Genomic DNA, 55957 nt, shown 5'->3' with positions numbered 1-55957 from the left:
AAAACCGCCCTTCGGCCGGGTGACGCAGATCCCGCAGGGGAAAAACTCCCGCAGCCAGCAGGTATAGATCTCGATATTGCGCTGATAGATCTGCCGCATCCGCCGCACGTGGCGGTGATAATGGCCTTCGCGAATAAAGTTAAAGGCCGCCAGCTGTGTTGAAGGGACGTTAGTACCGCTGGCGGCGTACTTCATCTGTAGCAGCTTGTCGTAGTAGCGCCCGGGCGCTATCCAACCGATGCGCAGGCCGGGGGCGATGGTTTTGGTAAAGGAGCTGCAGAGCATCACCCGGCCGTCGATATCCCAGGAGTGAATCGTGCGCGGGCGCGGATATTCGGTAGCCAGCTCGCCGTAGATATCATCCTCGAAAATAACGATATCGTGGCGCTGGGCCAGGTTCAGCACCGCGCGCTTGCGGGCGTCCGGCATGATAAATCCCAGCGGGTTGTTGCAGTTCGGCACCAGGATCACCCCTTTGATCGGCCACTGATCCAGCGCCAACTCCAGGGCCTCGATGCTGATCCCGGTTTCCGGATCGGTGGGGATCTCAATCGTTTTTAATCCCAGTCCGCGCAGCATCTGCATGGTGCCGTAGTAGCAGGGGGATTCCACGGCGATGATGTCCCCTGGCTGGCACACCGACAGCAGGGCCAGCGACAGCGCGCTGTGGCAACCGCTGGTGAGCACCAGATCGTCGGCAGTCACCACCGATCCGCCGTCGAGCATCAGGCGGGCGATCTGCTCCCGCAGCTCGCGGCGCCCGGCCAGTTCGTCATAGTTCAACACCTCAGTGAGGTTGTGCTGGATCGCCCGGCTCAGTTCGCGCCAGATGGGCTTCAGGCTTGGCTGCGTCACGTCCGGCGAGCCGCCGCCGAAGGGGATGATCGTTTTATCGTAGCGGGCGTCGAGCATGGTCAGCACCTGATCCCACTGGGTGATCTCCACCGGACGCTGCACCGGACGCGACATCGGCGGCACCGGCGGCTGGGCCTTGCGGGGGGCGACGAAATAGCCCGATCGCGGCTGCGGCACAATCATCTGCTGCTGCTCAAGCAGCTGATAGGCCTGCTGGACGGTGCTGATGCTGACGCCGTGCTCCTGGCTCAGGCTGCGCACCGACGGCAGCTTTTCGCCGTGGCGATACAGGCCCTGTTCAATGCGTTCGGCCAGCAGCGTCGCAAGATGTTGATAGCGGGTCATGCTGTATCCTTAATTGTCGCCATACAGATGGAATAACCAGTACAGATGGCCGGAAAAATTGCGGTCTGCTGTACGTTTTAGCCAATCTGTATGTTAAAGAAAAGTGTTTTGTGAATCTGTATTCCTCCCCCCCAAATCCGTGAAGATAAAGTCTCTGGCAAGGTGAGGAGGTAGAGGATGGAATTTCATGAGAACAGGGCAAGACAGCCATTTATCGGTTTCGTATTGCTGGCACGGTTTGTCAAAAAATGGTGGCTTCAGGAGCAAACGCGCAGAGCTTTGCAGAAAATGAGCGACGAACAGCTGAAAGATATCGGCCTGCGTCGGGATCAGATCAATTAAAAAGTGCGGTTTTTTTCAGGCATCACTTCTTCTTTGCCCCGGTAAGCGCTGGCGACGCCGGGGAAACATTCACGAAATTTATCAATTGATGCGACGCGACCTTCCGTTTCTTGATACTTACCCTGATAAGTATTATTTTCTTCTCAACAATGAGAGGAAAAGCTGTGACTGAAGACGAACTGTTTGCCCGCCGCCCGCTGGGGATGCGGATGGCCATGGTGGTGCGCCAGTGGCGCGCGATTATTGACTCCGCTATCACCGATACGGGACTCACCCAGTCCAGCTGGACGGTGCTGATGCAGCTGCATCAGTTGGGGGACAACGTCTCGGTCAGCGAACTGGCGGAGGTGCAGGGGATTGAACTGCCGCCGCTGACGCGCACCCTCTCATTACTGGAAAAGCAGGGCTATCTGTTGCGTTCCACATCGCCATATGACAAACGCATTCGCCTGCTGACGCTGACCGCCGAGGGGCGGGCTATTCTGGAAAAACTGAGCCGCGTGATCGAGACCTATCAGGAGCGCGTAACCCAGACCATCCCGGAGGCCGACCTCGTCACCTTCAGCGCCACGTTAAATCAAATCGCCTGCCGTTTGCGGAATATCCGCGAAGAAGATAACAAGATCTAACACACTATGATGACGCCTGAACAAAAATTTGCCCGCTGGGTACGGGTGAGTATTGCCGCTTTTCTGGGAATATTCGCCTGGTTTATCGTTGCCGATATCTGGATCCCGCTGACGCCGGACTCCACCGTCATGCGCGTGGTGACCCCGGTTTCGTCGCGGGTCTCCGGCTATGTCTCGCACGTCTACGTGCATAACAATAGCCAGGTGAAAAAGGGCGACCTGCTGTATGAGCTCGACCCGACGCCATTCATTAATAAAGTTGAAGCGGCACAGATCGCCCTTGAACAGGCGAAGCTGAGCAACCAGCAGCTGGACGCGCAAATCGCCGCCGCCCGCGCCAACCTGCGCACCGCGCAGTACACCGCCCGTAACGATAAGGTCACGCTCGATCGCTATCAGCGCCTGAGCACCATGCAGAACGTCTCGCAGTCCGATCTCGACAAAGTGCGGACCACCTGGCAGACCAGCGAGCAGTCGGTCTCGGCGCTGAACGCGCAGATCCAGAACCTGCTGATCCAGCGCGGCGAGCGCGACGATAAGCGCAACGTCACCCTGCAGAAATACCGCAACGCGCTGGAGGAGGCGCAGCTGAACCTGGCCTGGACCAAAGTGCGTGCGGAAACTGACGGCATGGTCAGCAACCTGCAGCTTAACCCGGGGATCTACGCCACCGCGGCGACGGCCGTGCTGGCGCTGGTCAACAACAATACCGATATCGTCGCTGACTTCCGTGAGAAGAGCCTGCGCCACACCGCGGTAAACACCGATGCGGCGGTGGTTTTTGACGCCCTGCCGGGGGAAGTTTTCCCGGCGCACGTGACCAGCAGCGATGCCGGGATTCTGGCGGGGCAAGAGGCGGTTAACGGGCAGCTGTCGCAGCCGGAACAGTCCACCCGCTGGGTGCGTGATGCCCAGCGAATGCGCATTCACGTCGCGCTGGATCAGCCGCTGGCGAAACCGCTGCCGACCGGCGCCCGCGCCACGGTGCAGCTGTACAATAGCGAGGGACCTTTCGCCCGCACCTTCGCCGGCCTGCAGATCCATCTGGTGAGCTGGTTGCACTATGTCTATTAATACCCTGGCGCACGTCTTTACCCCGCACGGCAATATCGTCTACACGGCGAATGATTTTCGCCAGACGGTGCGTATCGCCGTGGCCGGGACCATTGCGCTCAGCATCTCCACCTTCTACGACGTGCAGTACGGCGTATTTTTTGTGGTGTATCCGCTGATGCTGATGTCGCTGGTGCCGGTGTTCAACCGCCACGTCGCCCGCCAGTTTGTGTTCAGCGCGGCGGTGAACTGCGTCGAAATGGTGCTGATTGTCGGTTATTTGTCGCAATGGCCGGTGATCATGACGCTGGTGGTGTTTGCCCTGTACGTGATGCGTTTTCGCTTTATGAGCCAGGGGCCGCTGTTTCTGCTGGGGTCGATGGGGGTGGTGTGTCAGAGCACGATGCTCAACTTTATGAGCTACCCGACCAGCAACTGGCACACCCTGATGTTCTCCAACATGGAAGCGTGCGTGCTGGCGGTGGCGCTGAGCGCGCTGCTGCATTACCTGATCCCGGACGTCGAACCGCGCAAGCCGCCGCCGCGCATTGAAAAAGACGCCGCCCGCATCCGCCACGAGTCGCTGCTCTCCGGCACGGTGGCGACGATCATCTTCGTGGTGTTTCAGATCTGCGATCTCAGCGACTCGCTGTCGGCGCTGATGGCCGGGATCCTGATCCTGTTCCCGATGCACTATCGCGGGGCGGTGATCAGCTCGATCTGGCGCGTGGCGGGGGTGGTGCTGGCCTGTCTCTATATTCTGGTGGTGCAGCTGATTATCTATGACTTCAGCAATCACATGATCCTGATGATGCCGCTGATTGGCCTCGGGCTGGCCTTTAGCGCCCGCCTGCACGTGATGGAGAAAGTGGGCGCCGGGGTGGGCTTCGCCAGCATTACCACCATCGGCATTATGTTTGGCCAGAACCTGCATCCCTATCAGGATCTGGTGTTCAGCGATCTGTACCGCATCACCTCGGTGACGGTCTCGCTGGTGGTCACGCTGACCCTGGTTTTTCTTATGCACCGTCTGCTGAACTGCTTTGCGGCGACGCGCTTTGTAGTAAGCGATTAACCTGCCGGTGGGAAGGTGGCGAGACAGCGCCACGCTTCCCCGTCCTGCTGATACAACGCCGCCGTCTGTTCCGGGACGATCCAGGCTCGCGCGTCGGCTTCCGTCCCCTCAAGCAGGATGCACAGCCCGCAGCCGCTGCGCAGCTGGCGGGGAATATCTTTGACCTCGAAGGTCATTCCCGCCGCCTGCAGGGCTTTGCGCGTTCGCACCACTCCCACCGTGGAATGAAATAAAAACAGAAACGTTGTCATCCGCGCCTCCGCTGGCGCTGGCCGATCAGCGCCGCGCCGATCGCCCCGGCGAACTGGGCGTCGGGATGGGTTGTCACCGCCATGCCGACATGGCTTTCCAGCATGCGGGCAAAGGCGGCGCAGTGGCTGACGCCGCCGGTAAACAGCAGCGGCCCCTGCGCTGATAAGCGGCCGATAAAGTTCGCGCTGCGCCGGGCCATGGCGTTAATCACCCCCGCCAGAATCGCCTCCGGCGCGACCCCCGCCGACCGCAGGCTGATGACTTCCGATTCGGCGAATACCGTACACATGCTGGTGATGGCGTGCGGTTCGACGCCGTCGGTAATGGCGTCCAGCTGTTCGACGCTGGCGCCGAGGGTGCGTGAAATGACCTCCAGAAAGCGGCCGGTGCCGGCGGCGCATTTGTCATTCATCAGAAAGTCGCTGAGGTTGCCCCCGGCATCCAGCTGGATAACCTTGCTGTCCTGGCCGCCGATATCAATCACCGTGCGGGTGTCCGGCGCCAGCAGGCGGGCGCCGAGACCATGACAGGAAATCTCCGTCACCTGTTTATTGGCGAAATCCACCAGCTGGCGGCCATAGCCGGTGAGGGTTAAAAAGGGCGTTTCCGCGAGGCCAGCGCGCAGCGTCTCCCAGGCCTCATGGATGGCGTCGGCGGGGCGAAAGGGGGTCGGGCAGAGGAAACGACGCGTAACCACCCCGTCCGCCAGCAGGATGCCTTTCGTGGCAGTGGAGCCGGAATCAATACCAACCGTGTAGATCACGCGTGCTCCTTACAGCATTTCGATAAAGGCGGCGACGCGGGTGCTGAGCTGGCCGAGGTCCGCTGTCGAATAGTCGGTTTCTATCGCCATATAAGGAAGGTCGTGCTGCTGGCGCAGATGGCGTTTGATGGCCAGCGATTCCACGGCATAGGTATGGCAGGCCTGCAGAATGACGTCGATCACCCCGTCGGCCTGGTACTCCTCCACCATCTGGCTCAGCAGCTGCAGGCGCTGATGGTTAGGGGAAATACAGGAGCAGCCGATGGCGAGATATTTGTCGGTTAAGGCGTCGTAGACGTCGCCCTCTTCCGCCACGCAGCGCTCGGTGGCCTTCGCGCCGGTGCAGTTTTCATAGCCTACCACCCAGCCGCCGTTTTCTTCGATGGCGCGAACCACTTTCTCCGCCGCGCCGCCGATCGGGCAGCCGGTGATCAGAATGCGCGGGCGGGATGCCAGTCGTTTACCCTGCCGCCACTCCTGACGGATGCGCTCCGCCATGGCGTTGAGCTCGTCAATCAGCGCGGTTTTGTCGAAGCGGAAGGTGGCGCCGTACACCACTTTCAGGATGTCGCCGCCGCTGAGCGCCGGCGGATTGAGCTGCCCGAGACGATAAAAGTGGGCCAGCGCCCGGCGTTCACGGTTTTTCAGCACGATGGCTTCACGCAGCGCCGCCTCGCTAATCGGCGCGCCAAACCGCGCCTCAATCACCTGCTGCAGGCGCAGGATCTCCGCTTTCCACAGCGCGCGGGAGGCCGCGTCGCTGGCGCTGTTCGGCAGCTGCATCACGTGGACCGCCTTGAACTCGGCCATATACTCGTACATTTTCTTTTTGCCGTCGCAGGTGGTTTCCCCGACCACCAGGTCAGAGAAATAGAAGTAGGGGCATTTATCGGTTTTGCCGAAGCCGTAGCTGCTTTTGATTAACGGACAGAGATTGCGCGGCAGATCTTTTTCCGCTTCCTCGATGGTTTCATCGGAGGTAGAGCACAGCGAGACCACCACGGCCCCCGCCGCCATAGCGATCTCCTGAGGCATAAAGGTGCAGTAGGTGCCCACCAGCGGCACGTTCTGCTCTTTAAGATCCATGACGGTGAGAAAGCCCTTCTGGCGAGCTTCCGAGAACTGGTCAAAAATGGCGGGTAGATCGGTGATAAGCGACATGGTTTTCCTTCCCCGTACACGGGAGATGCTGAAAGAGCCGCCATTATAACCCTGTTGTTTGTATGCTTTTATTGATCTCCTGCGTCTGCGCGCGGCGTTAATAGACCTTCTTTAAATCCATCTCTTCCTGGATCCGCTCGCTCCACGCCAGATGAGTGCGGATGGCCTCTTCGATACCGGCGTTGTAGAACAGCGGCCCCAGCTCCTGGGCGATAAAGTCGACAAAAAATTCAGCGTCAAACTGCTCCAGCTCGAGGTTAAACGTCTCTTCGCAGTACTTGCTGAGCCTGTCGCGCAGCAGGTCACGCTGCGCCGGGCTGAGTTCAATCTCACTCATGATGGGGCTTTCTCCGTAAAAGGGGTCACGACTGCCGGGCTTCAATGACCGCTTGCGCACACTGACGCTGGTGGCGTAAGAGTCCGGCGAGGCAGCAGGCGGCGATGAGCCCGGCGGCCACCGCCAACAGGTGGAAGGGCAGTCTCCCGCCATGGAACCACAGCCAGCGCGCGCCTTCAATCGATAAGGCGCTGACGCTGAGGATCACGATATTCAGCGAGGCGGAGACCGTGCCTTTCGGCAGGTCGTTAGAAAAGAGGGTAAAGCGGAACAGCGTCGGGAAAATTAGCCCGATGCCGAAGGCGTAGAAGCAGGTGCCGAGCACCGACCACAGCCAGACGTGCGGCCATACCAGATTCCCAACGATCAGGATGGCCAGGCCGAGCATCTGTACCGGCACCGCGCTGAGGATAAAGCGCGGGCGGGTGGGATCTTTTACCCAGCGCGCCACCGACAGGTTGGCGATGATGACGGCGCTGAAGACCGGCACCTGGCTCCAGGCGAACTCGCTGGTGGTCAGCCCGCCGGCGTCCATTAAAATCACCGGCGATACCGCCACCCAGCTCATCAGCGGAATATAGCTCAGCGACAGCGTGGCGGCGCCGAGCAAAAAGATGCGGTTGCGAAAGACGTTGCGAAAATCGCGCAGCACGCCCAGGGGGCTGAACGGCACATCGCCCCGGCGCACCGTCTCCGGCATGGTCAACAGCAGCCCCAGCCAGGCCACCAGCCCCATGGCGGCGATAATGCCGAACAGCGCTTTCCAGTGGATAAAATGCATCAGCGCCGCGCCGGAAAGCGGGCCGACGATCGGCGCCACCAGCACGACGGAGGTGATCACCGCCATCAGCCTGATCGACCTTTTTTCCTCAAAGGCTTCCTGCACGGTGACGTAGCCGACGGTGGCGATAAAGCAGATGCTGGTGCCCTGCACGAAGCGGGCAATCAGGAACTGGGTCATGGAGGTGGTGAACAGCGTCGCCAGGCAGGCGAGGGTGAAAATGAGCGCGCCGGTGAGCAGTACCGGACGCCGTCCGATTCGGTCAGAGAGCGGCCCCAGCAGCCACTGCAGCGCCATGCCGCCGGCCATATACAGGCTTACCGAGGCTGGGGCCAGCGCCACATCGGCGTTAAAATCCCGCACCACGTGGAGGATCCCCGGCTGGATCAGGTCGGTGGTGAGATAGGCGGAAAAATCATACAGAATGAGCGCCGCCGGGAAGAACAGCGCGGCGGCGTGCCGGGTTAGCCAGTGGGTCATCCGGTGCATTATCTCGCCCTCCCTGTGGAATATTTATCAGCGCTATTGTTCAGATAGTATCATTGCTAACCAATATGCAGATGCAGCAGCGAGGGGATCTGCGAGAGCAGCCACAACAACAGACCGATAGTTCCACCCACCAGGGTGCCGTTGATGCGGATGAACTGCAGATCTTTACCGATGTTGAGCTCGATCTGCCGCGACATATCGCGGGCGTCCCAGCTCTTCACCGTGTCGCTGATATGTCGAGTGAGGAAGGCGGCGAACTCCGGCGCCACCCGATGCGCCGCCTGCTCCAGGTGTTCGTTGAGCGATTCGCGCAGCGCGTCGTCGCGGAGTAAGGTTTCACCGAACCACTGGCCGGCCTCGGCGATGCGCTGCTTGATACGCGAGTCGTCGCTGCTGATATCGTTTTTTACCCAGCCGCGCAGGTCTCCCCACACTTCGCCAAGATAGCGGTTGAAGGTCTCATCATTTTTCAACCAGGCTTTGATGTTATCGGCCTTCTGCGCCAGTTCCGGGTCGGATTTCAGGTTATCGATTAGCTTTTGCGTCGCGCGGTCAAAGGTCTGGCGGATCTGGTGGGTGCGATCGTGGGTGACTTCGTCCAATAGGGTATTCACGGCGTCGGTGACCATCTCGGCGCTGTGCTCGCCGAGCCACTCGGTGGGTAACAGCCTGGCCTTCAGCGGATGTTCGGTCTCCAGCCAGTGTACGATGCCGCGGGCGATAAAAGCGCGGGAGCTGTCGCGCTGCAGCAGGGCGATCAGCTGATTTATCAGCGAATCCAGCAGCTTTTGATGGCGGTTGTCGCGGGTCAGCCCCTCCAGCATCATGGCGCTGGTCTGCGTCAGGTCGACCTTATCGATCGCCTTATGCACCGCGCGCCGCAGCAGGCGCTGAATGCGGGCGTCATCGGTCAGTTCGAGAAAACCGCTCATCACCTGCAGCAGGTGTTGGCCAACCCGCCGGGCGTTCTCAGGCTGGCTGAACCAGTTGCCGAGCATCAGCGCTGGTTGATAGCGGCGGATCAGCGCCACCAGCGACGGGGTATCGAGGAATTTCTCCTCAACGAAGCGGCCGAGGTTGTCGGCGATGCGATCTTTGTTGCGCGGGATAATCGCGGTATGGCGGGCGACAAAGGGCAGCGGAATACGGCGAAACAGGGCCACCACCGCAAACCAGTCGGCCAGCGCCCCGACCATCGCCGCTTCGGAAATGGCCTTCAGCGCGCTGACCCACGGCGTCGGCGGCAGCAGCAGGGTGGTAATAAATAGCGCGGCGGCGATCAGCAGCAGCGACAGCGCCAGCAGTTTGGCGCGTTTCAGTTCAGCGAGTTTTTCCATAAACTTAAGCATATAACCTGACGTCGAGGTCGTGCAAAAATCGCCAGATAATCCACAGACCGAACATCATCAGGATCGCCCCCGCCGCCCGCTCGACCCGCCAGACGATGGCGCTCAGGCGGCGCTGTACCTGCGGCAGCGCAATCGCGCTCACCAGCAGTAAATCCCAGAAGAACACCACGCTGACCATCCACAGCCCGCTCACCGTTTGCTGCAGCAGGGTGACCGCCGGCCCCAGCAGGGAGGTCATCAGCGCCAGATAAAACAGCGCATTCTTCGGGTTGAGCAGCGATGACCCCAGCCCCAGCAGTAGCTGCTTGCCGAACCCCGGACGCGATGCGCAAACGCTCTCTACCGCCATCGCCGCGGGACGGCTGCGAATCAGCAGGCTGCCAATCCACAGTAAGTAGCCCGCGCCCAACAGCTCGATGAGTAAAAACAGCAGCGGCGCCTGGCGCAGAAGTCCCCAGCCAACGATGGCCAGAACAATATACAGCGCATTGCCGGCGGCGATGCCGAGACACAGTCCGAGGCTGCCGCGGATCCGGTAGCGTACAGCGTAACCGACCAGCAGAAAAAAATCGGGGCCCGGGCTGAGCAGGGCGACAAAGTGGGACAGGGCTAACGCCGGGAAGGCGGCGGGGAAGAGAGTCGATAAGGTATGCATAGTGGCCTCGATAATGGTGCTGAGGCCACCCTACGCCAGATGGAAAATTACTTATTGTCGGAAATTGATCTGCTGTGCGCATACTGCCGCGGCGTGGCGGCGGTATAGCTGACGAAGGTTTTATGGAAATGGCTCTGATCGGCAAAGCCGGCCTGATAGCCGACGTCGGCGATAGGGTCCCCGGCGCGTAAGCGCGTTTTCGCATATTCGATGCGCGCCATATTGATCAAACTGGCGGGCGTCAGGCCGGTATCCTGTTTCACGGCGCGGATAACGGTCTCTTTACGTAGCGCGCTATCGTGGGCCAGCTTATCCAGCGATGGCGGCGCCGGCAGATCTGTCGCCAGGCGCTGAAACAGCAGGGCGCTGACGTGATGTGGCGCCTGCGGCGCGGCGGCGCACAGCGGCAGCGCGTGCAGGAGCTGCGCCACCCGGGCTGGCAGTCGCTCAATGCAGCCGCGGCTCATCAGGGCGACAATCTGCTGGAAGCAGGCAAAGAGAGGGCTGTCGCGTAGCAGCGGCTGCGGCGAAGCCATGCTGACGGTAGGGGGAATATCCGGACGCTGCGCATGGCACCATGCCGCCTCCAGGTACAGCATATGATAGCTGCGCGGCCGGTCACGCAGCGGATTACAGCTATGCGGCGCGTGAGGCGGGATCACGATCAGATCCCCGGGCTGCAGGAGATATTCCTGTCCATTGCACAGGCAGCGCGTTTCACCGTCGATAATCGCCCCCACCGAGAGCTGCGGGTGGCTGTGGCGCTTATAGGCCTGACGGCTGCGCCAGGTGCTGCGCAGCTCCAGCCACGGCAGGCGATCGTCTCGCCAGAAGGTTTGGGGAATATCTCGGGTATGGTTCACCGCATCGACCTTTGCTGAGGGGATAAATCGTTTATAGCATGCTGCGCCGAGGCTGTCGCCCGCCGGGATTTGCGTACCGCGTCGAAAAAGGATGTCGCGCTTGCAGTCCGGGGAAATATGTTTTCGTCGCGGAATGTAAAATCCCGGTTTCCGGGGTGCCAGAGACATTCATGGGAGGTAGAGTCCCTGCAGGATAAGCAGGCAGGGATGAGCCGATGGCAAAGGGCACCACCTCGACGCCGCATGATGCGGTGTTTAAACAGTTTCTCACTCAGGCCGACATCGCGCGTGATTTCCTGGCGATCCATCTACCGCCTGCGCTGTGTCAGCGCTGCGACCTCGATACCTTACAGCTGGAGTCGGCAAGCTTTATCGAGGAGAGCCTGCGGGCCTGGTACTCCGATGTGCTGTGGTCACTCAAAACCGCGTCTGGCGAGGGCTACATTTATGTGGTTATCGAACATCAGAGCTCGCCGGATGCGCAGATGGCCTTCCGCCTGATGCGCTACGCCATCGCCGCGATGCAGCGCCATCTGGATAGCGGTCATACCAGACTGCCGCTGGTGGTGCCGATGTTGTTCTATCACGGAGCGACCACGCCATACCCGTGGTCGCTCAACTGGCTGGACTGCTTTGCCGATCCACCGCTGGCGTGGGAGCTTTATGCCTCGCCCTTTCCGCTGGTGGATATCACGGTGATCCCCGACGATGAGATCGTTCGTCACCGGCGCGTGGCATTACTCGAGCTGATACAGAAGCATATTCGCCAGCGCGATTTAATGGGGATTGTTGAGCAACTGACGACGATTTTACTTAGCGGTGACGCTAATGACAGGCAGATAAAAACGCTGTTTAATTATCTGCTGCACACTGGCAACGCGCGCCGCTTTGGCCGGTTTATCCACAAAGTGGCACAACGGGTTCCTCAGCACAGGGAGAGATTGATGACCATCGCCGAACGAATACAGGAAGTGGGCCGCAGAAAAGGCAAACGGGAAGGCCGGCAGGAGGGACAGCATGCTGAAGCGCTGCGCATTGCCCAGAGGATGCTGGCCGACGGCATTGCCCGCGAGACGGTGGTGAAAATCACCGGCCTGACCGCCGATGAGGTCGCCGCGCTGGCGCATTGATAACGCCGGGGCGGCCTGACGGTCGCCCCGGTTAGCCATCGTTATGGAATATTCCGGATATACCTAACTTTACCCGCATCGCCAGCCATCTCGACTACCCTTAATATCCTTAACGGCATTTTTGACTGCCTTTATAGCGATAACAAGGAGACATGCGATATGGCCTATCAGACGGTGAATCCTGCGAACAATCAGCTTATTAAAACGTACCCGGCGCACAGCGATGCGGACGTGGAGGCGGCGCTGCGGCAGGCGGATGCGCTCTATCATTCGGCTTGGGCGAAAGGCGATATTGAACCGCGCCTGGCGGTGCTGCATAAGCTGGCGGATCTGATCGACAGCCGGGTGGAAGATCTGGCGAAAATCGCCAGCCAGGAGATGGGGAAACTCATTAAGCAGAGCCGCGGCGAAGTGAAACTGTGCGCGCAAATCGCCCGCTATTACGCCGATAACGCCAAATCGATGCTGGCGCCGGTGAAGTATCCCTCCGAACTGGGTGAAGCCTGGGTTGAGCACCACCCCATTGGCGTCTTACTGGCGGTGGAGCCGTGGAACTTCCCCTATTACCAGCTGATGCGCGTCCTGGCGCCAAACCTGGCGGCCGGGAACCCGGTTATCGCCAAACACGCCAGCATCGTGCCGCACTGCGCGGAGACCTTTGCCCATCTGGTGCGCGAGGCCGGCGCACCGGAAGGGGCGTGGACCAATCTGTTTATCTCTCAGGATCAGGTGGCGAAGATTATCGCCGACGACCGTGTGCAGGGCGCGGCGCTGACCGGGTCGGAAAAAGCTGGCAGCGTGGTGGCGGCGCAGGCGGCGAAGCATATTAAGAAATCGACCCTGGAACTCGGCGGCAACGATGTGTTTGTGGTGCTCGACGATGCCGACCTCGATCGCGCGGTGAAAATCGGCGTCCAGGCGCGGCTGAATAACGCCGGCCAGGTGTGTACTGCCGCCAAGCGGTTTATTCTGCATGAGAGCATCGCTGAGTCGTTTCTGACGAAATTTAGCGAGGCGTTTCGCCAGGTAAAAATAGGCGATCCGCTGGATGAAAGCACCACGCTGGGGCCGCTCTCCTCTAAAGATGCGCTGGAAACCTTGAGCAAGCAGGTGGACGAGGCGGTCAAAAACGGCGCCACGCTGCATCTGGGCGGCAAAGCGGTGGCGCGGGAAGGCAACTTCTTTGAACCCACTATCCTGACCGGTATCACCCGTGACAACCCGGCGTACTTCGAAGAGTTCTTTGGCCCGGTGGCGCAAATCTACGTGGTGAAAAACGATGAGGAGGCGATTGCGCTTGCCAATGATTCTCACTATGGCCTGGGCGGCGCGGTGTTCAGTCAGGACATCGAACGCGCCAAACGGATGGCATCCGCCATTGAAACCGGGATGGTCTATATCAACTGGCTGACCGATACCGCGCCCGAACTGCCGTTTGGCGGCGTGAAGCGTTCCGGTTATGGCCGGGAGCTCTCCGATCTCGGGATCAAAGAGTTCGTGAACCAGAAGCTGGTGGTGGTGCGCCGCTAGGCCGGCCATAAAAAAACCTGCCATCCGGCAGGTTTTTTATAATAGATTTATTGCACTTCGACTTTATCCCAGCCGCTTTTGAACATACAGCTGTCGACTAAGGTCTCCCGCTGATATTCATTCGCGTCTTCTACCGTATAACTTGTTTCAACATCCTGTTTCTTTTGCTTTTTGTCCGTTTTTTCTGAACTGGACCCGGTCACCACGTTATCCGGCGGGAGATCGACCAGGGCCTGCGCTTCACATTCGGTGAGCTTTTTATGCATCTCGGCATCGCTTAAACCCGGCTTCACCCAGGTATACTGAGTGCAGCCGGTCAGCAGCAACGCCAGGCTCAGCGCAGAGAGCGCGGCGAGACGTGATTTCATCAGAAGGTAACCCCGCCGCCTACGTAGGCGCCGTCAATCAGGGTGTGGTTTGGGCGGCCCTCTTTGCCGTCAACGCTCACGTGACGGTAACCCACCTTCAGGGTCAATGGACCAACCGGGGACCAGCTCACGCCGCCGTTCGCTTCAACATAGTTTTTCACGCTGTTGTTCAGGCCGTCGGGCGCGACATACCCTTCGCCAAATACGTGGATGCTGTCGGTCAGGGCCACGTTCACCCCGCCGCCGACCGGAAACGCGACGCCGTTATCGCCTTTTTTCGGTCCCAGATAGATAGCTTTCGCGCCAGCGTTGAGCATCACCGGGCCCACTTCCAGATTGTAACCCGCGCCAACGCCGCCGGTCTGGCTACCGTCATCGGTATTCTTCAGCCAGTGGCTTTCGGCATACAGGCCGGAAGAGGATTTACCCATTTCCATATTCAGGTTGGTAAAATTCTTACCTTGTTCAACGGTAAACCCCATTGCCATGGCGGAACCAGAGACCGCAGTCAGGGCAGCAACAATAAGGATGTTAAGCTTTTTCATGGTTTGCTCCTCGTCATTAAATTTGTCTGAGGGCACCTTAACAATCGATGTTTACCTCTGCAAATGTGACTTACGTCGATTTTTTATGCTGGTTTTGTCAGCGGTGTGTTTTGATAATGTTGTAAAGACGTTGGGTTACGGCGAGGTCAATCATGAAATTTGGTCTGTTTAGCAGAGGTTTAATGGGTGAGCTAAACAGAAACTGAACAGGGCGGGCATTAATTATTAAGGATCCTATTCATTTAGTTTCTTATTATTTCCAAAAGTGTTTCTACTGTTACTTATAAAAACGTTGATTTACATTTTTCGACGCGATGACGACGTTTTGTTCCTGTCTTTGACGATGTGCGGTGAGAGAAGGGGGCCTGCGCCTTAGCGCGCAGGCGGGTAGGCGGGTAGGTTAGCGTCGTAACCCGGCAAACGCCGCGCGAATTTCCTCTTCCGGCAACTGAATGCCGATAAACACCAGCGTGCTGTGCGGCGTTTCATCGCCCCACGGGCGATCCCAGTCGGCGCTGTAGAGGCGCTGCACGCCCTGGAACAGTAGCCGATTCGGCTCGCCGTCGATCCACAGCATCCCTTTATAGCGCATCAATTGATCGGCGAAGGAGAGCAGCAGGTTTTCCATTACCCGTGATACCTCGCTGATATCCACCGGGTAATCCATCTCAACCACGATTGATGACACGTCGTTTTGCTTCTCGGCCATAAAGTGGAAACGCGGTGTGCTGTTAACGACCTTCTCTTCCAGCATAAAGCCGCTGGTGTTAAACAGCTGGCTTAGATCGATATCGCCATGAATGACGGTATAAATCGGCGCCCGGGCATTGATGCGCGCCAGGCGTTCGCGCAGCTTTTCGGTATCGCCGGCTACATCAGTTTTGGTCAGCAAAATGCGGTCCGCGTAGCCCACCTGCGACTGGGCGATGGTGAACTGATCCATCTGCTGGTCGGCATGGACCGCATCCACCAGGGCGATCACGCCATCCAGCAGATAGCGCTCGCAAAGCACCTCATGGGAGAAAAAGGTTTGGATAATCGGCCCCGGGTCGGCCATGCCGGTGCACTCAATCACCAGCCGGTCAAACTCGATTTCCCCGCGATCGCGGCTGTCGAGGAGATCGAGCAGGGCGTCTTCCAGTTCGTTGGAGCGCGTACAGCAGATGCAGCCGTTGGTCAGGGTTTTGATCTGCGTGGCGCGGTCGCCGATCAGCTGATCGTCAACGGAGACTTCGCCAAATTCATTTTCAATCACGGCGATTTTGAAACCGTGCTGCTCATTCAGGATATGGCGCAGGAGGGTGGTTTTTCCTGCGCCGAGAAAACCGGTGAGTAGGGTGACTGCAATCGGTGCCATTATTGCCTCCATTAACAGCAGCGTACGCCGCCTTTGCCGTCGCCGCCGTAGCGGGCCTGCTGGCGTTCGCGGAAGAATTCTTCATAAGTCATGTACGGCTGATCCGGATGGTTGGTTTGCATATGGGTGACGTAGTTGTCGTAATCCGGAATGCCAATCAGCATTTTCGCCGCCTGACCGAGATATTTTTTAGCCTGACCTAAGTTACCAAACATTGTAAGTTCCAGATAACGAATAAAGCCGGATGGCGACTCGCGCCTTATCCGGCCTACGTTAATGCGCTTGTTTGTAGGCCGGATAAACGTAGCGCTATCCGGCATCAGAGTTAATGATGTGACGAGGTCTTCACACCGCCTTCCGGTACCGGCACGTACGGGGTCTCTTTGTCGGTGCGCACCTTATTGTTGCGCACGTTGAGCCAGGTTTTGATGCCGTAGAAGATGATGCTGTACACCACCACCAGGAACAGGATACTCAGCCCGGCGTTGGTGTAGTTGTTGACCACGATATGATTCATGTTGGCAATCTGCTGCGCGGTCAGCTCGCCGCCGGCGGCGATCTTCTCTTTATACTGCTGAGCCATAAAGAAGAAGCCTTCCATCTGCGGGTTGGTGCTGAACAGCTTCAGGCCCAGCGCCCAGGTGGTGCACAGCAGCAGCCACGCAGCCGGGATCACGGTGACCCAAATATATTTGGTGCGCTGCATTTTGACCAGCACCACGGTGCCAAGCACCAGCGCCACGGCGGCCAGCATCTGGTTAGAGATACCGAACAGCGGCCACAAGCTCTTCACGCCGCCCAGCGGGTCGACCACGCCCTGATACAGCAGGTAGCCCCACAGCCCGACGCAGCCGGCGGTACCGATAATCCCGGCGACCAGCGAGTCGGTTTTTTTCAGGAACGGCACGAAGTTACCCAGCAGATCCTGCAGCATAAAGCGGCCTGCGCGGGTACCGGCATCCAGCGCGGTGAGGATAAACAGCGCTTCAAACAGGATACCAAAGTGGTACCAGAAGCCCATATCCGCCATCGGGATGATTTTATGGAACACGTGGGCGATACCGACGGCCAGCGTCGGCGCGCCGCCGGCGCGGTTCAGTACCGAAGGTTCGCCGATATCTTTCGCCGTCTGCAGGATCTGCTCAGGTGAAATCACGAAGCCCCAGGAGCTGACGGTCGCCGCCGCGTGGACGGTCACTTCTTTCAGCTGAGCGGCGATCATCGCCGCGTTTTCACCGCCCATTTCGTGCAGGTTCGGCATGACGATGCCAAGGCCCGCCGGCGGGGTGTTCATCGCGAAGTAGAGACCCGGTTCGATAATCGATGCCGCGACCAGCGCCATGATGGCCACGAAAGATTCCATCAGCATCGCGCCATAGCCGATAAAGCGGGCATCGGTTTCGTTGGCCAGCAGCTTCGGCGTGGTGCCGGAGGCGATCAGCGCGTGGAAGCCGGAGACCGCGCCGCAGGCGATAGTGATAAACAGGAACGGGAACAGGGCACCTTTCCACAGCGGGCCGGTGCCATCAATGTACTGGGTCACTGCCGGCATTTTCAGGTCCGGGTTGAGGATAACGATCCCCAGCGCCAGGCCGACGATAACGCCGATTTTCAGGAAAGTAGCCAGATAGTCACGCGGCGCCAGAATCAGCCATACCGGCAGCAGGGCGGAGATAAACGCGTAGCCAATCAGGGTAAAGGTGATGGTGGTGTCTTTAAAGGTCAGCGCCGGGCCCCAGTAGGGGTCGTGAGCAATAATGCCGCCGAACCAGATGGAGGCCACCAGCAGCACGATACCGATAACCGACACTTCACCCACGCGGCCCGGGCGCAGGAAGCGCATGTAGATACCCATGAACAGGGCGATAGGCACCGTCGAGCAGACGGTAAAGACGCCCCACGGGCTCTCCGCCAGCGCTTTCACTACGATCAGCGCCAGTACCGCGAGGATGATGATCATAATCAGGAAGCAGCCAAACAGGGCGATAGAGCCCGGAACCGGCCCCATCTCCTGCTTGATCATCTCGCCCAGCGAGGCGCCGTTACGCCGCGAGGAGATAAACAGCACCATAAAGTCCTGTACTGCCCCCGCCAGCACCACGCCGGCCAGCAGCCAGAGGGTGCCAGGCAGATAGCCCATCTGCGCGGCAAGCACCGGGCCCACCAGCGGGCCGGCGCCGGCAATGGCGGCGAAGTGGTGGCCAAACAGCACGTAGCGGTTGGTCGGCACATAGTTCAGGCCATCGTTATTAATGACCGCCGGCGTCGAGCGCGTCGGGTCAAGCTTCATCACCTTCTGCGCGATATACAGGCTGTAATACCGGTAGGCGACGAGGTACACGGAAACCGACGCCACGACGATCCACAGGGCACTGACGTGCTCACCGCGGCGCAGGGCGACGACTGAGAGGCAAAATGCCCCGATGATTCCGAGAATCACCCAGGGTATGTGCTTGAGTAGTTTTTTGGTATCCATAGTAAAACCTGGCGTTAATTAGATGAATAATTGGCCGAAGCCGTCTGGTTTTAAGTAAGGGTTAATGGAGGTATTGATTAGCTAGGCTGGCTTCGATCTTGCCAGAACTACGCGCGCGTAAAGTTGGGTAAATCGGTGAGTGGTTGTATAGGGGGTTAAGCGGTTACTGGAGGGGGTAAGCGGTTGGCTACGAAGTGAACAGGGCTGGATTATGTGATTGTGATCACAGGAGATTGTGGCCTGCGACTCTGTTGGTTAACGCTCCTCCCCAACCGGGGAGGAGCAGGCGAGGCCATTACACCGCGACTTCCATGTCCATCATCACCGGATGGAAACGGCGTTTAAAGTAAATCAGGCCGTGGCCTTGCGGGCTCAGGGTAATATTGCGGATCTCCACCAGATATACCAGGTGGGTACCGATGGTTTGCACCTGGCTAATCTCGCCTTCGAGACTGGCCAGCGAGCCCTTCAGCACCGGCTGCCCGAGCGCGCCGTGCTGCCAGCCGCTGAGGGCAAACCGCTCTTCCATCGTCACCCCGGTCATCCCGGCGAAATGACGGGCCATGATTTCCTGTTCGTGGTTCAGCACGTTGATGCACAACTTGCCGTTGCCCTGAAACACCGGGTTCATCGCGCTGTTGGCGTTGATACACACCATCACCGATGGCGGCGTATCCGTCACCGAGCACACCGCCGTGGCGGTAATCCCGCAGCGGCCGGCTTCGCCTGCGGTAGTGACCACATTCACCGCCGCCGACAGGCTGGCCATGGCATCGCGAAAACGCAGGCGTTGTTCATCTAATTGCATTATGACCTCCCGCTGCGAATTACTTCAGCAGCTTATCCAACATGTTGATATCAGCGTTATTGTGCAGATGCGGCACCGTCCAGCCGTTCTGGTCGTACTCGGACAGGCAGCGGTCGACCATCGCCATCATCTTGTCCATATTGCCGGAGCTCTGCGCCTGGCGCAGACACTGCAAGCGAATCTCATCCTGGCTACCGGAGTAGTTGATTTCATACAGCTCGTGGCGGCCGCCGAATTCGCTGCCGATCGCATCCCACATCAGTTTGAGGATCTTGATACGTTCAACGTGATCCATACCGTTGGAGCCGCGCACGTACTTCGCCAGATACTGGTCGATCTGCGGGTTGTTCAGATCGCGGGCGCTGGACGGCAGATAAATCAGGCCGCTGGTGACGTTGCGCTCGATGATGTTTTTGATCTTGGCGTAGGCCATCGGGGCCATCACGCGATAGGTCTGCAGCGCGGCGTGATCCGGCAGCCATGCGCCGTTGACCCACGGCGTCGCTTCCGAGCACATGGAATCGCTTAACGCCCAGAACATGTTGCGCCACGCCACAACTTCACCAAGGTCGGCCTGCACGCCGCGGAATTCGAGGGTACCGGTACATTCCAGAGAACGCTTCAGCAGGGCGGTGATAAAGTCCAGTTTCACCGCCAGGCGCACGCAGGCCTGCAGCGGATACATGCGGGCGAAACCGCCCTCCATGGTCCAGCGCCGGCAGCGGTCAAAGTCGCGGTAAATCAGCACGTTCTCCCAGGGGATCAGCACTTTATCCATGACCAGAATCGCGTCGTTCTCGTCGAAACGGCTGGAGAGCGGATAGTCGTACGGGGACCCGGTCGCGCCGGCGACCATCTCATAGGAGGCGCGGGAGATAAGCTTCACCCCTTCGGCATCCATCGGCGCGACGAACATCAGCGCGAAGTCCGGGTTCTCGCCCATCACCTGTGCGGAGCCGAAGCCGATCATGTTGTAGTGGGTCAGCGCCGAGTTGGTGGCGACTACTTTCGCGCCGCTGACGATGATCCCGGCATCGGTCTCTTTTTCCAGCTTGATGTAGACATCCTTCACTTCATCAGCCGGCTTGTGGCGGTCGATTGGCGGGTTGACGATCGCATGGTTAAAGTACAGGCCGGTTTCCTGAATGCGGGTGTACCAGTTGCGGGCGTTCTGCTCGAACTGGCCGTAAAACGCCGGGTTGGCGCCCAGCGCGCAGCCGAAGGCGGCTTTATAGTCCGGGGTGCGGCCCATCCAGCCGTAGCTTAGGCGTGACCACTCGGCGATGGCGTCGCGCTGCTGGCGCAGATCGTCGGCGCTTTTCGCCACGCGGAAGAATTTATGGGTGTAGCCGCCGTTGCCGGTATCGGTGCCCCAGCACAGGGAATCCTGCATCTCCGGTTTGTGCAGCGCATCGTACAGTTGCGCGACAGAAGCCGCGGCGTTACGAAAGGCCGGGTGGGTGGTGACATCCTTCACGCGCTCGCCGTAGATATAAATTTCGCGGCCATCCTGCAGGCTTTTTAAATATTCTTCGCCAGTTAACGGGCGTTTCGCGTCGGCGCGGAAATCTTCAGGTTTCATAGGGGCCTCTTCAGTATTTATCGGAAAATAATGTTAAATATATGTTTTGTTTTTGTTGTTTAATTGAAGCGGTTATTGCGCTTGTCGTGAAGGGACGTTTGCGACAACGACGGGTACTTTTCAGGCGGGAGTGAATTTTGTGATCTCTGCAGCTTTTGCCGGCTGGCGCGGCGCTGACCCGACCTGTGGGCCATCGTTCGGCAGGCGCAGCGCCAGCGGGGACTTACGATACCGGTACTTTTTGCGCCCGGTAGCTGCTGGGCGAGCAGCCGACCTGGCGGCTAAAAAAGCGCGCAAAATAAGCGGGATCTTTAAACCCCAGCTGCCAGGCTATCTCATTAACCGCGCTATCGGAAAACAGCAGCAGCCGCTTCGCCTCGCGTAGCTGGCGGTCGAATATCAGCCGCTTCGGCGAACGGTTGGCAAAGCGGCGACAGATATCGGTCAGCCGCGATTCGGTCAGGTGCAGTTCCCTGGCGTAATCCGGTACCGTCCAGTGCTGATGGTAGTGGCTGTCGATCATCTGGTTAAAGCGCTGGAATAGCTTCAGCTCGCCGCGCATGCCGCTGGCAGCGTGATCGTCGAGCTTTGCGTTACGCAATAGCAGGGTAAAGACCGCCTGCGCCAGCAGCGCCAGGGTATGCTCGCGCCCCGGCAACTGGGCGGTAGATTCCCGGCGAATCAGCTGCCAGTAGTGCGCCAGCGCCGCCAGCTCGTCGGGTTTATCCGCCAGCGACAGGCAGATCCCCGGCAGGCCGAAGGTCTCCCGCGTGCCGGGATAAAGCACCTCCAGCAGCGGCCAGATGAGTTCTTCGTGCACCGTCAACACGTGACCATCGCTATCGGACTCGGTAATAAAGGCGTGCGGCACCGAAGGCGGCGTTATCACAAACAGCGGCGCCTGCACCGAGTAGCGATGGTCATCAAGCTGCAGCTCAATCTGCCCGGTATCAAGAAAGTGCATCTGAAAATAGCGGTCGTGGCGATGCGCCTGCATGTCGCGGCCAAAAAAGGCCGCCATACGGGCAAACGACTGATAGTGCACCTCTTCGGTACCCAGACTCTCGTCGTAATCTTTATTGATGTCGATGTTGGCGATGGAATGCTGGCACATACCCGCTCCTTAGTGGCCTTTTTGCGCCGCTAAGCCCGGCGCGGCGGCGGCGTCCTCACGCTGGCTCATTGGAATGCGGGTGAGCACCAGCGCGCCGACGATCAGCAGCCCGGCGACAAACCACAGCCCGGAGCTAAAGCTGCCGGTGGTATCACGCAAAATGCCGATCAACAGCGGGCTGACGGCAGAGCCGACGTTGCCGATGGCGTTGATCACCGCCAGCGCCACCGCGCGCGACTGCAGGCTGATCACCCGATCAGGGGTGGTCCAGAAAATGGCCATCGCGGTAAAGGATCCCACCGAAGCCATAATAATGCCGATCAGCTGGATCAGGCTGTGGTGCGTTGCCGAAGCCAGCAGCCAACCCGCCGCGGCGAACAGGTAGGGCAGGATGGTATGCATCTTGCGCTCTTTGCGCCGGTCGGAGCGGCGACTCCAACAGATCATGCCGAAAATGGTGCAGAACTGCGGGATCGCCGCCAGCAGGCCAATCATGATGTTGCTACTGCCGGTGTTGAAGCTCTGCAGGATCTGCGGCGTCCAGATATTAATGGCGCTGAGGGTATTGGTCAGGCAGAAGTAGGCCAGGGTATACATCAGCACCGCTGGCGTCAGGACTTCGCGCAGCGTGGAACGCGGCGAAGCCGGGACGATCGCCGCATGTTCCCGTTCGCGATCGATCATCGCCTTCAGCGCCTGTTTCTCTTCGTTATCCAGCCAGTTGGCTTTATCCGGCGTGTCGTTGAGGAAGAACCAGGTGACGACGCCAAGCACCACCGATGGCAGGCCTTCCAGCAGAAACAGCCACTGCCAGCCCTTCAGGTTCCACAGGCCGTCGAGCGCCAGAATATAGCCGGAAAGTATCGAGCCGAGCATCATGGTCACCGGCATGGCGATCATAAACAGGGCGTTGGCGCGGGCGCGATGGTAGGCCGGGAACCACCAGGTCAGATAGACGAGGATCCCTGGTAGGAAACCAGCCTCGGCGATGCCGACCAGCATGCGCAGGATGTACAGCGTATGCGGGCTGGTGGCGAACATGGTACAGGTCGAGGCGATCCCCCAGACCACCATGATCCCGGCGATCCAACGGCGCGCGCCAACTTTCGCCAGCATGATATTGCTGGGGATCCCGCACAGTACGTAGGTGACGTAGAACAGCGTCGCCGCCAGGCCGAACATGGTGGAGGTCAGACCGAGGTCTTTGCCCATCGTCAGGCCGGCGAAGCCGATATTAATGCGGTCCAAAAATGAGAAAACAAAGAGAACGAACAGGAAGGTGATCAGGCGGCGGAACAGCTTTTTGATCACCCGGTTTTCTACTTCAACGGCTTTATTATCATTGTGTTGCAGGGTAGAGGTAGTCATGTTGCGCTCCACATTATCCGTTCAATAGACGGATTTATTGTTATCGGTTGTGGTCGTTGCGGTGTGGGTAAACCGGGCCGCCAGCGCTTCTGCGCCGCGGGCCAGCAGGGTGGTATCGACGCCGACGGCGACGAACAGCGCGCCCAGTTCGAGATAGCGCTTCGCCAGCTGTTCATTGGCCATCAGGATCCCCGGCGCTTTACCGGCCTGACGGATTTGCTGGATGGCATCTTCAATGGCGGCCTGTACTTCCGGGTGCTGCGGATTGCCGCCGTGACCCATATCGGCGCTGAGGTCCGCCGGGCCGATAAACACCCCGTCCACCCCGTCGACATCGAGGATCTGCGGCAGATTTTTCAGCGCTTCACGGGTCTCAATCTGTACCAGGACGCACATGGCGTCGTTGGCCTGGTGGAGATAATCCGGCACGCGGTTCCAGCGCGAGGCGCGGGCCAGCGCGCTGCCGACGCCGCGCATGCCGGCGGGCGGGTAGCGGGTGGCTCTGACCGCCAGCCGCGCTTCGTCGGCGTTCTGCACCATCGGCACCAGCAGGGTTTGCGCGCCGACATCCAGCAGTTGTTTAATTTGTACCGGATCGTTCCACGACGGACGCACCACCGGCTGGCTAGGGTAGGGCGCGATGGCCTGAAGCTGGGTTAGCACCGTTTGTACATTGTTGGGCGCGTGTTCGCCGTCGATCAGCAGCCAGTCGAAGCCGGCGCCGGCCAGCAGTTCGGCGCTGTAGCTACTGCACAGCCCAAGCCACAGGCCGATTTGCGGACGCCCGGCCTTGAGCGCCGCTTTAAAAGCGTTGTTCATGTTGCTCTCCTCAGACAAAGCGGCAGCTGATGGCGCCCATGTTGCCGTAGTCGACATGGAAGGTATCGCCCTTGCGTGCCGGTACCGGACGGGTAAAGGAGCCGCCGAGAATAATCTGCCCGGCTTCGAGCTGAACATCGTACGGCGCCAGCTTGTTGGCCAGCCAGGCCACGCCGTTGGCCGGGTGATTGAGCACCCCGGCGGCGACGCCGGTCTCCTCAATCACGCCGTTGCGGTACAGCAGGGCGGAGATCCAGCGCAGATCCAGCTCGTCGGGTTTAATCGGGCGGCCGCCGAGGATCACCCCGGCGTTGGCGGCGTTATCGGAAATGGTGTCGAACACTTTGCGCGGGCGCTGGGTTTCCGGATCGATGTTGTGGCAGCGGGCGTCAATAAGCTCCAGCGCCGGAATAACGAAGTCGGTGGCGTTGTAGACATCAAACAGCGTGCAGTTCGGGCCGCGCAGCGGTTTGGCCAGCACGAAGGCCAGCTCGACTTCGATACGCGGAACGATAAAGCGGTCGGTGGGGATATCGCTGCCGTCGTGGAAGAACATATCGTCAAGCAGCGCGCCGTAGTCCGGCTCGCTGATCTGCGAGCTGGCCTGCATGGCTTTTGAGGTCAGGCCGATCTTGTGGCCTTTGAGTACGCGGCCTTCGGCGATCTTCATCTCGACCCACTCGCGCTGGACGGCGTAAGCGTCCTCAATGGTGATCGACGGATAATCCAGCGAGATCGCGCGGATCTGTTCACGCTGTTTTTCGGCCTGATTCAGCCGCTGGGCAATCAGGGTTCGGGTCTGTTTATCGAGCATAGAGATTCCTGTGGCATTGTATTGCCGGATGGCGCTTCGCTTATCCGGCCTACAAATTCATGGCCGTTGTAGGCCCGGTAAGCGCAGCGCCACCGGGCAATTTGCACATTATTTAAATAACGCGTGCACGTTGTTCTGTTTGTAGTTCAGCGTCGGGTCGAGCTCTTCCATGGCGAACGACAGCGCCAGGTAGCGACTCTCCATCAGCGCGGCAAAGTGGGATTTGATCAGCGCGAACAGCATATCTCCCACGTCCTGACGGCTCTCCAGGCTGCGCCCGGAGCCGATCTTCAGCGTCATATGGACAAAGGCGTAATCCTGCTTACCGTCGGCCATCTGCCAGGTATCGAGCCAGTGGGCGCGGCTGCGGATCCCGCCGATCGGAAAGATGCCGGTGGCGGCCAGCGCCTCGTTGACTTTGGCGAACAGCCCGGGCAGATCGGCCTGCTCGCGGATGTTGTCGGTACATTCGGCGATAAAATGCGGCATGGGGCCCCCTTACGCCTGCGCCGGCAGCGGGAACACGGCGTTAACCTGGCCGGTGCCGGAGCTGGCGAACAGCTCGGTGATAAACTCCACCTTGCCGTCATATTTATCCCAGCCCAGCAGGCCGAGCAGCATCACCGTGTCGTGCATGTTGCCTTCGCCGTAGCAGTAGTCGGCGTACTCCGGCAGCATGGTGCAGAACTCTTTAAATTTGCCCTCGCGCCACAGCTTCACCACCCGCTCATCCATCTGATGATCGAACTCGCGGGTGTAGCTGTTCATCCCCTCTTCGGCGCGTTGATCGTCGATAAATCGGTGCGACAGCGAGCCGCTGGCCAGCACCGCCACGGTGCCGTCATATTTCTCAATGGCTTTGAGGATCGCTTCGCCCAGCCTGCGGCTGTCGGCAAAGTCGTGAACGGTACAGAAGGCGGAAATGGACACCACTTTGAAATGCTTATCGCTGTTCATGTAGCGCATTGGCACCAGGGTGCCGTACTCCAGCTTCAGGCTGGGAATATTGTGCGCTTTGGCGCGTACGCCGAGCTTTACGGCCTCGTCGGCGATAAGCTGGCCCAGCTCCGGGTTGCCGTCGTAGTCGTAGGTCATGTCGCGAATAAAATGCGGCAGTTCGTTACTGGTGTAGACGCCCTGAAAATGGTCGGCGCAGTTGATGTGGTAGGCGCTGTTGACCAGCCAGTGGGTGTCGAACACGATGAAGGTATCGACGCCCATTTCACGGCAGCGCTTGCCAATTTCTTTATGTCCGTCGATAGCGCCCTGGCGGCAGCCGTGGTTTTTCCCGGGCAGCTCCGACAGGTACATCGACGGCACGTGAGTGATTTTTGCTGCTAACGCTAACTTACCCATATCAGACTCCCCATTTCGGGATCGGATGGTCGCCCATCGAGATGCAGACGTTTTTCATTTCGGCGAACACTTCAAAGCTGTACTCGCCGCCTTCGCGGCCGGTGCCGGAGGCCTTCACGCCGCCGAACGGCTGACGCAGGTCGCGCACGTTCTGGGTGTTGACGAACACCATCCCGGCTTCAATACCGCGCGCCAGACGCAGCACTTTGCTGACGTCCTGGGTCCAGATATACGACGCCAGGCCGTATTCCACATCGTTAGCCAGGCGCAGCCCTTCCGCTTCGTCTTTGAACGGCAGCAGGCAGGCGACCGGGCCAAAAATCTCTTCCTGCGCGACGCGCATGCGGTTGTCGACATCCGCCAGCACCGTCGGGCGCAGGAAGTTGCCGGCTTTCAGATGCGCCGGCAGGTCGGACGGCTTATCCGCGCCGCCGGCCAGCAGGGTGGCCCCCTCTTCGATGCCGAGGCGAATGTAACCGGACACTTTCTCCCAGTGCTGTTGGCTAATCAGCGCGCCGACCTGGGTATTCGGATCGGTCGGATCGCCCACGCGCAGGCGGTTGGCGCGCTCGGCGAAGCGCTTGACGAACTCCGGATAAATACTCTGCTGAATAAAGATGCGCGAGCCGGCGGTGCAGCGTTCGCCGTTGATCGAGAAGATGGTGAACAGCGCGGCGTCGAGCGCGCGCTCGATATCGGCGTCTTCAAAAATCAGCACCGGCGATTTGCCGCCCAGCTCCATGGAGTACTTTTTCAGCCCGGCGTTTTTCATGATGTTGCGCCCGGTGGCGGTGCCGCCGGTGAAGGAGACGGCGCGCACATCATGATGGCGCACCAGCGCGTCGCCGGCGGTGGCGCCGTAGCCCTGCACCACGTTCAGCACGCCGGCCGGGATCCCGGCCTCCAGCGCCAGCTCGCCCAGACGATCGGCGGTCAGCGGAGATAGCTCGGACATTTTCAGCACTGCGGTATTGCCTAAGGCCAGGCACGGCGCCACCTTCCAGGTGGCGGTCATAAACGGCACGTTCCACGGCGACACCAGCGCGCAGACGCCAACCGGCTGCACGAGGGTGTAGTTGAGCATCTTGTCGTCGACCGGATAGGTCTTGCCGTTCATCTGCTGGCACACTTCGGCGAAAAATTCGAAGTTATGCGACGCCCGCGGGATCAACACGTTTTTGGTCTGGTGGATAGGCAGGCCGGTATCGGCGGTTTCCATCGCTGCGATCTCCGGGACGTTCTGATCGATCAGATCCCCCAGGCGGCGCATCAGGCGCGCGCGCTCTTTCATCGGCAGGTTAGCCCACTTCGGGAAGGCCTCTTTCGCCGCCGCTACCGCCTGGTTGATTTCGGCTTCGCCGCCGGAGGCGACTTCAGCCAGTACCTCGCCGGTGGCCGGGTTGGTGGTATGAAAATAGTCTGCGCCGGCAACGTTTTTACCGTTGATCCAATGGTTAATCTTTTTCATGACAGTGTCTCCTCATACGCTTGCTGGCTGATGATATGGTTGACCAGGCGGCCCACGCCCTCGACTTCAACGATCACCTCATCGCCGGGCACCACGTCGGATAGCCCTTTCGGCGTGCCGGTGGCGATCATGTCGCCCGGTTGCAGGGTCATAAATTCGCTTAAATAAGCGATGAGGAACGGGATGCTGAAGATCAGATCGGCGGTGGTGCCCTGCTGGCGCAGCTCGCCGTTGACCCAGGTGCGCAGCGCCAGATTATGCGGATCCGGGATCGCCTCTTTGCCGACGATCCACGGGCCGATCGGCGTCAGGGTGTCGCGGCTTTTCACCCGCAGGTTCGGCCGATAGTAGTTTTCCAGATAGTCGCGGATCGCGTAGTCGTTGCACACGGTATAGCCGGCGACATAGTCCATGGCCTCGGCTTCGCTGACGCGGCGCGCGGTTTTACCGATCACCACCACCAGCTCGGCTTCGTAGTGCATGTATTCGACGTTATCCGGGCGTACCGACTGCTGCTGGTGGCCAGTAAAGGTGTTTGGCGCTTTGATGAACACCAACGGCTCGGTTGGCGGTTTAAACTCCAGCTCGCTGGCGTGGTCGGCGTAATTCAGCCCCAGCGCGAACAGCGTGCCGTCGGCGGGCGGCAGCCAACGGAATTCACCTTCTTTTAATACCGTGCCATCGTCCAGGCGCACCTGGTCGCGTTCATCGACCAGCACGTCGCGTACCTGTCCCTGCCATTCAATGCGTGCCTGTTTCATGCCAGCTCTCCTTCTGCGACAACCGGGTTTTCCAGCGTCGGGAAACCGTCGGCGAGGATACGTACCCGGTCGCCGGAGCGCAGCGTGACGCGGGAGTGGGGCGTACCGATGAGGATCGCGTCGCCGGGATTGAGGGTGGCGAACTCGCTCAAGGCGCTCAGCAGCTGCGCGGCGTTACGCTGCAGATCGCCGGTATGCCAGCTGTCCGCTTCGCGGCCGTTGATTTCGGTGATGATGGTCAGGTTATCGACGTTGCGCACCGGCGACAGCGCGCCGAGGGGGCAGAAGCCATCGCGGCACTTGGCCTTGATCGCCGGGCGATAAAAACTCTCTTCCGGCAGGCTGACGTCGTTAGCCAGCGCGTAGCCGGCGATATAGTTCGCCGCCTCTTCTTCCGCCACCTTGCGCGCGGTTTTGCCGACAATCAGCGCCACGGTGGCGCCGCTTTGCACGGTTTCACCCGGCGGATAGGGGATCGCCTCGCCATCGCCAATCACGGTATTGCGCGGCTTGATAAACCAGACCGCGGTCTTCGGCGGCGTCTTGTAGGGGGCCTGTTGAAACGCCTCGCGCCAGGCGTCGAGCTGGCTGCGATGATTGAGCGCAACGGCGAAGATGGTACCTTTCATTCACCACTCCTCTGGGACTGATTTCGGTTCAAAGGGATTTCGTTAATATATTAATGATCATCTTTTATGCTTTGCGCTGAGGTTTAGCAACTGGAAGTGAATGTTTTGTGATCTGATTAACACAATATTTACACATCAGTAACTTATTTATTATTAATCAACGAGTTGAATATTTTTCAGGGAAAGACTGGTACTTTTCAGGTGCAGAAACCGGTTGTACATGGCAGGATTAACGCTAATTATTAATTTGTTAATAAGTTTTAGATGAGGCCGTTGAGGGGAAACTATGCATGATTCATTAACCATTGCCTTGTTGCAGGCGCGTGAAGCGGCGATGGCCTACTTTCGACCGATCGTTAAACGACACAATCTCACCGAACAGCAGTGGCGGATCGTGCGGATCCTCGCCGAACGTCCGTCGATGGACTTTCACGATCTGGCTTTTCGCGCCTGTATCCTGCGCCCCAGTCTGACCGGTATTTTGACGCGTATGGAGCGGGATGGACTGGTGCTGCGCCTGAAGCCGGTTAACGATCAGCGCAAGCTATACGTCTCGCTGACGCCTGCCGGAACCGCGCTGTACGAAAGCGCCCAGGCGGAGGTGGAAGAAACCTATCGCCTGCTGGAGGCTCAGTTCACCACGGAAAAGCTGCAGCAACTGACCTCGCTGCTGGAGGAGTTTATTGCGCTTGGCGTCCCTGCCGGGCGCGGTGATGAAGAAGAGTAGCGGTTACGGCTCGGCATTCAGTCTGGCGAGGGTAATAAGCGTTTCCGCGCGGGCGGGGGACAGCGGCTCTCTCGGCTGCGGCAGCGGCCAGCCATACAGCCAGCGGGCGCTGGCGGCGCAGGTGCGCCCCTGACAGGCGCCCATTCCGCAGCGCTGGGTCAGTTTGGCCTGCAGCCAGTCGTCGGCGGCAGCCACGTCGCCGCAGCGCACATCTTCGCAACGGCACAGCAGGCTCTCCGGCGTCGCCGCGTTTTTCAACGACTCCGCCAGCTGGAAGGTGCGGTTGATAGCCGCGGCGAAGCGCTGCCAGCGGGCGCGACGGGCAAATCGCGCCTGGGCCTGCTGGCTGGCACCGGCGGCGGCATACCCGGCGATTTCGCCCTCCACCAGCGCCAGCTCGCTCCCGCCGAAACCGGTGCACTCCCCGGCGGCGTAGACATCCGCGATGCTGGTCTCCTGCCAGCGGTTAACCTGGATCGCCTCCTGCGCCGTGGCGCAACCGAACAGCAGCCCCGTCTCGATATTGGGCACCAGTCCGTAGCCGATGGCCAGCCGATCGCAGGCGATAGTCCGCTCGACCCCGTGCTGGCGCAATGTCACGGCCTCCAGCCGCGTTGTGCCGTGGGCGCGGATCGCCTGGGCGCCGCTAAGATAGCCTTTCGGGGCCAGCGTCGCTAACTGGCGCAGCTTCTGCGGCCAGCGCCACAGCCCGCTGGCGAAGCGCAGCAGCGCCGGGAGCGCCGCTTGCTCAATGATATTCGTTACCTGGCCTCCGGCCTTATTCACCGTATCCGCCACCGCCAGCAGCAGCGGGCCGCTGCCGGCAATCACCACCTTTTCTCCTTTCAGCGACAGGCCCTGTTTGATCTGCGCCTGCAGGCCGCCCGCGCCGGTCACGCCGGGTAAGGTCCAGCCGGGAAAGGGCAGCGACAGCTCGCGCGCACCGCAGCAGAGGATCAGTTTCTGCCAGTCAACCACGCCCCCGCCGTCGGCGGTTTCAAACAGCACGCTGCGCGCGGAGGGGCGGGCAATCAGCCGCGCGCCGTTCACCATCCGGATGGCGGCAGACGCGGCGATGGCGTCGCGGTAGCGCCGGGCCAGGGCGGGCAGCGTCGTCTGCGGGCCGGCGCGCCAGATTTGCCCGCCGGGTGCGGGGTTATCGTCGAGAATAATGACCTGCTTATTGCAGGCGGCGGCAGAGAGCGCGGCCGCCATGCCGGCGGGGCCGGCGCCGAGGATTAAAATGTCACAGCGCAGCGTGTGCATAGCGGCTCCTTTCTATTTGCATGCCGGCCCGGCACAGGGTCTGGCAGGCCAGCACCCGCCGGCCGTCGACGGTGATCCGGCACTCCTGGCAGATCCCCATGCCGCAAAACGGCGCGCGGGGGTCGCCGTTAACCGCCTGGCGGGTGGTGGGATCGCCGGTCAACGCCAGCGCCGCCGCCACGCTGATCCCTTCCGGCACCGTCAGCGCTTCGCCATCGACGGTGATAGTGAGCGTGTTATTCATGCGATCGCCTCCTGATGATACAGACGGGTCGGGAGCCAGGCCTCAGGCGCCAGCGGGCAGCGTTCACCGAGGATCTGCGCCGCCAGCAGCTCAGCCGTCGCCGGGGCAGTGGTGACGCCCAGCCCTTCATGGCCCAGCGCCAGCCATACACCGCGGCGCGTGGGATGCGGGCCAATCAGCGGATTGCCATCCTGTGAGGCGGCGCGCAGGCCGCTCCAGCAGCGGATGATATTCAGCGTCGCCAGCGCCGGCACAAAATGGCGGGCGCGATCGAGCATCAGCCCCAGCAAGGGGAGATCCAGCTGGCGCTCGCGGTTATCAAACTGGCGCGACGAGCCAATCAGCAGCTGGCCGGTGGGCCGCGGCTGCAGGTTAAAGGCCACCGAGGTGCCGCCGCCGTGGGCGCTGGCGCCGTAACCCAGTTCAACCAGCTGGTGATGCACCCGCGGCCCGTAGCGATCGGTTATCGCCAGTTGGCCTTTTTTCGGCCGCAGCCAGTTTTCCGCTAACAGCGCGTTGGCTTCAAGTCCGCAGGCCACCACGATGGCCCGCGCCTGTAGCCGTTTGCCGCTGGCGAGCTGTACCTGTGGTTCGGTAATCGCCTGCGCGCTGTCGTGCAGGCAGGTGAGATGGTCTCCGGCATCGGCCACCAGCCAGCGGGCGACGTTCGGCGCGTAGACGATACCATCGCCGGGCACCCATAGCCCGCCGGCCAGCCCGCTGCGCAGCAGCGGCTCGCGCCCGGCGATCTGCTGTGGGGTCTGCAGTTCGCTGTGGACCTGATAGCCTGCCAGCCGCCGCTGTTTTTCGCCCGCGACGGCCATCTCTTCTTCGCTTTCCGCCAGCCACAGCGTGCCGCAGCCGCGCCAGGCGCAAGCGTCGGGCATCCGCGGCGTGATGGCGCGCCAGCGCGCCAGCGACCACGCCGACAGCGCCAGTTCGGCGGGGTCGTCATCCATGCACACCAGATGGCCCATACCGGCCGCTGTCGCGCCGGGCTGACCGTTGTCGATAAGCGTCACGCTCTGCCCCCGCTTCGCCAGCTGCCACGCGCAAGCGGCGCCGATGATCCCGGCGCCGATCACGATGACATCGCACGACTTCACGGGGCGATCCCCCAGCAAAAGGGATCGTCCGGGTTGAGGATCAACTGATTATCGCCGCACACCCAGGCTTCGCCGCGGATCGTGGGGATGATGCCTGCGGCGGCGCGCTGGTAGCTGGCGGTAAACTGGCTGCCGATGATGCTGGCCTGGCGCCAGATCGCTCCCGGCTGCAGTTTGCCATCCTGCGCCAGGCAGGCCAGCTTGGCGCTGGTGCCGGTGCCGCACGGCGAACGATCCCAGGCCTTTCCCGGACAGAGTACGAAGCTGCGGCTGTCGGCGGCATCGTCATCGGCGAACAGCTCGATATGATCGATAACGCCGCCGTCGTCGCCGCGGATCCCCGCGGCTTCCAGCCCCTCGCGCACCGCCCAGGCGTAGTCGGTGAGCTGTGGGATGTGCGCCGGGCTAATAGCGAACGGGTGATCGTTGATCAGGAAAAACCAGTTGCCGCCCCAGGCAATATCGCCGACGACGGGGCCGAGTGCGGTCTCCACGCGGACCTGCTTTTTCCAGCGGCGGGCCGGGACGTTTTGCACCGATACGCTGCCATCGTCGTGTAACGTGGCGCTTACGTCGCCGACCGGGGTTTCAATCAGATGTACGCCTGGCTGGATACGGCCAAGCCACGCCAGCGAGGCGATAAGCCCGATGGTGCCGTGGCCGCACATATTCAGAAAACCGGCGTTGTTGAAGAAAATGACGCCAGCGGTGGCCGCCGCCGAGACCGGCTGGCACAGCAGCGCGCCGACCAGCACATCGTTGCCGCGCGGTTCGAGAATCACCGCCTGACGCCAGCGATCGAAGTCACGGGCGAAACGGTCGCGGCGCTGCGCCATGCTGCCGCCGCCGAGGTCGGGGAAGCCGTCAACGATCAGGCGGGTGGGTTCGCCGCCGGTGTGTGAATCAATGGCTCTCAGCGTAATAGGGGGGCGTGGCGCGGTCATTCTGCTCTCCGAAAGTTAACAACATGTTTCATCATGCTGGCGCAACCCGGGGCGGGCGGCTTGAGCGCTTTCGGCAGAGATAATGACGAAATCGGCATAATCGTGCCGGGATGATGTGCATACGTTGCATAGTTATTTCTTATTAATCATTTGGTTAATGGCGTGGTAAACCGAAAGTGGCGATTGCGCCAGTGGATAAACCAGGGGAAGGCGTAAAGCGGATCCAGGATCGCAAAACCGGCGGTTACCGCTTGAGGTGTTAACAGGAAGTGAATAAATATCCTTCGGTCACTTACCATGAGGAAGCCCTATGATCGGTGTTTCTGAAGCGGCGCCGCCGCGCGCTGTTAATCAACCGGAGCTGGCGGTCGATGAGCTGAGCCAGATCTGCGAAGGGCTGGCGCGCCAGCGGCCGGAGAATATGCCGGCGCTGCTCAATGCCCTGGCGCTGATCGCCCCCCTGCTCAATGCCATCCCCAACGTGGTCTTTTTTATCAAAGACCGCGAGGCGCGTTATCTGCTGGCGAACCTGACGCTGGCCCGCCGCTGCGGTTTCAAAACCGTCTCCTCGCTGCTGGGGAAAACCTCCGCCGACGTCTTTCCTTCCACGCTGGGGCAGGGGTACACCGAACAGGATCTTCGGGTATTACGGGAGGGCGTGACCCTGCGCGACCAGCTGGAAATGCATCTCTACAATGGCCGGGAACGAGGCTGGTGCCTGACGCAGAAGCTGGCGCTGCGCGATGTCCGCGGTCAGGTGATCGGCATGGCCGGGATCTCTCACGATCTGCAGGAGGCCCACGCCCGCCATCCGGCGTGGCAGCGGCTGGCGATCGTCGACGATCATATCCGCCGCCACTATCACCGGCCGATCGCCATGGAAGAGTTGACCGCCCTAAGCGGGATGTCGATTGCGCAGATCGAGCGCTACTGCAAGCGGATCTTTCATCTCACCCCGCGGCAGATGATCCACAAAGTGCGTCTGGAAAAAGCCACCGAACTGCTGGCCGGCGATACGCCGATTACCGATATCGCCTTGCAGTGCGGCTATACCGATCACAGCGCCTTCAGCCGCCAGTTCAAAGCGATGACCGGCTCGACGCCGCGCGATTTTCGCCTGACGCTGCAGGGATAACGGCTGGCTCACACTTTTGTCGACTGTGCTAATTTCGTCATCGGATTAAGGGAAAACCGACAAGCCGCCGGTTCCGCGACGCGTCAATCTGTCAGTGAATATTCACCAATCATTCACCTCGACTTAACAAAATGACGACAAGGAACCGAGCATGAGCAATAAAGCGATTCACTGGAGCGGCGTATTCCCGGCGGTTAGCACGCAGTTTCGTAGCGATTACTCCCTCGATTTAGACGCCACCCACGCGGTGATGAAAAACCTGGTCAAAGATGGCGTTTCCGGGCTGGTGGTGTGCGGCAGCGTCGGGGAGAACACCTCCCTGAGCACTGATGAAAAATTGCAGATTATCGAAGTGGCGAAAGATGCCGCCGGCGGCAAAATTCCGGTGATCGCCGGGGTGGCCGAGTTCACCACCGCCTTTGCCCAGAAGATGGCGAAAGAGGCGGAGCGCGTCGGCGTCGACGGGATCATGGTGATGCCGGCGCTGGTCTACTCCTCAAAACCGCATGAAACCGCCGCCCACTTCCGCAGCGTGGCCACCGCCACCGACCTGCCGATCATGGTCTACAACAACCCGCCGATATACAAAAACGACGTGACGCCGGACATTCTCGCCACCCTGACCGATTGCGACAACATCGTCTGCTTTAAAGACTCCTCCGGCGATACCCGCCGCTTTATCGACCTGCGTAACACCGTTGGCGATCGCTTCGTGCTGTTTGCCGGGCTGGATGACGTGGTGGTGGAAAGTATCGCCGTCGGCGCGGAAGGGTGGATCTCCGGAATGTCCAACGCCTTCCCGCGCGAAGGGGAAACGTTATTCCGTCTCGCCCGCCAACAGCGTTACGAAGAGGCGATGGCGCTGTACCGCTGGTTCATGCCGCTGCTGCATCTCGATGCGCGTCCGGATCTGGTGCAGTGCATCAAGCTGTGCGAAGAGCTACTCGGACGCGGCAGCGCCGTGACCCGTCCGCCGCGTCTGGCGCTGGAAGGGGAAACGCGCCAGCAGGTGGTGGCGATCGTGGAACAGGCGCTGGCGACTCGTCCAGCCCTGCCGGACGTCGGTCTCTGAACCCAGGAGTCAGTATGAATGCATCTCAGACCATGGCGGGACGGCAGTTTATTGCCGGCCGCCGCGTTGCCAGCGGCGAGGCGACGCTATTGAGCCTGCGGGCGGTGGATGGGGAAGCCACCGGCCATCGCTTTTATCCGGCTTCACGCGAGGAGGCCGCCCAGGCCGCGGAGGCGGCACAGCAGGCGTTTGCCGTTTATTCACAAACCACGCCGCAGCAGCGGGCGCGCTTTCTCTGCGCCATTGCCGATGAGCTGGACGCGCTGGGGGAAGCGTTTTTTGTACTCGCCGAACAGGAGACCGCGCTGCCGCTGGCGCGGCTGCAGGGCGAGCGGGCGCGCACCAGCGGCCAGCTGCGGATGTTTGCTGGCGTGATCCAGCGCGGGGATACCTTCGCCGCCCGTATTGATACCGCCTTAGCCGACCGTCAACCGCTGCCGCGCCCGGACCTGCGCCAGTATCAGCAGGCGTTAGGGCCGGTGGCGGTGTTTGGCGCCAGCAACTTTCCGCTGGCTTTTTCCACCGCTGGCGGCGATACCGCCTCGGCGCTGGCGGCGGGCTGCCCGGTGGTGGTGAAGGCCCATCCGGGCCATATGGCCACCGCCGAGCTGACCGCTGAAGCGATCGTCCGGGCGGTCGCGCGATGCGGGTTACCCGGCGGCGTCTTCAATATGATTTTCGGGACTGATATCGGCGCCGAATTAGTCCGCCATCCGGCGATTCAGGCCGTTGGCTTTACCGGCTCACTGGCCGGCGGTAAGGCGCTGTATCAACTGGCGCAGCAGCGTTCGCAGCCAATCCCGCTGTTTGCTGAAATGTCGGCGATTAACCCGCTGATTATTCTACCGCAGGCGCTGCAGACGCGGGCCGAGGCGCTGGCGAACGAGCTGGTGGCGTCATTCACCCTCGGCGGCGGCCAGTTCTGTACCCGTCCGGGGCTGATTCTGGCGCTGCGCGGCGCCGGGCTGGAACGCTTTAAGTCGGCGCTGTGCGCGGCGGTAGCGGGCTCTGCGCCGCAGGTGTTGCTCAATGCGCCGACCCTCCAGCACTACCGCCAGGGCGTGGCGGCCCTGGCGGCGCACCCGCGTATCGAGAGGCTGGCGAGCGGCCTCGCCGCCGGCGCCGGGCAGGCGCAGACCCAGCTGTGGCAGGCTCAGGTCGAGGATCTGCTGGCGCAGGATACGCTGCTGCAGACCGAAGTTTTCGGCCCGCTATCGTTGCTGGTGGAAGTGGACGACGCGGTCCAGCTACAGGCGGTGGTGAAAGCGCTGCAGGGACAGCTCACCGCGACGCTGCACGCGGAAGCGGACGACGGCCCGCTGGCGGCGAACCTGCTGCCGCTGCTGTGCGAGAAGGCCGGACGGGTGCTGTTTAACGGTTATCCCACCGGCGTGGAAGTGTGCGATGCGATGGTCCACGGCGGCCCGTGGCCGGCGACGACCGATGCGCGCGGAACGTCGGTCGGCAGCCGGGCGATTGAGCGTTTTCTGCGCCCGGTCTGCCTGCAGAATGCGCCGGCCGCCCTGTTACCGCCGGCGCTGCAGGATGCGAACCCTTTGAACCTGCTGCGCCTGGTCAACGGCCAGTGGACCCGGGAAGCGATTTCCTCCTCTCATTGACGCAAGGGCATCACCATGACCATTCACACTACGCATAACAGTCAAACCCGCGTTGCTGAGTCGGGTAAGTTTAAAAAACAGCTGACCCTGACCGACCTCACCTTTATCGGCCTGGGCGCGATTTTCGGCTCGGGATGGTTATTCGCCGCCAGCCACGTCGCATCCATTGCCGGTCCGGCCGGGATCGCGTCGTGGGTGATCGGCGGCTTTGCGGTACTGCTGCTGGGGATTGTCTACTGTGAGCTGGGGGCGGCGCTGCCGCGCGCCGGCGGCATTATCCGCTACCCGGTCTTTTCCCACGGCGAGCTGATGGGCTATCTGCTGGGGTTCATCACCCTGATTGCCTTCTCCAGCCTGATCTCGATAGAAATCGTCGCCGCCCGGCAATACGCCGCGGCCTGGTTTCCGGCGCTGACCCAGCCGGGCTCCAGCTCGCCGACGCTGCTGGGGTGGGTAGTGCAGTTCCTGCTGCTCTGTTTCTTCTTTGCGCTGAATTACTACAGCGTCAAGACCTTCGCACGCTCGAACAACTTCATCAGCGTGCTCAAGTTTCTGGTGCCGCTGCTGGTGGTGGTGACGCTGTTCGCCTTCTTTAAACCGGAGAACCTGCACGCGCAGGGCATTGCGCCGTTCGGTATGTCCGGGGTGGAAGCGGCGATCAGCGCCGGAGGGATTATCTTCGCCTATCTGGGACTGACGCCGATTATCTCGGTGGCCAGCGAAGTGCAAAAGCCGCAGCGGACTATCCCTATTGCGTTGATTTTATCAGTGGTGCTGTCAACGATTATCTACGTGCTGCTGCAGCTGGCGTTCCTTGGCAGTATCCCCACCGAGATGCTGGCCGGCGGTTGGGCCGAGGTGAGCAAACAGTTCTCGCTGCCGTATCGCGATATCGCCATTACCCTCGGCATGGGCTGGCTGGCCTTTATGGTCATTAGCGATGCGATCATCTCCCCGAGCGGCACCGGCAATATCTACATGAACGCGACACCGCGGGTGATCTACGGCTGGGCGAAGGCGGGCACCTTCTTTAAAGCCTTTACCCATATCGATAAAGCGTCCGGTATTCCGCGCCCGGCGCTGTGGCTGACCTTCGGGCTGTCGATTTTCTGGACGCTGCCATTCCCCTCATGGGAACAGTTAATTAGCGTGGTGTCGGCTGCCCTGGTGCTGAGCTACGCCATCGCCCCGGTGACCGCCGCCGGGCTGCGCCGCAACGCCCCGGATCTGCCGAGGCCGTTCCGCGTGCGCGCCTTCGCCATCATCGGCCCAGTGTCGTTTATGGTCTCGGCGCTGATCGTCTACTGGTCCGGCTGGAATACGCTCTCGTGGCTGCTGGGGCTGCAGATCGTGATGTTTGTGGTGTACGTGATGTGCAAAGGCAAGGTGCCGGAACATACCGTGAGCCTGGCGCAGCAGGTGAAGTCTTCGCTGTGGCTGATCGCTTTTTATGCGTTGATTATCCTCTTTTCCTGGCTGGGCAGCTTCGGCGGGCTTAATGTGATTGGTCACCCCTGGGATACGGTGCTGGTGGCGGCAATGTCGCTGGGGATTTATTACTGGGGCGCGCGCAGCTGTCTGCCGCAGGCTAATTTTAGCGGAGACGAAGAAGAGTAAAGGAGAACAGTATGGAGTCGGTAACTCTATCGTTACCAGAAGCTTATGACCTGGCGCTGGCGGTGCTCAGCGCCAATGGATTCAGCGCCGACCACGCGGCGGCCATCGCCCGTAACGTGGCTGCCGGGGAGCGCGACGGCTGCGCTTCCCACGGCCTGTGGCGGCTGTTGGGCATTGTCGATACCTTACGTAAAGGTAAGGTATCGCCTGATGCCGAGCCGCAGATCCACGACCAGGCGCCGGCGATTGTGCGGGCGGATGCAGGGGGCGCCTTTTCGCTGCTGGCCTACGAGCGCGCGTTGCCGCTGCTGCTGGAGAAAGCGCGGCACAGCGGCATTGCGGCGCTGGCGATTAACCGCTGCGTCCATTTTTCCGCGCTGTTTGCCGATATTGAGCCGTTGACCGAGGCAGGGCTGGTGGGGCTAGCCTGTACGCCAAGCCACGCCTGGGTCGCCCCGGCGGGCGGCACCCGTCCGCTGTTCGGCACCAACCCTATCGCCTTTGGCTGGCCGCGGCGGGACAAGCCGCCGTTTATTGTTGATATGGCGACCAGCGCCGCGGCGCGCGGCGAGATCCAGTTGCATCAGCGCGCCGGCAAAGCGCTACCGGAAGGGTGGGGAATCGACAGCCAGGGGCAGCCGACCACCGATGCCACAGAGGTGCTGAACGGCGCGATGTTAACCTTCGGCGGCCATAAGGGCTCGGCGCTGGCGGCAATGGTTGAGCTGCTGGCCGGACCGCTTATCGGCGATATGACCAGCGCCGAATCGCTGGCGTGGGATAACGGCGCGGGCGGTTTACCCTACGGCGGAGAGCTGATTCTGGCGCTGGATCCGCAGCGCTTTCTCGGCGCGCAGGCACAAGAGCAGCTCGCGCGCGCCGAAACCCTGTTCAGCGGGATGCAGGAGCAAGGGGCACGGTTACCGGGCGAGCGGCGGTTCGCCTGTCGCCAGCAGAGTGAGCGGCAGGGAGTGGCTATCAGCCGCGCCTTATATGATGAGATTTGCGCCTTGCGGCCGTAGCAAAGTGCAGAGCGCGGCGGGGCCGAACATCAGAGCGCCAGGCGCATGGCGCAGCGCGTCTCCGGCGGCAGGCCGTGCCGGGTCTCCTGTTCTCTTTTCGCCGCCAGCCCGGCGGGCAGGGTCAGCTCATCGAGCATGGCGAATCCCAGACGGGTATAAAACGGCGCATTCCACGGCACGTCGCGGAAGGTGGTGAGGGTCACCGCCGGGTAAGCCATTTGCCGGGCGCCGTCGATAACCTGCTCCAGCAGCATCCGCCCGATGCCCTGATGCTGCCAGGCCTGGTGGACGGCGATTTCGACGATAAATAAGGCATCGTCGAGCGGTTCGGTCAGAATAAAACCCACCGGTTGCCCGGCGGCTTCCGCCAGCAGACTATGTTCCGTTTCCAGATAATCATGATGGCGCGCAACGCTAATCACCTCGCTGTCCGCCAGCCAGGCGAGAGCGGGGATCTGACGAAAAGCCTGAGCGGCGGAACGTTCAATGGCCGGCAGAAGGGCGATATCACTCTCCTCGGTCAGGCGTAATCCGGCGCCGGCAGTTATAGTGTTAGTTTTCATCACCTCAGCATAGCAGCCTTCGGGAGAAAAGTATGGAGCTGACCGCCGTTCCCGCCACGCAGTTCAGCAGCGTGCAGTTAACGGATATTCTTAACGCCTGTTTTGCAGACTATCTGGTACCGGTGACCCAGTCGGTGGAGGGATTTGTTCAGCGCTTTAGCGCCGAGGGGATGAGCCTGATCGATTCCCGCGTCTGGCTGGCCGGAGATGAACCGGCGGCGATCGCGATCGTCGCGCGTCGGGGGAATATGGCTCGCCTGGCGGCCTTTGCACTGCGTCCGGCCTGGCGCGGCAAAGGTCTTGCGCGGAAATTGATGCAGGAGCTGCTCATGCTTCTGCAGCAGCAGGGGATCGAGACGGTTTCCCTGGAGGTGATCCGCGATAACCATGTGGCCGTCGCGCTGTATCAGTCGTTAGGCTTTACGCGGCGCTATGGGCTCTGCGGCTACCTGAGCGCAGAGCCTCAGGCTGCGGCGCCAGGCGTGTTACAGCCTTATCCCCCCCTGGCGCTGCTTAGACGCGCCGTTGAGGAGAGTAACAGTCAGCTCCCCTGGCTGATGGATCCGCTTACCTTCGCCACCCTGCCATGCCGCGTCGTGACGCTGGAACAGCGCGCCTTCGCGGTACTGGGCACCTCGGGTTCACGGCCTGTACTGCAGTTTTTATGGGTTGAACCCGCCGCCCGTCGCCAGGGGCTGGCACGGGCGCTGCTGATGGCGCTGGCGCAGCAGTTCCCGGGTATCGGCACTTCGGTGACGGTCCCGGAAACCTTTACGCCGCTGTTTGCCGCGGCGGGATATTCACCGCTATCGCTGCAGCAGTATGAAATGACGATGGAGTTGACCGCAGCAAAGTTCGCTTAAGCGGGAGTGTGCGCTGGGCCGCAAAAAACAGCACAGGGCGCCGATAAGCCTCTCTTTTGCCGCATCATATCTCTTCGTAATGGCGACGAGGGGGATGTAATGCGTAAAACGGAACTGTTGGCTTTTTTGCAAAATCAGACCGATTTTTTCGATCCGGATAACCTGAGCGAAGTGTTCACCGCCAGCTGGCTGGCTCAGCGTTTCGCGATGCAAAGAAATACCGCCAGCCATTATCTCAATCAGCTGGTCGCCCAGGACGTGCTGGTGAAGATCAACACCCGGCCGGTCTATTTTCTGCATAAAAAAGCCTTCTGCCAGCAGTTCTTCCCCCTTTCCCGCAGCGAGTACGCCAGCATGGCGGAGCTGCTCGCGGAGAGTGACCGCCAGCCGGAACAGGCGGACCATTTTTCGTTGCTGACCGGCCATGACGGCAGCCTGCGTAAACCGATTGAGCAGATGAAAACCGCGCTGTTTTATCCCAACGGCGGGCTACCGCTGCTGATCACCGGCGACAGCGGGACCGGTAAAAGCTATATGGCGGAGCTGATGCACGAGTTCGCGATCGCCCAGGGCCTGCTGGCGCCCGATGCGCCCTTCGTGAGCTTCAACTGCGCGCAGTATGCCAGTAATCCGGAGCTGCTGGCCGCCAACCTGTTCGGCTACGTCAAAGGCGCGTTTACCGGCGCGCAGAGCGATAAAGCCGGGGCGTTCGAGGCGGCAAACGGCGGGATGCTGTTTCTCGACGAGGTCCACCGCCTGGATGCTCAGGGGCAGGAGAAGCTGTTCACCTGGCTGGATCGCAAGGAGATCTACCGGGTGGGGGAGACCGCTCAAGGCCTGCCGATTTCGCTGCGGCTGGTGTTTGCCACCACCGAAGAGATTCACAGCACCTTTCTGACCACCTTTCTTCGTCGTATTCCGATCCTGGTCAGCTTGCCCGATCTTCAACACCGCAGCCGAGAGGAGAAGGAGGCGCTAACGCTGCAGTTTTTCTGGCAGGAGGCCCGGACGCTGGCCGCCCGGCTGCAGCTAACTCCGCGGCTTTTGCAGGTCCTGACGCAGTACGTTTATCGGGGCAACGTCGGCGAACTGAAGAATGTGGTGAAGTACGCCGTGGCATCAGCCTGGGCCAGGTCTCCGGGCAGCGAGATGCTGACCGTGACGCTGCACGATCTGCCGGAAACGATCATGGCGGCGACGCCGGCGCTCAGTGAAGCGATGGGTCAGCAGGAGCCGCTGCTAATCGAGCCGCAGACCAGCCTGGTCTGGCTGCTGCGGGCGCGCGACCCGATTCAGGGGCTGATCTATGACGTTCAGTGTCGGATTTTGGCGCTGCATGAAGCGGTGCTGAATAAAAAAACGGTCTGGGAAGAGGCGCAAAGAAGCATGGGGGAGGAGATTGAAACCCTCTTCGATCGGCTGATCTTTGATAACCAGGATGCCAGTAGCTCGCAGATGTTGCTGCTGATCGCCCATCAGGTGCGGGAGGAGTATTATCGCCTGGAAAAACGCTTCAATATCCAGTTTAACGGTAACTGTCTTTACGCCCTGAGCCACTACCTGATCCATCGATCCCGTCAGGCGCCGTCCACGATGAGCAATGAGAAAATCCGTCTGCTGGCGGATTTTCTGGCAAACAAATTCCCGCTGCTGTATCGCTTTTGCGAAGCGATCCTCGACGCGCTGGCGCTGAAGCTGGATATTGAGCCCCAACGTATTGACCTGCTGTTGCTGGTGCTGTGGTTCCAGAAAAATGGCGCTATTAGCCAGCAGCAGGTGACCCGGGCGATTATTCTCGCTCACGGTTACGCCACCGCCAGCAGCATTGCCAGCGTGGCGAACCGCTTGCTGAAAAGCCCGCTGTTTGAGTCATTCGACATGCCGCTCGACGTGACGCCGGAGGCTATCGCTAATCAGGTGATGGCCTACATTGAGCGCCACGCGCTGGCGTCAGGGCTGATCATTTTGGTCGATATGGGATCCCTGAACGCTATTCACAGCCATTTTAATCGTCGTCTGAACACGCCGGTGGCGATTATTAACAATGTCTCCACCGGCATGGCGATGTACGTCGGGGAGCGGATTTTGCACGGCGATATGCTGGAAGATATCGTCCGCGAGATCGGCGATGATCTGGCGGTTGAGCACCAGCTCTATTACCCGCAGACCGATAAACCGCGGGCGATTTTGACCACCTGCGCCACCGGACTGGGCGCGGCGGCGAACCTGTCGGCGCTGTTAAAAGCCAGCATCCCTGAAGCGCTTGGCATTGATATTGTGGCCTGTGATGTGGAGACCCTTGCCGATCCCGCGCGGCGGGAGCCGATGCTCAGCCGCTACGAGGTGCTGGCGATCGTCGGCACCCTCGATCCGCATCTTGCCGATCTCCCGTGGATCTCGCTGGATTCGCTGATTTCCGGCGAAGGAAGTCGCCCGCTGATGCGTATCTTCGGCGAACTGGCGACGGCGGAGCAGGTTAGCGAGATCAACAACCTGATCCTGAAAAACTTCTCGCTGCGGCGAGTGATTGAGTCGGTGACGATCCTTGATACCGCGAAGGTGATCAACCAGGTTGAGCAGTTTTTGCTGCGCTATGAGCATCTGGCCGGGTACGAGGTGCCCAACGAACGTAAGGTAGCGCTGTATGTGCACATCAGCTGTCTGATAGAGCGGTTAATTCGCCACGCTTCCCCAACCCATTATTCGGGAAGGCAGTGTCCGGAGCGCGAGCTGGCTACGCTGCGCGAGGCCTTTAGTGTCATAGAGAGCGGATATAGTGTCAAAATTCCCGTTGTCGAGCTCTATTACATTCACGACATCCTGACGCGGGAAACGGAATTTATTCAGGAAGATCAAGAGTTTTAACGCTTCTCCCCCTTTTATCCTTACGTTAGCCGACGCGCCACTGTTTCTGGCACGTCGGTTGCAATTAAGAAAGCAGTGGAATGCGCTTTCGAGGTAAGGATGAAACGACACTATATTTTTGCCAGCCACGGCACCTTTGCTAACGGTTTGTTGAACTCTGTGGAGCTGATCCTCGGTAAACAGCCGGATATTCATACTCTGTGCGCCTATGTAGAAGAGGAGGTCGATCTGACGCAGCAGGTGGAGGCGCTGCTGGCGCGTTTCCCGGCGCAGGATGAGCTGATAGTGATTACGGATATTTTCGCCGGTAGCGTCAATAATGAGTTTGTGCGTTTTTTATCGCGCCCGCACTTCCATTTATTATCTGGGTTAAATCTACCGTTAATTATTGACCTGCTTATTTCTGCAGCGGAAGAGAATACCGAAAAATTAATTTCTGAAGCATTAATCAACGCCAAAGAGAGCATTCAGTACTGCAATCAGAGTATTGCCGGGGCGATGACTATGGATAAAGACTTCTGAAATGAGGATGCATGATGATTACGTTATTAAGGGTTGACCATCGATTACTTCACGGCCAGGTAGCCTTTTCCTGGACCCAATATGTCGGTGCCGATTGTATTTTAATCGCCAACGACAGTGTCCCTGAGGATGAACTTCGGAAAACCACCATTAAGCTTGCTAAACCACCCTCGGTAAAGCTGGTGATTAAAAATATAAATGATTCTATTGAAGCGATAAAAAGCGGGGTTACCGATAAATATAATTTATTTATTGTTGTGGAATCGGTCAATGACGCCTGGCGTATTGCCAGCGCCGTTGAGGAAATAAAAAGTATTAATCTCGGTGGGATTAAGGCCAAAGAGGGCAGTAAAAATATTTCTAAGGCGATTAATTTACTGCCGGAGGAAATAGAGCAGTTGCAACAACTGGTGGGCAAAGGCGTCGAGGTGGAAATTCGCCAGGTCCCGAACGATCGCAAACAGCTTTTTACGGAATGCGTGTAATTCCGGAGGACAGATTATGGTAGAGGCTCTCTTACTGGGTCTGGTGGCGTTTATCGCGCAATCGGAATATGCCTTAGGGACGTCGCTGATTTCCCGGCCTATCGTCACCGGGCTGCTGACCGGTCTGGTGCTGGGGGATGTGCAGACCGGCGTCATCATGGGCGCGACGCTAGAGCTGGCGTTTATCGGCTCGTTCTCCGTTGGCGCCTCGATCCCGCCCGACGTGGTGACCGGCGGTATTCTCGGCGTGGCGTTCGCTATCACCTCCGGCGCGGGCACGGAAACGGCGCTGTTGCTCGGCCTGCCTATCGCCACCCTGACCCTGATCCTGAAAAACGTTTATCTGGGGATGTTCATTCCGTTGCTCAGCCAGAAAGCGGACGGCTATGCGGAACGGGCGGATACGCGCGGCATTGAGCGGATGCATTTGATCGCCGGATTCGGCCTGTCGCTAATGCTTGCCACGGTGGTGACCGTCTCATTCCTGGTGGGCAGCAACGCGGTGAAATCTCTGCTCGATGCGATCCCGGAATTTATCAAACACGGGCTTAGCGTAGCCACCGGGATCATTCCGGCTCTCGGCTTCGCGATGCTCGCCAGGTTGCTGATTAACAAGAAAGTGGCGCCGTACTTTTTCCTCGGCTTTGTATTGATGGCCTATTTGAAAATCCCGGTGACCGGTATCGCCATTCTCGGCGCCATCGTGGCGGTGGTGATGGTTAACGTCACCGCATTTAGCGCACCTCGTACCACGACAGAACAAGGAGTCAGCGATGACGACGAAGATGATTTCTGAAGAGACCCTGCAGCCGCAGGAGCAGGAAGAAACGCGAATTACGCCGCGTGATTTACGCCGGGTGTTCTGGCGCTCCTTCCAGATGGAGTTCTCGTGGAACTATGAGCGACAGATGAATCTCGCCTTTGTTTACGCGCTGATCCCGGTGCTGAAGAAGCTCTATCCGTGCAAAGAGGAGCTGGCCGGGGCGTTGAAACGCCATCTGGTGTTCTTCAATACCACGCCGCATATCGTCACCCTGCTGCTGGGGATCACGACGGCGATGGAGGAGAAAAATAGCCAGCAGAAAAATATGGATGCCAATGCCATTGATAACGTCAAAGCTTCGCTGATGGGGCCGCTGGCCGGGCTGGGAGATTCCTTTTTCTGGGGGACGCTGCGCCTGATCGCCACCGGTATCGGCACCAGCCTGGCGCTAAAAGGCAATATTCTCGGACCAATCCTGTTTCTGCTGGTATTTAACGTGCCGCACATTCTGGCGCGCTGGTGCTTTACCCGCTGGGGCTACGTGCTGGGCACCGGCGTCCTGCAGCGGATCCAGAAGAGCGGAATGATGGAGAGCCTGACCTACGGGGCATCGATTATCGGCCTGATGGTGGTCGGGGCGATGACCGCCTCAATGATCGATATCACCATCCCTGTCTCCTTCGGGGCCGGGGAAGCCAAAACCCAGGTGCAGGACATCATCAACGACATTCTGCCCTGCATGCTGCCGCTGGTGAGTTTCGGCATCGTCTACTGGCTGCTTGGGCGCAAGGTTAAACCGCTCTCTATTATCGGCGGAATGGCGCTGGTGGGCATTCTGGGTTCGTGGATCGGATTGTTTTAACGGGAGTGAGCTATGCAACCAACAATGATGACCTATATCAGCGAAGAGCCGGCCTGTCTGGCGCAGATCCTGCGCGACTACCGGCAAAAGCTGGCGGCGATTGAGACCTTTGCCCGCCAGCACCCGGTACGCCGAATTTTGCTGCTGGCGACCGGATCGTCGCTGAACGCCGCGCTGTGCGCGCGCTATTTCTTTGAACAACGCTTCGGCGTGCTGGTTGACATTAAAGAGCCGTACAACTTTACCCATTACGAAGCTATCGACCCGCATACCGATCTGGTGGTGGCGATTTCACAGAGCGGAAAAAGCGCGTCGACGCTGGAGGCGATGCGTAAGGTACAGGCCTCAGGACTGCCGGTATTTGCCCTGACCTCCGACCCGCAAAGCCCGATAGCCCGCGCTTGCGATGGCGTTCTGGATATTAATACCGGGATCGAGAGCGTAGGGTTTGTCACCCGCGGCTTTAGCGCGACGGTGCTCAATTTGCTGCTGATAGCGCTGATGATTGCCCGCAGCCAGGGGAAGGCCAGCGAAGCCGAGGAGCAGCACTATCTTGCCGAATTCCAGCGGCTGGCGGCGGCGATCCCGGAGGTTATCGCCCGCACTTCGCGCTTTATCGATCGGCATAGCGAAACGCTGCGGCGCGGCGAGCGCTTTGTCGCCACCGGCTATGGCGCGCTGGTTGGCGTGGCGAAAGAGTTCGAAACCAAATTTACCGAGACGGTGCGCGTGCCTTCCAGCGGCTTTGAGCTGGAAGCCTATATGCACGGCCCCTATCTGGAAGCCAATGCCCGCCATGTGATGCTGTTTATTGAAGATACGCCGGACGGGCGAACCCGGGCGCTGCGCGACTATATGGCGCCGTCCATTGCCCGGGCCTTTACCCTGACGTTGAGCGACGAAGAGGATGAACAAACGCTGGCGCTAAACTGCCCGTGCGAGCATCACCTGGCGCCGCTGTTGCTGATTGTCCCAGTGCAGATGTTCGCCTGGCATACCGCAGGACTGAAAGGCATCGATCTGGCTAAACGTATTTTCGACGATTTTGACCGCGTCTTAAAAAGTAAAATCTGATTATTCAGGAGAAAACTATGTTGGGTTTTAATCAGGACGAGTACCTGACCAGTGCTCGCGAGATCATCGCTGCGCGTAAACAGGCTGAAACCGTGGCCGACGCTATTTATGACAGCGGCTGCAGCGCATTATTTTTTGCCTCGGTTGGCGGTTCCCTGGCCCCGATGATGGCTATTAATGAGTTTGCCAAAGAATTAACCAGCGTGCCGGTTTATCTTGAGCAGGCGGCGGAATTAATCCATCGCGGGCATAAAAAATTAAATAAAGAGGCGGTTGTCGTCACGCTCTCTAAATCCGGCGATACCAAAGAGTCGGTGGCCATTGCTGAATGGTGCAAGGCGCAGGGGATACGCGTTGTAGCCATTACCCGTCATGCCGATTCGCCATTGGCTGCCGCCGCCAGCTGGCATATTCCGATGTGCCATAAGAATGGCGTGGAATATGAGTATATGCTGCTGTACTGGTTATTCTTCCGCGTGATTTATCGTCACGGCGAGTTTGCTGAATATGAGCGTTTTGCCAGCCAGCTGGAATTGCTGCCGGAAAATCTGCTAGAGGCCAAGCGCCAGTTCGATCCGCAGGCGGATAAAATTGCCGCGCAATACCATAATAGCGACTACATGATGTGGATTGGCGGGGCGGAAATGTGGGGTGAGGTCTACCTGTTCTCGATGTGTATTCTCGAAGAGATGCAGTGGAAGCGGACGAAGTCGGTAAGCTCGGCTGAATTTTTCCACGGTACCCTGGAGCTGCTGGAAAAAGAGGTCCCGTTGTTTCTGGTGAAGGGCGAGGGGAAATGCCGGGCGCTGGACGAGCGCGTCGAACGCTTTGCCGAAAAGATAACTGACCATCTGGTGGTGATCGACCCACGCGACTATCCGCTGAACGGCATTGATGATGCGTTCCGCTGGATTATGGCGCCGTGCGTGGTGTCCACTCTGCTGGTGGACCGGCTGGCGGCCCACTTTGAGCACCATACCGGCCACGACCTGAATATCCGCCGTTATTACCGGCAGTTTGATTACTAAATCTTGCCCATGGCGGCCAGTCAGACTGGCCGCTCCGCTATTCTCCGAGGCGCTTCCCAGACAATCATCGCCAAAACCAACCGGGTAAAAACCGGTGGTAGAGTCCGGCTTCCCTTCTCATTCAGGCAAGCGGATGGCCATGAAAAAACGAATAACCGCCACGCCGCATGATGCGGTCTTTAAACGATTTCTTCGCCACCCGGAGACAGCGAATGATTTCCTCATGCTCTATCTTCCCGAAGCGATCCGCCAGCGGTGCGATTTCGCTACCCTGAGGCTGCAATCGGCGAGTTTTATCGATGAGGATCTGCGCGCCTGGTATTCGGACGTGCTGTGGTCGGTGCGGACCACCTGCGGGGCGGGATATATTTACGTGGTGATAGAGCATCAGAGCTCGCCGGACAACCATATGGCTTTTCGTCTGATGCGCTATGCGATTGCCGCGATGCAGCGACACCTCGACGCCGGGCACAAAACGCTGCCGCTGGTGGTGCCGATGCTGTTTTATCACGGCGCAACCAGTCCGTATTCTTTTTCCCTCAACTGGCTGGATGAATTTGCCGACCCGCAGCTGGCGAAGAGGCTGTACGGCAGTCAGTTTCCATTGATCGACGTCACGGTCATGCCGGACGATGAAATCGTGCAGCATCGGCGGGTCGCCCTGCTGGAGCTGATGCAAAAGCATATTCGCCAGCGCGATCTCAGCGACATAACGGAGTCGTTGGCGGCCGTGGTGATGCTGGGATACACTAGCCCCCGGCAGTTGAGAATGCTGTTTCACTATATGCTGCAGTACGGTAACACGGCCGAGCCGGGCGTGTTTCTCCGCCGGCTGGCCCGCCGTCTGCCACAGTATGAGGAGACATTGATGTCTATCGCGCAAAAGCTTAAGCAGGAAGGTCGACAGGAAGGTCGGCAGGAAGGGCGCCTGGAAGGGCGCCTTGAGGGCTTACAGGAAGGGAGCCGGCGTGAGGCGCTGCGCATTGCCGGCAGCATGTTACAGAATGGCCTCGACAAAGAGACGGTACAGAAGATTACCGGACTGTCGGCTGACGAGCTCAAGCCGCTGTATTGCTAACACCCCGCCACCCAAACCGTTGCCCGGCGCCAAAACCCGCCGGGCAAGGTGGCTTTAACCTTCGCTTTTCACCACTTTGATCTCCACCATACCGATCCCCAGCTGACGCGGGGAGTGGCCGAGGATATTGCCCTCGTTGGTGGACTGCGGGTCCGGCGGAGTGATGGTCAGCGTGTTGCTGCGCGTCGGGTTGTCGAAATGCAGCGTCGTGGTGGTCACATCATTGACCAGAGTAAGCACTTGCTCACTTTGACCAACCCGCACCGGGATCGGCTTATTGGCATTGGGACCGTAGGCTTTGGCGGTGATCACCAGATCAAATTTCTCCGGCAGCGGCTCTTTATATTCAATCTTCACGTCGCTGCCCAGCTGGGCATTGGACCACCGACCCCAGGACTCGGGGCGCGAAATGCCGCTAAACTGTTTCACCTCTTCCGGCGCGCCGGCAACGTTAAACACGAAGCTGTCGGCCTTATAGCGAATATCGTTGTCGACAACTTTCAGCGTATCGACGTTGCCCTTATAGCGCTCCATATCGATAAGGGTGTCCCTGAAGGCGGTCTTGCCTTTCCACTGTGGCTTATCAACGTGCTGAACCTTCTGCTCACCCCCGAGCTGGCCCTGCGAGACGCACCAGTCGGTGGAGAGCGCCAGCTCAGGAGACCACAGCTGGCCCATTTTATAGCAGCGATCGACCCACACGAAATTATCCCGCGGTGCGAAATCGGCCAGCTGGAAGCGCAGCGGCGCCGAGTATTCGCTCTCCGGCAGCGGTTCAACGCGCTGATCCGACACCCGGAGCAGCAGCGGCAGACGGAAATGGCTGCCGGAGAAGGCGATCATGTTCTTCTGCGAGTCGATGGTGAAGTTTTTAATCTCTTTCGGGAAGTTCCACAGGCGGATCACGTCGGGTTTCCAGGCCAGGATCTTCTCTTTCATATTGATGAAAATACCGGAGAGCGACTGGCCAGAGAGACTGCTGCGCCCGAGGCCGATATAGTTATCGCCACCGAGAATATCCAGCACCGTCGCACCGTTATCCATGGTGTTGCGTTTCACTGCCAGGGTCTCCTGCTGCGGCCGATCGCCGCGCAGGACAAAGAACAAATTGCTGCGATCGTGCTTGTTGAGGTAATCCCAGGCGCTGTTCTTCATGGCCAGGTGGTCGGAAGAGACCACGATGACCGTGTTTTTGAAATAGGGAGAGGCTTTGATCTTCTCGATTAGCGCGGCGATATGTTCCTGGCTGCAGCTAACGGCGCTAAAGGAGAGGTTTTTCTTACCGTCCACGTCATAGCGTTTACGCTCGCAGGTGCGCGAAATAAAGCCGTCGGGATGGTGGGTGTCCACCGTCAGGGCGAACAGCGAAAAGCGTTTTCCGGACTGCGACAGCTCTTCGAATTTTTTCCACGTCTCCTCAAGTACCGTGTCGTCATAGAAGCCCCAGTCGTTGCGGTAGGTGGGATCCGCTACCGTGGTTTTGAGCTCTTCCGCCCCGAACAGGTGATCGAAGCCGTGGGACTTGAGAAAGACGTCTTTGCCAGCAAAGCGCAGGTTAGCTCCCTGCACAAAATAGTTTTCGTAACCGGAGTTTTTCAGGATATCGCCAAGGCAGATATTCTGCGGAAAGAAGCTGGATACGGAGGCCGAAGCGTTGCCTTCAAACGGCGCAAACAGCGGAATGCCGCACTGTGACGCGACCATGCCGGCGATGGTGTAATCGGTCCCCGGCAGCTGCATGGTATTGCTGAAATCAATGCCCTCATCTTTAATTCTGCCAAGCTCAGGGGTGAGGTTGGGGAACGCATCGTTATCAAAATAGGTGCGCTCAAGGCTTTCGCCATAGATATAGACCAGATTCAGCTGCGGATTGTCGATACGCTTCGACGGTTCTTTGTAGTACGCGGCAAAGTCCGGGTCTCCTTCCCGTGATTGCGATTTCACCAGCTCGCTGATTTGATGGAAGGCCGGGCTGGCGTCGACCGAGGCCAGCGCCAGCAGCAGCGCCGCCAGGCTGTAGCCGACGTGATGAGGATGATGCCGACGGCGGCGCAGCACCCACCCCAGGGCGCCAAAAACGGCAACCAGCGCGACGGCCACGCCGATGCCCGGCAGAATGTATTTGCCGATCCCGGCGCCGGTCAGGCTGTTGGTCAGAGTGTAGAGTACCGCGTCGTTGATGCCGTCGCCGGTAAAGTAGTCGCTGGCGTAGAGGGTGATATTCAGCACCACGAACAGGCCTAACACCGTGAGCGTGGCGGCAAACCACCAGGTGTTACGACCCGCTTTCCAGGCATAAAGCGCCACCGAAGCTAAAAATAAGGCGATGGATAACAACTCTGACACAGCTCATCCTCATTAACGCCAGTTATCGGCTGGCAGAACAGATTACTTTTCAAGCCACACTGTAATTGCAGCGCCATCTTGCTGCAATTCTAGCGTCATGAAAGTGTGCAGTTATTCAGAATTGGTTTAGAAGTTGCTTTTTTTGATCGGCGTCGCAGCCGGCGTGGCGGGGAAGCGCAAGGAGAAAAAGGAGAAAAAAGCCGTTTCAGGCCGCGCTGCCGTCGCGAAGGCGACAAACGCGGCATTAGCAGTACGTATCAGGAGAGGAAGTTAACGCCCTGTTTTAAGACCAGATCGCAGGCTTTGGTTTTCACCTGTTTCGCCAGCGAGCTGTTGCCAAGCGTATTCAGGTCCAGCTGCTGGCCGTTATTACTGTTGAGCAACCCCTGCAGGCCATCGAGATAGTTGGTGTCTTGTTTCTGTTTTTCCGGCGTGCTGAGTCCTAGTTTATCCAGCACCTGGTTTTTGACGTTATCGGCGCTGGTCACGGAGGCCAGCTTCTGTTGCGCGCAATATGACAAGATCCCGGCCGCATTATTCATGCTGCTGGCGGTCAGCGACTGGCTGCTGCCACTGAGCAGGCTGGTTAGCGAGGAGACGGACATGCCGCCGCTGCCAGCCTGGGTGCTGCCGCCGCTGAGCTGGCTGGCGGCGCTGTTGAGAGAATCCTGCCAGGAGGCAGCGTGGGCCCCGGAGAGGGTAAATGCGCTGAGGGTAAGCGCGGCAAGTAAGCCATTTTTTAACGATTTCATAGACGGACTCATAAGCGTGACTGAAGAATCACTTTAGTATAACGCCGCCGTTGTCCGGAAATCTCTTAATACTCCTTGCCGGTGACGCGGTGCCGGTAACTTTCCCAGTTGAAGATAACCCACAGGCTGTTGCCCAGGCGCATACGGTCCATCACCCGTTCGCCGAGCAGCTTATTCATCTCTTCCATATTACTGTTGGTTAGCATACCGGTAGGCCGTTTGGAGGAAGAGCGGCGGTCAACTATCTGATTGATAATGACCTTTTCATAGCGAGACTCCGTCTGCATACCAATTTCATCAATCACCAGAAGATCGACCTTGCTGAGATCGCTCAGTAATTGCTCTTCGCTCGTCTCCCGATTGCCGAAGGTATCTTTCATGGCTGACATAATATCAGCCACGGTGATAATTAAGACCGATTTCCCGCGCAGCAGCAGTTCGTTGCAGATAGCAGCCGCGAGGTGGTTTTTACCGGTGCCCGGTTTGCCGGAGAAGATAAAGCTGGCGATATTGCCATCAAACTCCTCCACGTACTGACGCGCCCGGGCGAGGGCGTTCATCTGCCCCTCGCACTCGACGCGATAGTTATCAAAGGAGCAGTTCTGATGCAGGGGGCGGATCCCCGAGCGGTTAAAGGTGCGCTGCATTTTCATCGCGCGGTTCTCCCGCTCCAGCGCTTCGGAACGCAGCTTGCCTTGCTCTTTTTGCCAGGCCAGCAGCTCTTCGCCGGTTTTAAACGCCGGTTCGATATGAGCCGGCATCATTTTATGCAGGCGCTTCATCAGATCGCCAACGTTTTTCATGCTCATCCTCGGAAACCTCGCGGAATATGACTGTCGGGTTCGCTCACGCTGTTCACATCGCGCTTCGGCTGCCCGCCGTTGCTGGCGCGGCTGATTTGCACGCTGCGAGCCAGTTTCTGCTGCCACTGCACGTGGTGAAACACTTTACCTTCCGCCTGCCAGTAAGCGACGAAAGCGGCCAGCTCTTCCGGGGTGACCGGCTGGCTCAGGGCGATGCCCCACAGCGCGGCCAGACGCTGAAAGTCGGCGTCCGGCTGCCAGGCCGCATACATGGCAAATTTGCCCATCGGCACCGCAACCGGCGCCGCCGCGGGCTCGTCGAAAAACTGCGGGTCAAGCGCGATGTCGCTGCCGGGGCGCGCCAGCCTGGCTTCCAGTTCCAGCAGCTGCGCCAGCCGGTCTGGGGTCAGCGCATAGAACGCCGGGGCGTTGTTGGCAAAAACGGCGACAGTGCCGTCAGTCGATTTCGCCAGCAGCGCCGCGTGCTGCTGGAGGAACTCTTCCAGGCCGCTAAAATGGGAGGTTAAAATTCGCGAAGACATAACTCTATCTCAACTCTGAACTGCAAAGAGTGGGGTGATCTGCACATAGTAGCACAGAGCCCGTCGCGGAAGGAGCGTCGCGGCTTTACCGCGACGCCGGGGTTAGACGCGAGGGCGCTTACGATACAGCCACAGACCGGGTATCGACAGGCCGATGGAGAGGGCGCCCACGATTGAAGAGGCCTTTAAAAAATTGCTCAGCAGCAAAATCATCATCTCTTCAGAATAGCCAAAATGACTGATTTTTACCGCGGAGATCATCGCGGTGTAAGCGGAAATACCGGGAAACATCGGGATCACGGCGGCAACGGTAAAAATCTTCGGATGCGCCAGATACCAGCGCGACCACTGGATACCGATGCAGCCCACCAGCAGGGCGGCGAGGAACGTGGCCCATTCAATGTTAAAACCGGCGCTCATCATGACCATGCGCGAACCGTGGCCGATGGCCCCCAGCAGCGCGCACCAGCGCAGGGCGCGCCGCGGGACATTAAAGACCATCGCAAACCCGACGGCAGGGATCGCCGCCAGCAGCATGTCTTCCGCCAGCGCGAAAATAAACGAAATTATGCCCATCCCCGCAGCCCCCATACGGTCATTGCCATCACTACGCCAATGCAGGTGGCAAGGGTTAACAGGCTGGCGATCGCCCAGCGGGCGAGGCCGGTATTAATATGCCCTTTAAACATATCGGCGACGGCGTTGATCAGCGGAAAGCCCGGGACCAGCAGCAGGACGCTGGCGGCCATGGCAATGGTCGGGGTGCTGGCAAAGGTAGGGAGGCGCAGCAGCAGCCCGGAGATCGTGGTGGCCACAAAGGCGGTGATGCAGAAGTTGATCTGCGGATGCATGGAACGGTGGGTCAGCACCTGGCGAATGTACATGGCCACCGTGCTGGCGCAGAAGCTGACCAGCGCTCCATCCCAGCCGCCGTTATTCAGTTTACAGAAACAAGCGCAGGAGAGGCCCACCATGATCACCAGCAACCAGCGGGGATAGCGCAGGGGCCTAATCTGCGCGAAGCGCTTCTCGACGTCGCGATAATCCAGCAGCTTATGCTCGGCGAGGATCACGATATGCTGCACTTCCGTCACCACATGCATATTAATGCCGCGGTCGACATTTTTACGCGTGGAGGTAAGACATTCGCCATTCTTAATGGTGGTCAGGACGATAGCGTTGGAGGAAATGGCGCTTTCGACGCTGTCCATCCCCAGCGCCAGCCCGAGACGCGTTGAAAGCTCTTCCACCAACGCGCTTTCGGCGCCGTGCTGTAACAAAAAAAGACCACACTGGATGCATAATCGTGTGATTGCCCGCTGCTGTGCCCGATCAACCTGCATATTTCCTCTGCTGTCCGCGACGCCTGGTATCTGCCGATACTTTAACCTGAAGCGCCTGGGCGGCTGAGGGGGGTGGGATCAAATAATGTGCAAAAATTTCCCGCCCGCAGGAGGGGCAGAATTTGAAGCTTCCCACACTTTTGCCAGTTTGGTGAAAAGTGCAATTTTTGTCGCCATTCATCCCTTCTTTTTCCCGTCTGACTTATCAAAAATGCAGGAAAGCACTTTTATTAAACAAAAAA

57 protein-coding genes and 1 pseudogene (1 of these 58 running past the window's edge) are annotated in these 55957 nt (G+C 59.5%); 21 read left to right on the top strand and 37 right to left on the bottom strand.

All coding sequences use genetic code 11. The features are described from left to right. Positions 1-1200, bottom strand: partial view of a PLP-dependent aminotransferase family protein gene (locus tag KHQ24_RS11335; RefSeq protein ID WP_004204148.1) — the 5' portion only. It extends 213 nt beyond the left edge of the window; 1200 of the gene's 1413 nt are visible here — the first part of the coding sequence; the start codon lies at positions 1198-1200; its stop codon lies off the left edge, out of view. Between the two features lie 177 nt (positions 1201-1377). Here KHQ24_RS11335 and KHQ24_RS11330 point away from each other — a divergent pair, with 177 nt between their 5' ends. From KHQ24_RS11330 to KHQ24_RS11315, 4 genes are all read left to right on the top strand, one after another. Further along, positions 1378-1542: a DUF1127 domain-containing protein gene (locus KHQ24_RS11330; protein WP_004204150.1), complete on the top strand. Its 165-nt coding sequence runs from the start codon at positions 1378-1380 to the stop codon at positions 1540-1542. 164 nt (positions 1543-1706) lie between these two features. Beyond that, positions 1707-2171 (top strand): MarR family winged helix-turn-helix transcriptional regulator, encoded by a 465-nt coding sequence (locus KHQ24_RS11325; RefSeq protein WP_004204151.1) that lies wholly within the window; start codon positions 1707-1709, stop codon positions 2169-2171. A 6-nt stretch (positions 2172-2177) separates the two neighbouring features. Next, complete coding sequence (locus tag KHQ24_RS11320; RefSeq protein WP_004204152.1) at positions 2178-3245, top strand: HlyD family secretion protein; 1068 nt, start codon at positions 2178-2180, stop codon at positions 3243-3245. Continuing rightward, positions 3235-4299, top strand: coding sequence for a DUF2955 domain-containing protein (locus tag KHQ24_RS11315; protein WP_004204153.1), 1065 nt, complete (start codon positions 3235-3237; stop codon positions 4297-4299). The genes KHQ24_RS11320 and KHQ24_RS11315 overlap by 11 nt, the downstream gene beginning before the upstream one ends. Here KHQ24_RS11315 and KHQ24_RS11310 read toward each other — a convergent pair. From KHQ24_RS11310 to KHQ24_RS11275, 8 genes are all read right to left on the bottom strand, one after another. After that, the gene (locus KHQ24_RS11310) at positions 4296-4550 is read right to left on the bottom strand and encodes a DUF3343 domain-containing protein (RefSeq protein WP_004204154.1); all 255 of its coding nucleotides are present in this window, start codon (positions 4548-4550) and stop codon (positions 4296-4298) included. The two genes, KHQ24_RS11315 and KHQ24_RS11310, sit on opposite strands and share 4 nt — an antisense overlap. Beyond that, positions 4547-5314 (bottom strand): putative 2-hydroxyacyl-CoA dehydratase activator YjiL, encoded by a 768-nt coding sequence (yjiL, locus tag KHQ24_RS11305; protein WP_017899136.1) that lies wholly within the window; start codon positions 5312-5314, stop codon positions 4547-4549. The genes KHQ24_RS11310 and yjiL overlap by 4 nt, the downstream gene beginning before the upstream one ends. 9 nt (positions 5315-5323) lie before the next feature. Next, positions 5324-6475 carry a double-cubane-cluster-containing anaerobic reductase gene (locus tag KHQ24_RS11300; RefSeq protein WP_023319659.1) on the bottom strand — a complete coding sequence of 384 codons (1152 nt, stop codon included), beginning with the start codon at positions 6473-6475 and terminating at the stop codon, positions 5324-5326. A 97-nt stretch (positions 6476-6572) separates the two neighbouring features. Further along, positions 6573-6812: a DUF2164 domain-containing protein gene (locus tag KHQ24_RS11295; protein WP_004204157.1), complete on the bottom strand. Its 240-nt coding sequence runs from the start codon at positions 6810-6812 to the stop codon at positions 6573-6575. 25 nt (positions 6813-6837) lie between these two features. Then, positions 6838-8085 (bottom strand): multidrug efflux MFS transporter MdtM, encoded by a 1248-nt coding sequence (gene mdtM / locus KHQ24_RS11290; RefSeq protein WP_064151042.1) that lies wholly within the window; start codon positions 8083-8085, stop codon positions 6838-6840. Between the two features lie 53 nt (positions 8086-8138). Further along, the gene (locus tag KHQ24_RS11285; RefSeq protein ID WP_023319661.1) at positions 8139-9431 is read right to left on the bottom strand and encodes a DUF445 domain-containing protein; all 1293 of its coding nucleotides are present in this window, start codon (positions 9429-9431) and stop codon (positions 8139-8141) included. Next, complete coding sequence (locus KHQ24_RS11280; RefSeq protein ID WP_211777282.1) at positions 9424-10086, bottom strand: LysE family translocator; 663 nt, start codon at positions 10084-10086, stop codon at positions 9424-9426. The genes KHQ24_RS11285 and KHQ24_RS11280 overlap by 8 nt, the downstream gene beginning before the upstream one ends. A 47-nt stretch (positions 10087-10133) precedes the next feature. After that, entirely contained in the window at positions 10134-10949 is an 816-nt protein-coding gene (locus tag KHQ24_RS11275) for an AraC family transcriptional regulator (protein WP_155026917.1), read from the bottom strand. A 215-nt stretch (positions 10950-11164) separates the two neighbouring features. Here KHQ24_RS11275 and KHQ24_RS11270 point away from each other — a divergent pair, with 215 nt between their 5' ends. After that, positions 11165-12079: an Rpn family recombination-promoting nuclease/putative transposase gene (locus tag KHQ24_RS11270; protein ID WP_155026918.1), complete on the top strand. Its 915-nt coding sequence runs from the start codon at positions 11165-11167 to the stop codon at positions 12077-12079. 159 nt (positions 12080-12238) lie between these two features. After that, positions 12239-13609 carry an NAD-dependent succinate-semialdehyde dehydrogenase gene (locus KHQ24_RS11265; protein ID WP_101839052.1) on the top strand — a complete coding sequence of 457 codons (1371 nt, stop codon included), beginning with the start codon at positions 12239-12241 and terminating at the stop codon, positions 13607-13609. A gap of 47 nt (positions 13610-13656) precedes the next feature. Here the strand turns inward: KHQ24_RS11265 and KHQ24_RS11260 are convergent, their stop codons facing one another. The 17 genes and pseudogenes from KHQ24_RS11260 to KHQ24_RS11180 form a co-directional block, all read right to left on the bottom strand. After that, positions 13657-13977, bottom strand: a complete 321-nt coding sequence (locus KHQ24_RS11260; RefSeq protein ID WP_004204165.1) for a hypothetical protein — start codon at positions 13975-13977, stop codon at positions 13657-13659. After that, the gene (locus KHQ24_RS11255) at positions 13977-14522 is read right to left on the bottom strand and encodes a YfaZ family outer membrane protein (RefSeq protein ID WP_004204167.1); all 546 of its coding nucleotides are present in this window, start codon (positions 14520-14522) and stop codon (positions 13977-13979) included. The genes KHQ24_RS11260 and KHQ24_RS11255 overlap by 1 nt, the downstream gene beginning before the upstream one ends. A 400-nt stretch (positions 14523-14922) precedes the next feature. Then, entirely contained in the window at positions 14923-15879 is a 957-nt protein-coding gene (yjiA, locus tag KHQ24_RS11250; RefSeq protein WP_017899128.1) for a GTPase, read from the bottom strand. An 11-nt stretch (positions 15880-15890) separates the two neighbouring features. Continuing rightward, positions 15891-16094 (bottom strand): YbdD/YjiX family protein, encoded by a 204-nt coding sequence (locus KHQ24_RS11245; protein WP_002887451.1) that lies wholly within the window; start codon positions 16092-16094, stop codon positions 15891-15893. A 110-nt stretch (positions 16095-16204) separates the two neighbouring features. Next, positions 16205-18355 (bottom strand): carbon starvation CstA family protein, encoded by a 2151-nt coding sequence (locus KHQ24_RS11240; protein ID WP_004204173.1) that lies wholly within the window; start codon positions 18353-18355, stop codon positions 16205-16207. Positions 18356-18650: 295 nt separating this feature from the next. After that, positions 18651-19163, bottom strand: coding sequence for a 4-hydroxyphenylacetate 3-monooxygenase reductase subunit (locus KHQ24_RS11235; protein ID WP_017899127.1), 513 nt, complete (start codon positions 19161-19163; stop codon positions 18651-18653). A gap of 19 nt (positions 19164-19182) precedes the next feature. After that, positions 19183-20745: a 4-hydroxyphenylacetate 3-monooxygenase, oxygenase component gene (hpaB, locus tag KHQ24_RS11230; protein WP_211777281.1), complete on the bottom strand. Its 1563-nt coding sequence runs from the start codon at positions 20743-20745 to the stop codon at positions 19183-19185. A gap of 223 nt (positions 20746-20968) precedes the next feature. Further along, positions 20969-21859, bottom strand: coding sequence for a 4-hydroxyphenylacetate catabolism regulatory protein HpaA (gene hpaA / locus KHQ24_RS11225; RefSeq protein ID WP_004204176.1), 891 nt, complete (start codon positions 21857-21859; stop codon positions 20969-20971). A gap of 9 nt (positions 21860-21868) precedes the next feature. Further along, a complete protein-coding gene (hpaX, locus tag KHQ24_RS11220; RefSeq protein WP_211777280.1) occupies positions 21869-23227 on the bottom strand; it encodes a 4-hydroxyphenylacetate permease in 1359 nt (452 codons plus the stop codon). 21 nt (positions 23228-23248) lie between these two features. Beyond that, positions 23249-24046, bottom strand: coding sequence for a 4-hydroxy-2-oxoheptanedioate aldolase (gene hpaI, locus KHQ24_RS11215; RefSeq protein WP_004204178.1), 798 nt, complete (start codon positions 24044-24046; stop codon positions 23249-23251). A gap of 10 nt (positions 24047-24056) precedes the next feature. Beyond that, positions 24057-24860: a 2-oxo-hept-4-ene-1,7-dioate hydratase gene (gene hpaH, locus KHQ24_RS11210; RefSeq protein WP_004204180.1), complete on the bottom strand. Its 804-nt coding sequence runs from the start codon at positions 24858-24860 to the stop codon at positions 24057-24059. A 108-nt stretch (positions 24861-24968) separates the two neighbouring features. Further along, complete coding sequence (locus tag KHQ24_RS11205; protein WP_017899124.1) at positions 24969-25349, bottom strand: 5-carboxymethyl-2-hydroxymuconate Delta-isomerase; 381 nt, start codon at positions 25347-25349, stop codon at positions 24969-24971. A 9-nt stretch (positions 25350-25358) separates the two neighbouring features. Continuing rightward, on the bottom strand, positions 25359-26216 hold the full coding sequence (gene hpaD / locus KHQ24_RS11200; RefSeq protein WP_048294122.1) for a 3,4-dihydroxyphenylacetate 2,3-dioxygenase: 858 nt from the start codon (positions 26214-26216) through the stop codon (positions 25359-25361). A 1-nt stretch (position 26217) separates the two neighbouring features. Beyond that, entirely contained in the window at positions 26218-27684 is a 1467-nt protein-coding gene (gene hpaE / locus KHQ24_RS11195; RefSeq protein ID WP_002887494.1) for a 5-carboxymethyl-2-hydroxymuconate semialdehyde dehydrogenase, read from the bottom strand. After that, positions 27681-28445 carry a fumarylacetoacetate hydrolase family protein gene (locus KHQ24_RS11190; RefSeq protein WP_048294123.1) on the bottom strand — a complete coding sequence of 255 codons (765 nt, stop codon included), beginning with the start codon at positions 28443-28445 and terminating at the stop codon, positions 27681-27683. Before KHQ24_RS11190 ends, hpaE begins: the two co-directional genes overlap by 4 nt. Next, positions 28442-29074: a fumarylacetoacetate hydrolase family protein gene (locus tag KHQ24_RS11185; RefSeq protein WP_048294124.1), complete on the bottom strand. Its 633-nt coding sequence runs from the start codon at positions 29072-29074 to the stop codon at positions 28442-28444. Before KHQ24_RS11185 ends, KHQ24_RS11190 begins: the two co-directional genes overlap by 4 nt. 57 nt (positions 29075-29131) lie before the next feature. Next, positions 29132-29296 (bottom strand): annotated as a pseudogene (locus tag KHQ24_RS11180) (hypothetical protein). A 64-nt stretch (positions 29297-29360) separates the two neighbouring features. Between KHQ24_RS11180 and hpaR the strand changes: the two are divergent. Then, positions 29361-29801, top strand: coding sequence for a homoprotocatechuate degradation operon regulator HpaR (gene hpaR, locus KHQ24_RS11175; protein ID WP_002887503.1), 441 nt, complete (start codon positions 29361-29363; stop codon positions 29799-29801). 3 nt (positions 29802-29804) lie between these two features. Here hpaR and KHQ24_RS11170 read toward each other — a convergent pair whose 3' ends face one another. The 4 genes from KHQ24_RS11170 to KHQ24_RS11155 are packed head-to-tail and all read right to left on the bottom strand — an operon-like array spanning position 29805 to position 33361. Continuing rightward, positions 29805-31067, bottom strand: a complete 1263-nt coding sequence (locus tag KHQ24_RS11170) for an FAD-dependent oxidoreductase (protein ID WP_074437508.1) — start codon at positions 31065-31067, stop codon at positions 29805-29807. Beyond that, positions 31048-31311, bottom strand: coding sequence for a (2Fe-2S)-binding protein (locus tag KHQ24_RS11165; RefSeq protein ID WP_017899119.1), 264 nt, complete (start codon positions 31309-31311; stop codon positions 31048-31050). The genes KHQ24_RS11170 and KHQ24_RS11165 overlap by 20 nt, the downstream gene beginning before the upstream one ends. Beyond that, the gene (locus tag KHQ24_RS11160) at positions 31308-32417 is read right to left on the bottom strand and encodes an NAD(P)/FAD-dependent oxidoreductase (RefSeq protein ID WP_211777279.1); all 1110 of its coding nucleotides are present in this window, start codon (positions 32415-32417) and stop codon (positions 31308-31310) included. The genes KHQ24_RS11165 and KHQ24_RS11160 overlap by 4 nt, the downstream gene beginning before the upstream one ends. Continuing rightward, entirely contained in the window at positions 32414-33361 is a 948-nt protein-coding gene (locus KHQ24_RS11155; RefSeq protein WP_069734370.1) for a 4-hydroxyproline epimerase, read from the bottom strand. Before KHQ24_RS11155 ends, KHQ24_RS11160 begins: the two co-directional genes overlap by 4 nt. Positions 33362-33671: 310 nt before the next feature. On the opposite strand from KHQ24_RS11155, the gene KHQ24_RS11150 reads away from it, so the two are divergent. The 5 genes from KHQ24_RS11150 (at position 33672) to KHQ24_RS11130 (ending at position 39826) form a co-directional block, all read left to right on the top strand. Further along, entirely contained in the window at positions 33672-34496 is an 825-nt protein-coding gene (locus KHQ24_RS11150) for an AraC family transcriptional regulator (RefSeq protein ID WP_017899117.1), read from the top strand. A gap of 151 nt (positions 34497-34647) precedes the next feature. Beyond that, the gene (locus KHQ24_RS11145) at positions 34648-35568 is read left to right on the top strand and encodes a dihydrodipicolinate synthase family protein (protein WP_004204197.1); all 921 of its coding nucleotides are present in this window, start codon (positions 34648-34650) and stop codon (positions 35566-35568) included. Positions 35569-35582: 14 nt separating this feature from the next. Continuing rightward, on the top strand, positions 35583-37187 hold the full coding sequence (locus KHQ24_RS11140; protein ID WP_211777278.1) for an aldehyde dehydrogenase (NADP(+)): 1605 nt from the start codon (positions 35583-35585) through the stop codon (positions 37185-37187). A gap of 15 nt (positions 37188-37202) precedes the next feature. After that, the gene (locus tag KHQ24_RS11135; protein ID WP_023319672.1) at positions 37203-38804 is read left to right on the top strand and encodes an APC family permease; all 1602 of its coding nucleotides are present in this window, start codon (positions 37203-37205) and stop codon (positions 38802-38804) included. Between the two features lie 11 nt (positions 38805-38815). Further along, positions 38816-39826 carry an Ldh family oxidoreductase gene (locus KHQ24_RS11130; protein ID WP_043522318.1) on the top strand — a complete coding sequence of 337 codons (1011 nt, stop codon included), beginning with the start codon at positions 38816-38818 and terminating at the stop codon, positions 39824-39826. Between the two features lie 29 nt (positions 39827-39855). Here the strand turns inward: KHQ24_RS11130 and KHQ24_RS11125 are convergent, their stop codons facing one another. Next, positions 39856-40389 carry a GNAT family N-acetyltransferase gene (locus KHQ24_RS11125; protein WP_080841740.1) on the bottom strand — a complete coding sequence of 178 codons (534 nt, stop codon included), beginning with the start codon at positions 40387-40389 and terminating at the stop codon, positions 39856-39858. A gap of 32 nt (positions 40390-40421) precedes the next feature. Between KHQ24_RS11125 and KHQ24_RS11120 the strand changes: the two genes are divergently transcribed. The 9 genes from KHQ24_RS11120 to KHQ24_RS11080 all read left to right on the top strand — a co-directional run bounded on the left by KHQ24_RS11120 (position 40422) and on the right by KHQ24_RS11080 (position 49929). Further along, entirely contained in the window at positions 40422-41252 is an 831-nt protein-coding gene (locus KHQ24_RS11120; RefSeq protein ID WP_211777277.1) for a GNAT family N-acetyltransferase, read from the top strand. A gap of 99 nt (positions 41253-41351) precedes the next feature. Further along, positions 41352-44117, top strand: a complete 2766-nt coding sequence (locus KHQ24_RS11115; RefSeq protein WP_004886438.1) for a sigma 54-interacting transcriptional regulator — start codon at positions 41352-41354, stop codon at positions 44115-44117. Between the two features lie 99 nt (positions 44118-44216). After that, positions 44217-44639 (top strand): PTS sugar transporter subunit IIA, encoded by a 423-nt coding sequence (locus KHQ24_RS11110; protein ID WP_004886440.1) that lies wholly within the window; start codon positions 44217-44219, stop codon positions 44637-44639. 14 nt (positions 44640-44653) lie between these two features. Further along, on the top strand, positions 44654-45124 hold the full coding sequence (locus tag KHQ24_RS11105; protein WP_023319678.1) for a PTS sugar transporter subunit IIB: 471 nt from the start codon (positions 44654-44656) through the stop codon (positions 45122-45124). Between the two features lie 16 nt (positions 45125-45140). Then, positions 45141-45920, top strand: coding sequence for a PTS mannose/fructose/sorbose/N-acetylgalactosamine transporter subunit IIC (locus tag KHQ24_RS11100; RefSeq protein ID WP_004886445.1), 780 nt, complete (start codon positions 45141-45143; stop codon positions 45918-45920). Beyond that, positions 45898-46749 (top strand): PTS system mannose/fructose/sorbose family transporter subunit IID, encoded by an 852-nt coding sequence (locus KHQ24_RS11095; RefSeq protein ID WP_049004608.1) that lies wholly within the window; start codon positions 45898-45900, stop codon positions 46747-46749. Before KHQ24_RS11100 ends, KHQ24_RS11095 begins: the two co-directional genes overlap by 23 nt. Positions 46750-46761: 12 nt before the next feature. Next, positions 46762-47823: an SIS domain-containing protein gene (locus KHQ24_RS11090; RefSeq protein ID WP_064795078.1), complete on the top strand. Its 1062-nt coding sequence runs from the start codon at positions 46762-46764 to the stop codon at positions 47821-47823. 17 nt (positions 47824-47840) lie between these two features. Further along, positions 47841-48851 carry an SIS domain-containing protein gene (locus KHQ24_RS11085; protein ID WP_017899107.1) on the top strand — a complete coding sequence of 337 codons (1011 nt, stop codon included), beginning with the start codon at positions 47841-47843 and terminating at the stop codon, positions 48849-48851. Between the two features lie 133 nt (positions 48852-48984). Continuing rightward, complete coding sequence (locus KHQ24_RS11080; RefSeq protein WP_074404084.1) at positions 48985-49929, top strand: Rpn family recombination-promoting nuclease/putative transposase; 945 nt, start codon at positions 48985-48987, stop codon at positions 49927-49929. A gap of 54 nt (positions 49930-49983) precedes the next feature. Here the strand turns inward: KHQ24_RS11080 and opgB are convergent, their stop codons facing one another. From opgB to KHQ24_RS11050, 6 genes are all read right to left on the bottom strand, one after another. Further along, complete coding sequence (opgB, locus tag KHQ24_RS11075; protein WP_211777276.1) at positions 49984-52275, bottom strand: phosphatidylglycerol--membrane-oligosaccharide glycerophosphotransferase; 2292 nt, start codon at positions 52273-52275, stop codon at positions 49984-49986. Positions 52276-52532: 257 nt separating this feature from the next. Then, the gene (locus tag KHQ24_RS11070) at positions 52533-53027 is read right to left on the bottom strand and encodes a DUF2501 domain-containing protein (RefSeq protein WP_004886462.1); all 495 of its coding nucleotides are present in this window, start codon (positions 53025-53027) and stop codon (positions 52533-52535) included. A 65-nt stretch (positions 53028-53092) separates the two neighbouring features. Further along, positions 53093-53830 carry a DNA replication protein DnaC gene (gene dnaC, locus KHQ24_RS11065; protein WP_211777275.1) on the bottom strand — a complete coding sequence of 246 codons (738 nt, stop codon included), beginning with the start codon at positions 53828-53830 and terminating at the stop codon, positions 53093-53095. Positions 53831-53832: 2 nt separating this feature from the next. After that, positions 53833-54372 carry a primosomal protein DnaT gene (dnaT, locus tag KHQ24_RS11060; protein WP_017899103.1) on the bottom strand — a complete coding sequence of 180 codons (540 nt, stop codon included), beginning with the start codon at positions 54370-54372 and terminating at the stop codon, positions 53833-53835. Between the two features lie 102 nt (positions 54373-54474). Next, entirely contained in the window at positions 54475-54948 is a 474-nt protein-coding gene (locus KHQ24_RS11055) for a threonine/serine exporter (RefSeq protein WP_032455516.1), read from the bottom strand. After that, positions 54939-55715 carry a threonine/serine ThrE exporter family protein gene (locus tag KHQ24_RS11050; protein ID WP_017899102.1) on the bottom strand — a complete coding sequence of 259 codons (777 nt, stop codon included), beginning with the start codon at positions 55713-55715 and terminating at the stop codon, positions 54939-54941. Before KHQ24_RS11050 ends, KHQ24_RS11055 begins: the two co-directional genes overlap by 10 nt. Positions 55716-55957: the final 242 nt, after the last annotated feature.

Origin of the sequence: Klebsiella sp. 54, assembly GCF_018223875.1 — a bacterium.
GTDB classification, from domain to species: Bacteria; Pseudomonadota; Gammaproteobacteria; order Enterobacterales; family Enterobacteriaceae; genus Klebsiella; species Klebsiella quasipneumoniae.
This window is presented reverse-complemented; position numbering and strand designations above follow the sequence as displayed.

Coding starts and splice junctions, on each gene's coding strand:
- KHQ24_RS11120 (WP_211777277.1), top strand. CDS start 40,422: ATGGAGCTGACCGCCGTTCCCGCCACGCAGTTCAGCAGCGTGCAGTTA.
- KHQ24_RS11265 (WP_101839052.1), top strand. CDS start 12,239: ATGGCCTATCAGACGGTGAATCCTGCGAACAATCAGCTTATTAAAACG.
- KHQ24_RS11235 (WP_017899127.1), bottom strand. CDS start 19,163: ATGCAATTAGATGAACAACGCCTGCGTTTTCGCGATGCCATGGCCAGC.
- KHQ24_RS11090 (WP_064795078.1), top strand. CDS start 46,762: ATGCAACCAACAATGATGACCTATATCAGCGAAGAGCCGGCCTGTCTG.
- KHQ24_RS11190 (WP_048294123.1), bottom strand. CDS start 28,445: ATGAAACAGGCACGCATTGAATGGCAGGGACAGGTACGCGACGTGCTG.
- hpaH (WP_004204180.1), bottom strand. CDS start 24,860: ATGCTCGATAAACAGACCCGAACCCTGATTGCCCAGCGGCTGAATCAG.
- KHQ24_RS11125 (WP_080841740.1), bottom strand. CDS start 40,389: ATGAAAACTAACACTATAACTGCCGGCGCCGGATTACGCCTGACCGAG.
- KHQ24_RS11150 (WP_017899117.1), top strand. CDS start 33,672: ATGATCGGTGTTTCTGAAGCGGCGCCGCCGCGCGCTGTTAATCAACCG.
- KHQ24_RS11185 (WP_048294124.1), bottom strand. CDS start 29,074: ATGAAAGGTACCATCTTCGCCGTTGCGCTCAATCATCGCAGCCAGCTC.
- KHQ24_RS11115 (WP_004886438.1), top strand. CDS start 41,352: ATGCGTAAAACGGAACTGTTGGCTTTTTTGCAAAATCAGACCGATTTT.
- KHQ24_RS11095 (WP_049004608.1), top strand. CDS start 45,898: ATGACGACGAAGATGATTTCTGAAGAGACCCTGCAGCCGCAGGAGCAG.
- hpaB (WP_211777281.1), bottom strand. CDS start 20,745: ATGAAACCTGAAGATTTCCGCGCCGACGCGAAACGCCCGTTAACTGGC.
- hpaA (WP_004204176.1), bottom strand. CDS start 21,859: ATGTGCCAGCATTCCATCGCCAACATCGACATCAATAAAGATTACGAC.
- KHQ24_RS11320 (WP_004204152.1), top strand. CDS start 2,178: ATGATGACGCCTGAACAAAAATTTGCCCGCTGGGTACGGGTGAGTATT.
- KHQ24_RS11110 (WP_004886440.1), top strand. CDS start 44,217: ATGAAACGACACTATATTTTTGCCAGCCACGGCACCTTTGCTAACGGT.
- KHQ24_RS11255 (WP_004204167.1), bottom strand. CDS start 14,522: ATGAAAAAGCTTAACATCCTTATTGTTGCTGCCCTGACTGCGGTCTCT.
- KHQ24_RS11155 (WP_069734370.1), bottom strand. CDS start 33,361: ATGACCGCGCCACGCCCCCCTATTACGCTGAGAGCCATTGATTCACAC.
- KHQ24_RS11240 (WP_004204173.1), bottom strand. CDS start 18,355: ATGGATACCAAAAAACTACTCAAGCACATACCCTGGGTGATTCTCGGA.
- hpaI (WP_004204178.1), bottom strand. CDS start 24,046: ATGAACAACGCTTTTAAAGCGGCGCTCAAGGCCGGGCGTCCGCAAATC.
- KHQ24_RS11100 (WP_004886445.1), top strand. CDS start 45,141: ATGGTAGAGGCTCTCTTACTGGGTCTGGTGGCGTTTATCGCGCAATCG.
- KHQ24_RS11055 (WP_032455516.1), bottom strand. CDS start 54,948: ATGGGCATAATTTCGTTTATTTTCGCGCTGGCGGAAGACATGCTGCTG.
- hpaE (WP_002887494.1), bottom strand. CDS start 27,684: ATGAAAAAGATTAACCATTGGATCAACGGTAAAAACGTTGCCGGCGCA.
- KHQ24_RS11295 (WP_004204157.1), bottom strand. CDS start 6,812: ATGAGTGAGATTGAACTCAGCCCGGCGCAGCGTGACCTGCTGCGCGAC.
- hpaD (WP_048294122.1), bottom strand. CDS start 26,216: ATGGGTAAGTTAGCGTTAGCAGCAAAAATCACTCACGTGCCGTCGATG.
- KHQ24_RS11285 (WP_023319661.1), bottom strand. CDS start 9,431: ATGCTTAAGTTTATGGAAAAACTCGCTGAACTGAAACGCGCCAAACTG.
- KHQ24_RS11245 (WP_002887451.1), bottom strand. CDS start 16,094: ATGTTTGGTAACTTAGGTCAGGCTAAAAAATATCTCGGTCAGGCGGCG.
- KHQ24_RS11310 (WP_004204154.1), bottom strand. CDS start 4,550: ATGACAACGTTTCTGTTTTTATTTCATTCCACGGTGGGAGTGGTGCGA.
- KHQ24_RS11260 (WP_004204165.1), bottom strand. CDS start 13,977: ATGAAATCACGTCTCGCCGCGCTCTCTGCGCTGAGCCTGGCGTTGCTG.
- hpaX (WP_211777280.1), bottom strand. CDS start 23,227: ATGACTACCTCTACCCTGCAACACAATGATAATAAAGCCGTTGAAGTA.
- KHQ24_RS11145 (WP_004204197.1), top strand. CDS start 34,648: ATGAGCAATAAAGCGATTCACTGGAGCGGCGTATTCCCGGCGGTTAGC.
- yjiA (WP_017899128.1), bottom strand. CDS start 15,879: ATGGCACCGATTGCAGTCACCCTACTCACCGGTTTTCTCGGCGCAGGA.
- KHQ24_RS11315 (WP_004204153.1), top strand. CDS start 3,235: ATGTCTATTAATACCCTGGCGCACGTCTTTACCCCGCACGGCAATATC.
- KHQ24_RS11300 (WP_023319659.1), bottom strand. CDS start 6,475: ATGTCGCTTATCACCGATCTACCCGCCATTTTTGACCAGTTCTCGGAA.
- KHQ24_RS11135 (WP_023319672.1), top strand. CDS start 37,203: ATGACCATTCACACTACGCATAACAGTCAAACCCGCGTTGCTGAGTCG.
- dnaC (WP_211777275.1), bottom strand. CDS start 53,830: ATGAAAAACGTTGGCGATCTGATGAAGCGCCTGCATAAAATGATGCCG.
- dnaT (WP_017899103.1), bottom strand. CDS start 54,372: ATGTCTTCGCGAATTTTAACCTCCCATTTTAGCGGCCTGGAAGAGTTC.
- KHQ24_RS11130 (WP_043522318.1), top strand. CDS start 38,816: ATGGAGTCGGTAACTCTATCGTTACCAGAAGCTTATGACCTGGCGCTG.
- KHQ24_RS11105 (WP_023319678.1), top strand. CDS start 44,654: ATGATTACGTTATTAAGGGTTGACCATCGATTACTTCACGGCCAGGTA.
- KHQ24_RS11070 (WP_004886462.1), bottom strand. CDS start 53,027: ATGAAATCGTTAAAAAATGGCTTACTTGCCGCGCTTACCCTCAGCGCA.
- KHQ24_RS11140 (WP_211777278.1), top strand. CDS start 35,583: ATGAATGCATCTCAGACCATGGCGGGACGGCAGTTTATTGCCGGCCGC.
- KHQ24_RS11080 (WP_074404084.1), top strand. CDS start 48,985: ATGGCCATGAAAAAACGAATAACCGCCACGCCGCATGATGCGGTCTTT.
- KHQ24_RS11270 (WP_155026918.1), top strand. CDS start 11,165: ATGGCAAAGGGCACCACCTCGACGCCGCATGATGCGGTGTTTAAACAG.
- KHQ24_RS11085 (WP_017899107.1), top strand. CDS start 47,841: ATGTTGGGTTTTAATCAGGACGAGTACCTGACCAGTGCTCGCGAGATC.
- KHQ24_RS11330 (WP_004204150.1), top strand. CDS start 1,378: ATGGAATTTCATGAGAACAGGGCAAGACAGCCATTTATCGGTTTCGTA.
- KHQ24_RS11280 (WP_211777282.1), bottom strand. CDS start 10,086: ATGCATACCTTATCGACTCTCTTCCCCGCCGCCTTCCCGGCGTTAGCC.
- KHQ24_RS11170 (WP_074437508.1), bottom strand. CDS start 31,067: ATGCACACGCTGCGCTGTGACATTTTAATCCTCGGCGCCGGCCCCGCC.
- KHQ24_RS11165 (WP_017899119.1), bottom strand. CDS start 31,311: ATGAATAACACGCTCACTATCACCGTCGATGGCGAAGCGCTGACGGTG.
- KHQ24_RS11205 (WP_017899124.1), bottom strand. CDS start 25,349: ATGCCGCATTTTATCGCCGAATGTACCGACAACATCCGCGAGCAGGCC.
- KHQ24_RS11050 (WP_017899102.1), bottom strand. CDS start 55,715: ATGCAGGTTGATCGGGCACAGCAGCGGGCAATCACACGATTATGCATC.
- hpaR (WP_002887503.1), top strand. CDS start 29,361: ATGCATGATTCATTAACCATTGCCTTGTTGCAGGCGCGTGAAGCGGCG.